The organism is Pradoshia sp. Z6_59 (assembly GCF_058267515.1).
This window is the reverse complement of sequence record NZ_JBZCPP010000005.1, coordinates 173,014-230,684: the sequence shown is the minus strand read 5'-3', so window position 1 is coordinate 230,684 and position 57,671 is coordinate 173,014. Positions and strand designations below refer to the sequence as shown.

Genomic DNA, 57,671 nt, shown 5'->3' with positions numbered 1-57,671 from the left:
ATATGCCCAATTAAAACAGCCAGATTAATTAACAGGAGTTGCTTGCATTAATGATCCTAGAAGAAAAAATCTCTTTTGAACGTACTTTAAATCGCCCCTCTAGACTAGCGAAAACAGTCTTACGTAATCATTCAACTATCCTATCCGATTTCCAGCTTAAACAAATACTCAATTTACTTTATGACGATTATAAATACTTAGGAATGACCGTTTCCATATACGATCATCCAGATCAAGTCATCGCAGACCGAACCCATTATGGAAAGGAATTTATTGATGATTGGTGTTATGAGGATTCTTTAAATGGCACATTGGGCGGATATCATAAGCTTGGTAAGATTGCTTTATTTCCCTTTAACCATAAGGTAAAAAACAAAAAATACGAGCGCGGGCTTATGCAGCTCTTTTTACTTCAGGATCTCTTTCATGAAATTCGCCATGCCTACCAGCGTGTCTATATGAAGAGGCAGTATAATACACCTTATGTCAACACAGGCAGCAATGGCTATCAATCACAATGGGTTGAACGGGATGCTAACATGTTTGCCCAAAGGATGATTGAGAAGCATCGCAACTCCATTAACACCATTTTGAATATCGACTTCCTATGGCAAAGCTGCTGGGGACGTTTTTACGTAACAATTGTACGCCAATAGAAATAAAAAGGAGACTCAGGAATGAGCCTCCTTTCTCTTACAATTTTTCAAGTAGTAACTCGCCTAATTTACGAATCATATCTCCACGGCTAATTACACCCACAACCTCACGATTTTCATTGACTACAGGTATCTTTTTGAAATGGTGTGTTGCCAGCAGCTTGAGTACATCCTCAAGCTCATCCTCTTCTCGAACAAAGACTACTTTTTTCTTCATAATTGCTTTAACCGGAGATTCACTTTTTGATTTTAAGGTTTCATCCAACTCTTCTATATAAGTGACATAAGAGGAAATGAAGGCTTTTGGGTTCATATATCTCAGGACATCCCCATCTGTTACGATCCCCAACAGTTTATTGTTTGGATCGACCAGAGGAAGTCCTCCGATTTTATGTTTCATTAAAACTTCCAGCAATGTTTTAATACTTGCCTCTTCATTTAAACTAATTACATCCTTGATCATGAAATCCTTTGCTTTCACCTTAAATCCCTCCTGGCTGTAATAAGAAAATATGTATCTACCGTTATCTTACCAATAATTTCAATTCGATTTCTAATAGAAATTTACCTTTTAGCAAAATAATTATCCCAAAACTGAAAAAAGCCGCGCATTGGCGGCTATCAAGAGGGGGTATAACTTTTATAAGTGTATTGGAGGCATTTTGTGTGCAGATTATGTTTGTGAGGGATTAATGTTCGTGGAGTTGATACGTTTGTTCACATAATTGATATTGAAGCTCCTTCATGTTAGACAATTCTTTTATGAGGATTTGCAGAGTCTGTTCGATTTTTCTCAAATCTGACTCACTTTTGGATACACGGCTATTTACACTGCCAACGATTCGGATTAAATCAGCGACTACTTCCCGCTCGTTCATAAAATAGGCACTGCGTTCGTTTCCAGACTGCCTTCATGAAGGTTATTCACCCGTTTACGATCTAAAAAGTTAACACTTTCCACTATAACTTCTGTTACATACGTACGCTTTCCTTCTGGATTTTCATAATTACGTGTATGAATTCTTCCAACGATACTGACTACAGAACCTTTTTGACAATAGGATGCTGTATTTTCAGCTGCCCGACTCCAAATTGTGCAGTTTACAAAGTCCGTCCCATACTCGCCATCTGCATTCTTAAAATTCCTTGTAACAGCCAAAGTAATGTTTGATACAGCTTTGCCTTCCGGTGTATAACGCAGATCAGGATCCTTCGTCAGCCTTCCAACAAGCGCAACCTGATTTAACATACTACCTTCACCTCTCTTTTTATAGCTTACAGAGGTATCATAAAAGAGTTATGGTTAAAAGTAAAAGAGGCGATTTGGGACTTTAGAGGGAGATTTTCACTCAAATTTCCTTTTTGAATATATAAATATGGTGTTTGTAATCAATATTTATAATCTGTGAATTATTTAACAAACTCTTCGACAAACAATATAAATATTTTTTCTTTTTTTTACCATGCTATAATGAACATATAATAATTTAAAATTGGAGGTAAGTTGATGAAAACCTTTAAGTTAGTTTCCTTGCAGTTACTTCCAGACAATCAGCATCCAACCGAATTACATATCCTAGACGGATTAATTATTAATAAAGAAAATGAGGCTAACACTTGGCTTATTGAGGCAGTCGTTGATTATGAACATTTCAATCTTTTCAAGGAAATCACTGCTGATACTGACAAGCTTACCGTTAGCTGTATCATCACAAAGAAGGATAATATCCCTGCCTACTTCGATGCAACTATCGCTGATGTCCGCAAGATGGATCAATTCGCCAGCATCCTGTTTCGGGCAAAGATTCGCAATCGCAGAAGAGAAGCCGTTGAATTCCTATTGGATACACTAGTAGATGAAGGATATAATGGTGAGGATTTAAAAAACGCCTTTAAAGAAGGCCTGGGTAATAAATAACAGCTGGCGAGATTACCTCGCCAGCTTAAACTTGTTACTTATTTTTATCTTTACCATTGTTATTGTTGTTATCAAGGATATCGTCTGCGCCTCGATCTGCATCGTTCCTGATTCTATCCCCATCTTCTCTTACATCTGTATCTAACTCAGAATCTTGACCATTATCATTAGTATCATTCATACCATTATTATCATCGTTACCGTTGATACCATTGCCATTATTGTTATTGTTGCCATTCATACCGTTATTATCTTTTGTGCTTTCGTTCGTATCTATCCCATTATTATCGTTCGTTCCGTTATTTTGCTCTTGGTTGTTGTTACGTTCTGGAGGCGGGTTATTGTCATCGTTATTATTACACCCCACCATTAATACAGATGCCAACGCAACCCCCATAATCGCTTTATAAAACTTCTGCATTCGGCATGCTCCTTTCATACATTTATGACCTGATCAGGTCTGTTTTTAGATTACCCAGAAGAGGACAGATTATGATGGGCAAAAAAAAGCAGGCCCAAACATTTGGGCCTTCAAATAGGGAGAAGTGATATGGTTATCCACGTGCCAGTGCATATACACTAGCTTATATTCCTTTAATAACACAAACAGGTAAATTCTAAACGTATTTGCGAAAATTGCCTTCACTGTAAAATAAACTTCTCTTATTTCAGCTTATGCTTACCCTAATTTTTATTGATTGGATGGTTCATACTAATACAGCCAGAGTTCCTGAAAGCATTTTGCATAAAGGCCTCAAGGTAAAAGGCATACATCATAAGCGAGGAAAACTTTATGGATATAAAAAAAGTCGAACAGATGAAAGATCAATCTATGAAGAGACTCCATTTAAAGGACCTGAAAGACCAGGTAATTGTTATTACTGGTGCTTCCAGCGGGATTGGGCTTGTTACGGCACGGATGGCAGCTGAAAAAGGAGCTAAGGTTGTCGTGGCGGCCCGGAATAAAGATGCCCTCCAGGAATTAGTCTACGAATTGAAAAGCAAGGGGCATGAAGCAGTCTGGGTTGCTGCAGATGTTGGAGTTGAAGAGGATGTCCTTAACATTGCTGAAACAGCCATCTTGAATTATGGCGGCTTTGATACATGGGTAAACAATGCTGGTGTTTCGATTTATGGAACAACAACCGAAGTCAGCATAAAAGATATGCGACGTATGTTTGATACTGTTTTTTGGGGTGTCGTTTACGGATCCAGAATCGCGGTCGAGCATTATAAAACACGTGGTGGCCCTGGTGCCATTATTAATATCGGCAGTTTCTTTGGTGATAGGGGAACCGTTATCCAGTCCACCTACTCCTCTGCCAAATTTGCTTTGCATGGCTGGACGGAAAACCTGCGAATGGAGCTCGAGAAAGAAAACGCTCCAATTTCTGTGACGCTCATTCACCCCGGAAGAATCGATACACCATACAATGAGCACGCTCGCAGTTATCTGGAAAAGCAGCCGACCCATATAGGAATGATTTATGCACCTGAAACAGTAGCCGAGGCCATCCTTTTTGCCGCAGAGCATCCAAAACGCGATATGTATGTTGGATCTCAGGCTAAACTCCTGGCTATGCTTGGCCGGTTTGCCCCAAGGCTTACCGATAAATTTATGGAAAAGACTATGTACCATACACAGCATGATGACCGTCCATCCAACCCACCGGAGGATAGCGCCCTGTACAAAGCTGGATACGGATTGCATGAACGCGGCACCAATAAAGGCTGGATTCGAGAAACAAGCTATTATGTGAAAGCATCCAAACACCCAGTCCTAACTTCCGTACTGGTAGCCGGGATTGGCGCTTGCCTATTAGCGACCTTCATGCAAAATAAGTAAGCAATGTTAAAAAAAGCAGAAGGCTATTTGTGAACTTTCCCTTTTTTGGGCAGTCCACTTTGGCGCTTCTGCTCTTTATTTTTGAAATATGAGTATTAAGGATTTAGGATTTCTGATTGCCTAAAGCAAACGTTATTTCAGCTTCACAAGCCAGCTCACCATTCACAGTCGCCCTGCCAATTCCTTTACCAATAAGGCCGCGTACTCTTGTCAATTCTACTTCCAAACGCAGCTGGTCACCAGGACGCACCTGTCTCTTAAAGCGGCATTTATCAATACCGGCAAAAAATGCAAGCCTCCCCTTATTCTCCTCTTTAATCAGAACAGCCACCGCTCCCACCTGAGCCAGAGCCTCCACAATCAGCACCCCCGGCATAACCGGATAATCCGGAAAATGGCCATTAAAAAACTCCTCATTGGCCGTCACATTCTTAACCCCAACAGCCCGCTTCCCCTCATCAACCTCCAAAATCTGATCAACCAACAAAAACGGATACCGATGCGGAATAATCTCCTTAATCTGCTGAATATCTAACATATAATTTCCCCCTTTATTTATAAAGCTGAAGGGCCTTGGTTAGGAGCGAGGAGCATAAGAGGAGGTGCGCAGGGAGAGCGTTTTTTCTCTCCCGTAGCAGCTACCTTATGTCCTGAGCTCCTAGGCCCTGAAGCTGGATTACATCAAAAAGCTAAAAACCTATATTATTGTACGAAGACTAAATACGTCACATCCTGTAGGCCCGTGAAAACTATAAGGAGAGGTATAAGTGGTAAGACCACTTTTCTTCAAACTTCTCCTACCCAATAAAAAACAGGAAGGGATATATCTTGCCTTCCTGCCCGTATTATTTGTCTTTATTCTCCGTGTTCTTATTGACCAGATCAACGATATGAGTCCATGTAGATTTCTTAAACACATCCATAGCTTTTCCATCACCCATAACGGAATAGCCAACCATGGCTCCACCAACAAGGGCCATCATCGTCAACACAAGGACAATTATAATACGAGCCCAAAGTGGCACTAACCGGATTTTAATCTTCTGATTCTCATCCAGTTTTTTCTTATCTATTCGACTGTTTGGTTCAGACTCAGTCTGCTCACTTTTATTATTAACCAACACTTGCATTCTTTTACTCCTTTAACGAATACCGTTGACCAATCCCATCATTTGATCGGCCATACTAACCGTCCGTGATTGAAATTGATATAACCTCTGAGTTTGCATCATTTCTGTCATCTCAGTACTAATATCGACATTAGATTGCTCCAAGTTTCCTTGAACCATAGAAATTTCATTTCTAAAAGCACCGGTTAGTTGGGTATATATGTCGTTTTCTGTTACATCCAATTGTGCCATATTTTTCGGAAGAGTGAAAGTATTATTATTTATCATTTCCATAAATTGAGGCTTCTTGACGGAGATAATCCCCAGGTTAAATGATTGCATCCCATTTTCAGTAGTGACATTTAACTGGCCTTTATCTGTAAATGTTATATCACTAGGGTTACCATTTATCCTAATTTCCTGATTATTCTCATCCAATACTGCACTGCCATTTGATGTTACCAATTGCACTTGATCAGAACCATCAGAAGCTGGACTAAGATAAAATGCTCCATCCCTTGTATAACCGAGCTCACTGCTAGTGCCTTCTGCCGTGCGAATGGCAAAAAATAAATTCTCATTAGTAAGAGCGACATCCAAATTACGTTCCGTTTTCTGCAGAGTACCCTGTGCCAAATTAAGCTGAGACTGACTCATTTTTGCACCAACACCCACTCGAATACCATTTGGTGTCAATCGACCTTTTTCTTTTTCTGTTCGCTCCTGATTATTGAATTCCTGAGCCAGCATGTCTGAGAAATAGGTTTCTTTTCTTTTAAAACCGGTCGTCGAAGTATTTGAGATATTATTCGAAACTGTTTCCAGCTTCTTTTGCAGCTGTCCCATTGTATTTGATGAGGTTATCATCATTCGATTCATCCTTATTTACCCTCCTCTTCAATCCGTACATCAACGTTACAGCTTACCTATTTCATTGACTGTTTTTTGCATGCTTTGATCATAGGCTTGTACAATCTTCTGATTGGCTTCAAAAGTACGATAAGCAGCCATCATGTCCGTCATGGTTTTAGAAGAATCCACATTGGACTGTTCAATTGAACCTTGCTGAACAGCAAATTGAACATTATTTAATGTATAGGCAGAAGGCAGCTCTCCCTCATTGATACGATATAATCCATCGCCTTCCTTGATGAGCTGTGCAGTTGGAGTAGCGCTAAAGCTTATTCCAATTCGTCCTCTATTTAATGTTCCTTCAGATATTTCACCCTCAGAACTAATCGCAAAATTTTCGGAGTTTAAAAGGATACGTTCCCTATTCTCATCCAGAACATAATAACCGTTTGCAGTTGTTAAATAGCCTGAGCCATCTAATGTAAAATTCCCGTTTCGTGTATATCTCAAGCCATCAGGAGTCTCAACTGTAAACAGGCCCGTACCCGGTTGATTCGTTTCAGGATCAATAGGCATATCTTGATCTACAATAGCCATGTCCGTAGTATTGTCGGTTGTTTTAACATCACCCTGTGAAAAAGATGGAATCGTCTCTTGGACATAAACTCCCGTGTTCAATGCACCCACATATTTTGAATGATTGATGGATACTGATTCCTCAACAGGAAGATTCACTTTTTCGTAACTGCTAAGCAGCATTTCTGGAAATGAACGTACACTCGCTTGATCCTCTTTATATCCTACCGTGTTGGCATTCGCTAAATTATTTGCAAGCAGCTCCGTTTTACATTGCTGAGCCAGCATACCGGATGCTGCTGTATAGAATCCTTTAAACATTTTTCCACCCCCAAATAGGCCTAATAAACACCCATATTACCATTATATAGGGAATAATTTTATAAGATACGGACTTTTTTCCTAAAAATCGATTTCTCTCGACAATGTGGGAGTATATGTGGACTTTGTAGGAGTTAACTGGAGACTTTTTTCTTCGACTTTTCTCTTTGTGTGGGAGAAGAGATGCTGTAGAGGTGGGGCAAAGGTGGGGTATAGGCGCCTCATAGCCGGAGCATAGGTAGACCATAGCTGCTTTTCTACACCTTTCACACACCTTTACCCCGGTATAGGCGCTTCATAGCCGGGGCATAGGTGGCGCATAGCTGCTTTACTACACCTTTCACACACCTTTACCCCGGTATAGGTACTCCATAGCCGGAGCATAGGTGGACCATAGCTGCTTTTCTACACCTTTCACATACCTTTACCCCGGTATAGGTGCTCCATGGCCGGGGCATAGGTGGACCATAGCTGCTTTTCTACACCTTTCACCTGCCTTTGACCCGACTTTACCCGGGTATAGCTGCCTCATAGCCAGGGCATAGGTGGACCATAGCTGCTTTACTGCACCTTTGACCCGCCTTTACCCGGGTATAGGTTCCTCATAGCCGGGGCATAGCCAGCGCATAGGTATAGCATAGGTTCTCCAAATCCCAGTAATAGTTGTCGCATAGATGAATCATTCCCACGCACCCCATTGCTCCCCAATAGAAGACACCCTCTTTACCCACACAAAAAACCAGTTCATCGACTGAACTGGTTTTTATATTTTCTTCTGGTGATTATACTAATTTACGGCGTGTGATACGATCGATATTATCAAGCATCATACCTGTTCCGATCGCTACGCAATCCATTGGATTTTCTGCGATTAATACAGGTACCTTTAGTTCTTCAGCCAATAACATGTCCATGCCGTGAAGCAGGGCTCCGCCACCTGTTAGAATTACTCCGCGATCAATAATATCAGCGGAAAGTTCTGGAGGTGTTTGCTCTAACACAGATTTTGCTGCATGAACAATGACATGAATGGACTCACGTAATGCTTCTTCGATTTCTTCTGAACCTACTGTGATGGTTTTTGGTAGTCCCGTCACCATATCGCGTCCGCGAATATCAATTGTTTCATTACGGGAACCTTTAAAAACGGTTGCAACTTTCACTTTTATGTCTTCAGCTGTACGCTCTCCGATTAAAAGCTTGTATGTACGTTTGATGTAATTCAAAATTTCGGCATCAAATTTGTCACCAGCCATTTTTATCGATGCAGATGTAACGATATCCCCCATGGATAATACGGCAATGTCAGTTGTGCCTCCGCCGATATCGATGACCATGTTACCGCTTGGTTGGAAGATGTCCATACCAGCGCCAATTGCTGCTACCTTTGGCTCTTCCTCAAGGTAAATCTTTTTACCGCCGCTTTTCTCTGCAGCTTCACGAATCGCTTTTTGTTCTACGCTTGTAATATTAGTTGGACAACAAATTAAGATACGTGGCTTTGATAAGAATCCTTTTACGTCCAATTTGTTAATGAAGTATTTTAACATGGATTCCGTTACATCAAAGTCAGCAATAACACCATCTTTAAGCGGTCGAATGGCCACAATATGTCCTGGAGTACGGCCAACCATACGGCGTGCTTCTTCTCCAACAGCTAATACGCGATTTGTATTCTTATCCAAGGCTACGACAGATGGCTCATTCAACACAATTCCTTTACCTTTTACATAAATGAGTACATTTGCAGTACCTAAATCGATTCCAATATCTCTCGAAAACATAACCTCATTATCCTCCTCAAGGAACTCTACAATTCCTTCTACTGTACTAATTAAAAATTTTATCATATTTTGTAGAACAAAAGGAACTATGTTACCAAAAAATCTGCCATATTCAGGAACAGAGTAGGGAATATGACTCAAATTAAAAAGGCCGTTGATTTCCTCCGGCCCCTTCCTCCTGTTATTCAATTACTGAACCGGCTCTTCCTCTGTTTTTTTATACTTCTGCTTTGTTGCTTCTCCGCCTCTTAAATGCCTGATTGATTTATGATAATCAAGTATTTCCTTAACCTCATTAGCCAATTCCGGATTTATGTCTGGCAGTCGTTCAGTCAGATCTTTATGGACAGTACTTTTGGATACACCAAACTCCTTCGCTATTACGCGAACTGTTTTTCTCGTTTCCACGATATACTTTCCAATCTTGATAGTTCTTTCTTTGATGTAATCGTGCAATTTCCTCGCCCTCCCTATTTTTTTGAGAAGTACGAGATGTTGATTCGCTGTAATGCAGCCTTTAGTATGTATTTTTATGAATGAGTAATTCATTTTCTTGGATCCCTGATAGATTTAACGAGTCTTCACCTCTTGCATTCTCTATGTGTCAGGTTTGTAAAAGTTTATTAGCTTGGTTCCACTTTTATGCACAAAACATGCAATAAGGACAAGACTTCTTTGGTTTTCTTGCCATTTAAGCTTATTCGACAAGCTTCTTCTGGGCACTATTTCCCGAGAAATAACAGGCAATACGTCGAAAAAAATGCCTCCAGACAATAGAGCCTGAAGGCATTTCCTTTATTCGTTACCTGGTTCTTGATTAGGATCGGACTCTTGATTATCATTTGAGTCTTCAGATGTTTCATTACCTGCATCATCTTGATTTTTAGTTGTTTCTTCTTTTTCTTGATCAGCTGAATCTTTAGCCTTTGTATCGGCTTCCGTTTTCTCAGCTTTCAATGAACTGATTGGTTTATCAAGATGCTCTAATGGATTGACAGCAACATTATCTTTTCTAACTTCGAAATGAACATGGGTGCCAGCTTCTTCATTAATAGCACTTGTTCCGCCTTTGGCAAAGGTTTCACCTTGTTTAATGGTGTCTCCCTCTTTTACTTTAATATCCTTGATGGAGGAATAATGAGTTTCTACCCCTTTATCGTGCTCAATAACTACTAAGTTACCTAGCAATGCATCTTCCTGAACACTTTTCACTTTTCCGCTCATAGAAGCCGTAACTTCAAAGCCTTTTCCATCTTTCATGGCATAGTCGATTCCTGTGTTAGGCTGATACGTATTATTATAGACAACAAGGGATGCTTCCTGTTGCTTTGTATCCCCATCCACATCATAAAATTCCTTTTTAATGACAGCAGACTCTGCCTCGGTCATTGGAATTGTGAAGGTTTCCAGTGAATTGTTCACTTCAATAGATGGCTCATTATTTTCAGACGTAATGTTTTGTTTGTTCTTGGATGGATCTTGCGTAAATTCATCATCGCTTGCTTGATAAACTAAAATACCTGTCAAAAGGACCGCTGCACTAAAAATATAAACTGCCGGCAAAAACCAACGCTTTTTCATTATACTTTTTACTTTTGACTGAGAAGATCGTTTCTTTTCTTCCTCTCTCATTTTCATCACCTCTGTCATCATTCTGAACACTTTTCAGAAAATATATACATGGACGGTGAAAAAATTTATATCTTTTGTAAAACAGGCTGAAAATATGCATGAAATACATTATTTATAGCATTTAAATTATTCGATGTTGTTTGAATAGGCTCCAGTGGCTAATTCAATTCCTCAAGTTTTGTGTGGAGCGGGCTTATGTATGTTTTTGATAGCTGGAATAGTGTGCTTTAGCTTTGCAATCGCTCAAAGGCCCTTTTTATCACACAACTAATTTATATTATCGCTCAATCTCAGTTCATTTCGCTCATATATTTTTCTTTCGCGCAAATAATTCGATTTTCGCTCATAAATCTCGATTTTCGCTCATTTAATTATTTTTTAGCGCATAATTTCGATTTTCGCTCATTAATTCTTATTTTCGCTCAATTATATAAGATGTTCCTGATTTTTGACCATCGTTCTCATCTTTTATAATGGAACCACCATTTATTCTTCAATTCCTCCCAAAGAAACCAAAAAAGGCGAGGAAACAAATCGTTTCCTCACCAATTACAATGTGAACCTGCTTGACTCACTTCTTCGCTGTATAAGTAGGTAGGTAGGCTGTTGCCTGTGATATTTTTACATCCTTATAATAGTAAGAGATGATGTCCTTATAGGATTTGCCTGACTGTGCCATTCCGTTCGCTCCATACTGGCTCATTCCTACTCCATGACCGTAGCCCTTTGTCGTGATTACAACCTGGTCGCCCTTTTTGTACCAGGAGAAATCACTTGATTTAAGGCCAAGCTGCTCTCTTACCTTTTTACCAGTGAGACGTTTACCGCCGATCTCGATTTCGCCAATTCGATTTCCTTCTGTTCGGCTAATGATCTTGCCAACATCCTCTTTACTCGCAACCTTCACATTTAGGAGACGTTCAAACTCTGATAACGATAACGTTGTTTCGCTTAAATATTTTGGGGATTTCTCATCCCAGGGACTGGCCACACTGCGCAGGTATGGAAGTGCGTTCGGCCAGTAATCTTCTGAGTTCTCGGTGTACCCATTGCTGGTGGAGAAGAAAGAGGGAGTAATTAGTTCTTCCTTATAGGTTAAAAGCTGCCCTTTCGTTGCGGAAACGGCCTCTTTAATCTTTTGCATATTCGTTTGATATTTATTTCCCCAGGCAGCTTTTAACTCTTTATCATTTAAATAAACCTGATCATTCACAGTATCGGTTATATCGGCGCCCTTTGGTATTTCCTTCTTCGTTGTAGCTGTTAGTGCCTTTACGATAAACGTTCTGGCTGTCAGAGCTTGAGCCTTTAATGCCTCTAGCTCGAAATTAGCAGGCATTTCAGCTGCAACCACACCAGCTACGTATTCCTCCAAATCTACAGCTTCCACGGTCTTATGAATGTTTCTGTACACTTGAATGGTAGTTTGTATCTCCGCCTTTTTCTCCGGCTGCTGTTTTTGTTTTGGTTCCCTTAACACGTGCTGCTCAGCCTCCGCTTCATCTTCATCATTAAAAGGTGCGACCAGGAGTGTGGGAATCATAATAGTAACGGCTGCAACAAGACTAATGGCAAAAATAATCGGTTTCCAATGCTTCATATAGTAGTCTCCCCTCTATTCAGTTAACTGTCCAACACTTCATATGTATGAATTCTCTTATATGAATATGTCTATAAATCGTTAAGAGGGGCAAACTATTTATCATGAATGATTCTTCTTTTTCTTTTCATAGTTTCTGTAAAGACTAAATAAAATATATAGAATGATTCCAAACAATAAAACATCAAATAAGATCTTAGCTACCTTAAAGATCAAAATCGCTAAGCAAACGATTAAAATAATTTTTATTATGGTCGATACGCTTATGTCTTTCAAACTAAAAATCTCCTTTCCTTTATTTTATCAATTATAGTCTAACAAAATTTCAGATTATTTAGTGAGTTTTCCCCAAAAGTGATGGAATTGTGTATAAAGTTGTGGATAACTAGTGAATGATCATTGTTTTTATTAAAATCTGTTAAAAAACCTGAGAAATAAAGGTTTAAAATCTTGAAGACCTGTTTTTACACCCACTTATGTGGATAACCCTGTTGATAAACCTATTACAATTGTGTATAACTTGTTGTTAATTTGTTTATATACCTGTGGGTAACTCAATAATAGTTGAGGTTTATACAATGGGTAACCACTAAATAGCCGTCGTTTTTTGTGAAAACGAAAAAGCCAGACATTTCTGCCTGGCTTTAAACTCTCTAGAATTTATGCGTTTTCCGCAATAACTGTAGATTCTTCCTGCTCAGAGGATTCATTAATACGCTCGATATCAGCACCAAGAGCAGCAAGTTTACCATGGAAATTAACGTATCCACGATCCAAGTGCTTAAGCTCTGTTACTCGAGTGACACCGTCAGCAACAAGGCCGGATAAAATCAAGGCTGCTGCTGCGCGCAGATCTGTAGCTGCTACTTCAGCTCCCTGAAGATTTGCTTCTCCAGAAATAATAACAGAACGGCCATCAATTTTAATATCAGCGTTCATACGACGGAATTCTTCTACATGCATGAAGCGGTTTTCGAAGACCGTTTCAGTAATCATGCTCGTTCCATTGGCACGTAACAACAATGCCATCATTTGAGATTGCATATCAGTCGGGAATCCTGGATGCGGCATTGTTTTGATATCTACTGCTTTCATGCTGTCTGACCCGATTACACGCAGGCCATCTTTTTCTTCCTTGATTGTAATACCCATCTCTTCCATTTTAGCCACAAGAGAGGATAAGTGCTCCATTACTGCACCTTGTACCAATACATTTCCGCCTGTAATTGCAGCAGCAACCATGAAAGTTCCAGCTTCAATACGGTCAGGAATAATGTAATGTTCAGTACCATACAGCTTCTCTACACCCTCAATACGGATTGTAGCTGTTCCTGCACCCTTAACCTTCGCACCCATTTTATTCAAATAGTTAGCCAGGTCAACAATTTCAGGTTCTTTTGCACAGTTATCTAATACAGTGACACCATCTGCCAATGCAGCAGCCATCATGATGTTTTCAGTAGCTCCCACACTTGGGAAATCCAAATAGATTTTTGCACCTTTAAGACGACCATCAACCTCAGCTTCGATAAAACCGTTGCCGACTCTTACTTTAGCGCCCATTGCTTCAAATCCCTTTAGATGCTGATCAATTGGACGTGAACCAATTGCACAGCCGCCAGGTAAAGCGACGCGAGCTTTTCCGTTCCTAGCCAATAAAGATCCCATTACAAGGACTGAAGCACGCATTTTACGAACGTATTCGAACGGCGCTTCTTCTGCTAATGGCTTTGAGGCATCCACTGTTACAGTATTATTGCTAAAAGTAACTTCTGTATTTAAATTTCGGATTACTTCATTAATTGTATATACATCGGATAGCTCCGGAACGTCTTTAAGAACGCTTTTTCCTTCACTTGCTAATAATGTTGCAGCTAATACAGGTAAAACGGCGTTTTTTGCACCCTCTACACGAACTGTACCTTCTAACCTGTTTCCGCCGCGGACAATGATTTTTTCCAAAGTTATTCCCCTCCGCGTTCAATATCTCTATATTAGTATTCAAATGCTATTATCGGTGTGCCAATGGTAAACTGTGTCCCACTGTTCTTTTGATCCTCTCTCATATCTCGAAAGGCCAGTTGGAGGTTCATTCCATTGGTCATCATATTCTTAAATTGATTGCTTTTTGCAGCAACAGAAATAAAATTGCTCTCTATTGCACTTTCCATTGACTTAGCTTCATATTCATTCATCCAGTTTTTTAGTAGAACCTTATCCATATTAGCACCGGTTATCCCTTTGATACAAGAGAAATAGTGAGGGGGGTCCTTAAACATGACCTTTGTCCCATTTTTTAGCCAGTTTTGGATAAAATCAACTTGTCCACGTGTCCACTCAGTCCCTTCTATACTGGTAATTAGGACTGTTTTTTGTGAATCACTGGACATGATTTTAATCTTTGAGGTAATATTCAACTTTTCATTCAGATATGTACCAACCAATGTTTTTCCGTTGCTGCTGGAATCTTCGCTCCAAACATAATTGGTATATTCAGTCTGTATGTCAGCCGCCACTTCAGAAAATTGATTATCAACACTTGCTCGGGCCAAAACAATCCAATCCGTTATTTCTGCTGCTGGATCGACACGCTTTATTCCCTCTGCAATCATTAGCAAGTCGTTTTTAGCCAATGCTTCTGTCGTTTTATTCCCCACATATAAAATCATCAAACCAACAATTATTGAAAGAATCACTTTTTTCATGTACGCCACTCTCCCCTATTGCTTTAGTTTTACCTTAGGGAATCATATGCATACTGAAATCCGTTCGTCACTTTCTGACAGCTACGGTTAATTAAAGAGATTCGTTAATTGCTGAGCATAACTCCAGTAATCAAGAAAAAAACCGCTGACTGCTGAACCGATAGTGATGGTCAACAATATATACAGCACTCTCGCCTGAAATACTCTTCCTGCTCTCAGCAGCTTATCAAAGTGCAGCGCTTGTAATGCCCACCATGTAACAGCTATAAAAAATAAATGACTTACAATACTGAGTAAAGCTTGCATTCCGAATGAATTCATGGTCTTTTTTCCTTTCAAAACTAAAGATATACGAATTCAGTGTACCATATTTAGAAGGGCCGTTCCTCTTTTTCTATAAATTATCGACATTTTCTAACAAAAATACTCTAAATCATATGAAAATAGACGGATTCTATCAAATAATGTAATAAACAGACATAATTAGGCACGCATATTATTATTTTACAACATAACACCTGTTAATAGCTATATTCACTTCTTCACAATTTAATGGTAATTATTAAGTTTTCTTTACAAAGAAAACAAATAAAGAGCCAGGAGGTATCTTGCCTCCTGGCTCTGTAAATCTATTTTAACATTTGATATATATCCGTGAAATTCTGATGGAAGAAATCTAGCAGATAATGAGGGAATAATCCGAACAGGATCGACCCCCCTGCACAAATTCCGATTACATAATGGATAACTGATATATTCAGCTTCCCCTTTGTTTCTTCCTTCGGTCTCATAAATAGATGGACGATGATGCTGAAGTAATAGATATAGGAAATTACGGTAGTTACCAGCATGATTGCCGCCAGTATATAATGGCCTTGTTCCTTTGCAAAAAGGTTCATGAAAATATTCAGCTTTGCGATGAATCCTGCCGTACCAGGAATTCCTGCCATGGAGAGAATGAAAATACACATGGAGACCGCCAAAAATGGTGATCTTTTATATAGGCCGGCCATCATATATTGATCCTCGTCCCCAATCTTCCTATCTTCCGCCAAGTATTGGATGATGGCAAAGGCTCCGGTCATCATTAGGGTATACGCAGCAAAATAGTACCAGACCGATTCAATCGTATATTCTCCAAAGGCCGTAACCGCAGCAAGCAAATATCCTGCATGGGCAATGCTTGAATAAGCAAGCATCCGTTTCAGATTCTTTTGCTTTAATGCAATCAGATTTCCGGCAATCATCGTTATACTTGCCAGGACAGCCAGATAGTTTTGATTAGCTGTAAAAATCGATAGAAATCCGATATCATCCATTGTCGCTGTTAAAAACACGGTAACGACGATACGAAGTAAAAGCGCAAAGCCTGCTGCTTTTGAGACGATACTCAAGAAGGCAGTTACCGGCGTCGGCGATCCTTCATATACATCAGGTGCCCACATATGGAATGGTACAGTTGCCTGCTTGAAGGACATCCCGATTACGAAAATAAAGAAGGATAGTCCAGCAATATATTGAAGCTGCGAGTTTTCTTGGGTGGCAAATATAGTTCCAATTTCGAATATATTTGTCGTCCCGCTCACACCATACATATAACTCAGTGCAAACAGGATGATGGCTGTTGAGATTCCCCCATTGACCACATACTTCATTGAGGCTTCGGCTGATTTTCGATTATTTTTCTGCATTCCAGCCAGAATATAGGATGAAATGGACAAAAGCTCTAGCCCCACAAACAATGTAATTAAATCTCCGCTTGATGTCATGATCATGGCACCTAATAAAGCGGTTAAAAGTAAATAATAAAATTCTGCCTGATACGGCTGCATTCCAGCTCTCGGTTTATGTACCACAGCCAGCACCATGACAAAGGCTGACCCAATTAAAAGAATTAGCTTAAACGCTTTGGCAAAGGCGTCCAATCGGAACGTATCATACAAAATCGACCCTGCCTCCAATGGAATTAAGCCAAGTAAAGAAATGATGGCTAGCGCGATACTACCAAAAGCAAACCAGCCTAGAACCTTTCTTCCAAATTGTTTAGGCATGCATAAATCCAATACAGAGAGGATAATCGCAGCACCAAGGATTATAAATTCAGGTATCATTAAATTCCAGTTCATCGACAGTAATGTTTCCATATCCATATCTTAGTCACCCCCTATCCCTGTCATCATGTCAGCAATTTCAGCCTGAAGCGGTCCTTCCAGGATGACAGGGCAGACGCCGATCAAAATAATAAAACCGAGTAATACAGATGCCAGTACCGCTTCGTTCGGTCTTAAATCGGCTATGGATAACTCGTTCTTTGGCGCTCCAAATGTCATATTCAGAACGGCACGCAGCACGTAAACAGCCGTCAATACAATTCCTAAAGTGCCAACGGCAGCAAGGATTGGTTCAGTCTTAAACAATCCCATAAACGCCATGAATTCACTGATAAAACCGGACATCCCCGGCAATCCGAGTGAAGCCATCCCTCCTGCCAGTAAAATTCCGGAGAAAATCGGAATAGATTTAGCCAATCCACCCAGCTCTTTTATATTTGTAGTGCCGACTCTTTCATAAAGAAAGCCAACCAGTAGAAAAAGCAAGGCGGCGATCAAGCCATGAGATACAACCTGAAATAAAGCTCCCTGAATCCCTGCTGTATTTAATGCCCCCAGTCCCATAAGGACAATTCCCATATGAGAGATTGAGGAATAGGCCAGCACGAGCTTGAAATCCGTTTGTTGCAAAGCGAGCCAAGCACCATATAAGAAATTAATGACGCCAAGCAAAGCAATCCAAAATGCCAGCTCTTTAAACTCACCTGGAAACAATCCCATTCCAAATCTGATTAACCCATACGCACCAATCTTCAATAATACTCCGGCATGCAGTATAACAATTGCCGGCGGTGCCTGTACATGGACTTTCAGCATCCAGGAATGGAACGGAAAAATCGGCAGCTTGATTCCAAATGCAATGACAATCCCTGCAAAGAGGACATATTTCAATTCTGTACTGATTGGGGCAAGCAGCGTCTGCCCGCCAACTGATAAGATTTGCCCCAATATCTCAATATTAGCTGTGCCGGTTCTCGCAAAAAGCACCATGATGACAAACAAGAGGATGGCAGATCCCAAGCCGTTATAAATCAAGAAGCTAAATGCAGCTTTTTCTTTGTCAAAGTAACCCCATTTCCCAATCAAGAAGAACATGGCCACCAAGGTAACCTCAAAGAAGAGGAAGAATAAAATCAGGTTCTGAGATAGGAAGACACCCAGCATACCAACCTCTAATAAGAGAAGGAGAATAAAATAACCCTTCCACTCTTTTTTTATTTGAAGAACAGAGGCTAATGCTGCCAATGTTGTTAAAATTGCTGTGAGAATGACCATCACTAGGGAAATTCCATTCAGGCTCAGTTCAAAGGGTACGGCATATAATTGGCTTTGCCTAACTCCCCCGCCTCCTAATTGAAACCACTTATGAAAAACCGAAAACACCGTAAATTTTGTGCCAGATATATATTCACTATATAGGTAGATTGTAAGAATCACAGGCGAAATGGTCCCCAGAATACCTAATCGTTTCAGTGCCTTTTCATTGTTTTTCGAAACAAACAGCAATCCGGCTATCCCTAACAAAGGGGAGAAAACCAGCAAACTAAGAATATATGGATTCATCTGACGTACCCTCCTGTCCACGCAAAGATCACAAGTACGGCAGCCAGGCCAATCAGAGCAATTGTCCCGTATATCTGCATTTGACCATTATGAGCATCAGCACCTTTAGTTGCGCCTAAATTGATCACGTAAGAAACAGATGACATAATTCCCTGCAGGATATATTTTCCAACCCAGGAGATCATCATTCCGATACCCTTCACCATTCGCACAATCGTATACTCGTAAATTTCATCGATATAAAATTTATTTGCAAGTATTTGATAAAATGGCCCCGGAATATCCTCCTCCACACTGACACGATTTCTTTTACCATAGATCAGCCAGGCGGTTCCGCTTCCAACTAAAAAGGCAAGTGTTGCCGCAATAGGTATCCAAACTGGCCCCTCTATATGTGCATGGTCCAGATATCGGTTCCCATCAGCCAGCCAATCTCCAAGAAACGTTCCAAACCAAGGGGTGTTTACATAGCCTGCAAAGATGGAAAGTACTGCAAGTATCATCATCGGAGCTGTCATGGAACCAGGTGATTCCTGCACACCCTTTGTTTCATTCCGTGATGGTCCCCAGAATACGATAAAGAACAGGCGGAACATATAAAAAGCCGTTAATATGGATGTTAGTAAGGCAACCACAAATAGGACGATATGGCCGCTCTCCCAAACAGATACAAGAATCTCATCCTTACTAAAGAATCCTGATAGAAGTGGAAGTCCGGTTAAGGCCAATGTCCCGATTAAAAACAGTGGACCAGTTCGCCGTAATTTTTTCCACAAACCACCCATCTCGTCAATATTTTGAGTGTGAACAGCATGTATCACACTGCCGGCTGCCAGGAACAATAGTGCCTTAAAAAATGCATGTGTCGTTAAATGGAAGACACCGGCCACATAGCCTGCTGTCCCAAGCGCCAGCATCATATAGCCAAGCTGGCTGACCGTCGAGTAAGCCAAGATTCGTTTAATATCCTTTTGGACTGTGGCAATTGCAGCAGCAAAGATGGCTGTAAATGCGCCAACAATCGCTACAGTCAGCATGGCTGTTTCACTCGCTGCAAACAGTGGAAACATCGTTGCAACTAAATAGACGCCGGCCGCCACCATGGTAGCGGCATGGATTAATGCCGATACGGGAGTCGGACCTTCCATCGCGTCAGGAAGCCATGTATGTAATGGAAACTGGCCAGATTTCCCGATAGCGCCAATAAAAATCAACAGCGCTGTGGCCGTGACCCAGCCTGAAGTCAGGACTCCATTTTCTACAGCTGAGAAAATTGCCTCATACTCAAAGCTGCCTGTTTTCCAGAATAAGAGGATAATGCCGATTAAAAGTCCGATATCTCCAATTCTGGTCATAATAAATGCTTTTTTCGCTGCGCGTTTAGCAGCATCCTTATAAAAGTAAAATCCAATCAACAGGAATGATCCTAACCCGACTAATTCCCAAAAGATATAGAGCTGCAGGAGATTCGGTGAAACCACCAAACCGAGCATGGCAAATGTAAACAGCCCCAGGTAAGCAAAGAAAACGGGCACTCTTCCATCGCCATGCATATACCCAATTGAATAAATATGTACAAGCAAGCTAACAAGTGAAACAATCACCAGCATCAACGCATTTAATTGGTTTACCTCTACTCCCATTGTCACTCTTGTCTCACCAATTCTTAGCCAATCCACTACAGCATGATAGTCAGGTGATTGAAGGCGGCCAATAAGAACCAGCAGGGAGAAAAGGAAGGTAAGTAACGTGAAGCCAATCCCTACGTATGCACTCGAAGCCTTCAGCCTCTTTCCAGCCACAAGCAGAAGAACAAATGACAGGAGCGGGAAAAGAGGAATGACCCATACAAGCTTCATCATATAAACATTTCCCCTTATGATTGAAGAGCAGCAGTTCCCTCTTCAATTCGTGTTATCCATTGACGTTAATTTTTCAATGTATCCATTTCATCTATATTGACAGTCTTGCGATTCCGATAAAGTGAAAATAAAATCGCCAGTCCTACTGCAGCCTCGGCAGCTGCCACTGCAATCGCAAACAAAGCAAATACCTGACCGGTTATGGCAGGGGCCGGTCCAAGCTTACTGAAAGCAACTAGATTGATATTCACCGCATTAAGCATTAATTCAATCGATACGAGGACAATAATGATATTTCGCTTTGTCAGAGCACCATAAAGCCCAATACAAAATAACGTCAACGCCAGTGTTAAATAAGCAGGAAGCGGAACTGAAGTCATTTCTCCTCCCCCTCCTTCTGATCATCTTTTTTCGCCAATACTACGGCACCTACCAAGGCAACCAGCAGCAATACGGATACAAGCTCAAATGGAATTACAAATTTCGTATAAATAGCAATCCCGATTTTCTCTGTATTATTTAAATGTAAGGTGCTCGATTGACTGACCAGATCGGTCTCGCCGCCTGCTGTATTGACAGTTTCTGCAAAGTTTAAATTGTAGATGCCTGCATAGACTGCACCTGCAAAGCCCAGAATTCCTATTAGGACAAAGGCTTTCCTCCAAATGCCTGCCTTCGTTACACTTGGGTCGCGGTGATTGGTCAGCATAATTCCAAAAAGCATAATGATTGTGATTGCTCCAGAATAAATCATGATTTGGACTACCGCCACAAACTCTGCTGACAGTAACACATAGATTCCGGCAATGCTGATAAAGGTAAACACAAGTGACACCATCATATGCATGACCTTGGTTAGATGGATCATCAGCACAGCGCCGCAGATTGCTATTAATCCCAGCACAATGAATGCTGCCATTTCTCCACTCATTATTGATTTTCCTTTCGAATGTTTTCGTCATTTTCATCAAGCCACTCTAAATTCTTAAATAATTCATCCCGGCTATACTCAGCCAGTTCAAAATTATTTGTCATCACAATGGCTTCGGTCGGACAAACCTCTGTGCATAAATCACATAAAATACAAATCTCAAAATTAATATCATAGGTGTCGATAATTTTGCCTTTTTTAGTAGAGTCAGGGTGTTTTTTACCTGTCAGATGAATACAATCTGTTGGACAAATATTCATACATTGATTACATACAATGCATTTTTCGGGATAAAATTTTTGAATGCCGCGGAAACGATCTGGTACCATAATCGACTCATTTGGATAATCGTAGGTCACTTTTTCACGAGATAAATTCTTCAGCGTGTACTTCAGTCCCTTAGCTAAACCGAACATTTTTCTCCCTCCCTCTATTACTCTCTCTATCTTAGGCTATTATTTTTATGAGTAATGCTGTTACAAAGATATTTAGCAGGGCAACCGGCAATAACACCTTCCAGCCAAACTCCATTAAATGATCTGCTCGTAAACGTGGGAACGTCACACGAATCCAAACTAGGAAAAACGTGACCGCAAACCATTTCAAGCTGAACCAAACGGCACCTGGAATCCAATCAAGGAACGGGAGAGGCTGCCACCCTCCAAAAAACAGGATTACCGTCAGTGTCGCCATCGCAAACATGTACACATATTCTGATAGCATAAAAAATGCCCATCTAAACCCCGAATATTCAACATGAAATCCTGCTACCAGCTCCGATTCAGCCTCGGATAAATCAAAAGGAACGCGATTTAATTCCGCTACTGCCGCTATCAGAAAGACTACAAACGCAATTGGCTGGCGGATAATATTCCAAACACCGGCCTGGGATTCTACAATATCATTTAAATTTAAGCTGCCTGTTAAGAGAACAATCCCTATCACAGACATGACGAGCGGTACCTCATAGGAAATCATTTGCGCACCCGCACGCATCCCGCCCATTAAGGAATATTTATTATTGGAAGCCCACCCGGCTGCCAATATCCCGACTGTGCTGACCCCAGATACTGCAATATAATAAAGCAATCCCACACCCAAATCCGCAAATTGCAGAGCTTCTGTGAATGGTAATGTAGCTACAACAACCATCGCGGGTGCAAACGCAATAAAGGGGGCCAATTTAAACAACGGTTTATCGGCCTGATCCGGAATCGTATCTTCCTTAAGCAGCAATTTGAGGACATCTGCTACTGTCTGGAGTAAGCCCCATTCCCCCCCAAGCTGATTGGGCCCATGGCGCAGCTGCATATACCCCATAACCTTTCGCTCTGCTAAAATAGCAAATGTCACAAATCCCAGTATGACGAACATGAGTACAATTGCTGAACCAGCAAAAACTGCAAATGAACTCCAGCTCGGAGTTGATGTAAGTAAATTTTGAATCATTACCCATCAACCTCCCCAAGGACAATATCAATTGCACCCAATATTGCAACCAGATTGGAGATATTTTCTCCCTTTAATAGCTTCGGCAAAATTTGCAGATTGTAAAAAGACGGGCGCCTGAATTTAAGACGGTACGGTTCCTTTTTTCCCTCGCTCGCTATGTAACAACCGATTTCTCCTCTTGGTGATTCAATTCGGACGTACGCATCCCCTTTTGGCGGCTTTATGATTTTTGGAACCTTAGCCATAACAGGCCCATCAGACGGAAATTGTTCGATACATTGCTCAAGAATTTTTAAGGATTCTTCAATTTCATCCAGACGAATTTCATATCTGGATAACACATCCCCTGTTTCACGTGTAACTATTTTAAAATCAAAACGGTCATAAATCGAATAAGGGGCCGTTTTTCGTAAATCCTGTTTCACACCTGTACACCTTAAGTTTGGACCGCTCAATGAATAAGCAATCGCATCTTCCGCCGAGTAAATTCCTATGCCCTTTACCCTTGTCAAAAAGATCTCATTTCCGCTTACCAGTTGTCGGTAGCCCTGAAGCTGTTCGCGCATATATGGAATAAATTCAGCAACCTTTTGAATCCATCCATCCGGTGCATCCCACTTCACACCACCAACACGCATATAATTAAATGTCAGTCGGGCACCAGATAGCTCATTCAGGAAATTAAGAATCATTTCTCTTTCCCTGAATGCGTAGATAAATGGACTGGTCGCTCCCAAATCCAGCACGAATGTCCCCCATGCCACAAGATGGCTCGATATCCGCCCCAGTTCCATGGCCATGACCCTTAAATACTCAGCCCGATCCGGCACTTCAATCTTCATCATTGTTTCGACTGCATGGCAGAGCACGTAGTTATTGGTCATGGCAGATAAATAATCAAGCCGGTCGGTGTAGGGGATAATTTGAGTGTATTGCAGGTTCTCCGCCAGCTTTTCCGTTCCTCTATGTAAATAGCCAATAACCGGTTTCGCTTCAGTAATGATTTCTCCATCAATTTTGACGACAATCCGCAAAACTCCATGTGTACTTGGATGCTGCGGCCCTACATTCAAAAGCATTTCTTCCGTTCGAATCATGCCCTCCTACACCTCCACATCATCATACTGCTCATAATCCTTACGCAGTGGATGACCAACCCAGTCTTCCCCGAGTAGTATTCGCTCTAAGCTCGGATGGCCTGTAAACGTTATGCCCAGCAAATCATATATTTCCGACTCTGCCCAATTTGCACCTATCCATAACGGCACGACAGATTCCAGCTCTGGCTGTTCGCGATCCACCTTGACCTTAATGACAATTTCACGCTGATATGGAAATGAATACAAATATAAATATACCTCGAAATGGGTGACAAAGTCTGTTCCGTGAATCTCAGATAAGTAGTTAAACTTCAATTGCTCATTTTTCCGTAAAAATTCGAGAGTTCGATAGTATGCTTCCTTTTTTAAAACAATCGTTAGTACATCTTTAGAAAGCCTATTAATATAGGCATCTTCCAAAATATCAGGACCAATATTGGTTTCTAGTATCGTTCGATAGGTATCAAGCAGGGATTGATTTGGAGATGGAGCTTCTTCTGATGCAGGTACGGGTGTTTTTTCGGCAAGCTTTGCTTTCGCCTTGGCTGCTGCCGCAGCTTTTGCCTTTGCTACTGCAATTGCTTTGGCTTTTTCTTTTTCTGTTTCCTCTGGTGGAGTGGTAGATTCAGAGGTTGCTTCTCCCTCTGTTCGTTTTTTCTTCGCTAATGCGGCCGCCTTTGCCTTGGCTGCAGCGGCTGCTTTTGCTTTTGCAAGGGCGATCGCTTTTTCTTTGGTGGATTCAGATTGCGCTTCTCCCTCTGTCCGTTTTTGCTTCGCTAGTGCGGCCGCCTTTGCCTTGGCCGCTGCTGCTGCTTTTGCTTTCGCGAGGGCGATCGCTTTTTCCTTTTCTGTTTCCTCTGGTGGTTTGGTAGATTTAGAGTTTGCTTCTCCCTCTGTTCGTTTTTTCTTCGCTAATGCGGCTGCCTTTGCCTTGGCTGCGGCTACTGCTTTTGCTTTCGCGAGGGCGATCACTTTTTCTTTTTCTGTTTCCTCTGGCGATGTGGTTGATTCGGAGTTTGCTTCTCCATCTGTTCGTTTTTTCTTCGCTAATGCGGCCGCCTTTGCCTTGGCTGCGGCTGCTGCTTTTGCTTTCGCGAGGGCGATCGCTTTTTCCTTTTCTGTTTCCTCTGGTGGTTTGGTAGATTCAGAGTTTGCTTCTCCCTCTGTTCGTTTTTGTTTCGCTATTGCAGCAGCCTTTGCCTTGGCTGCGGCTGCTGCTTTTGCTTTGGCGAGAGCGATCGCTTTTTCTTTTTCTGTTTCCTCTGGCGGTGTGGAGGATTCAGTGTTTGCTTCCCCCTCTGTTCGTTTTATCTTCGCTATTGCAGCTGCCTTTGCTTTGGCTGCCGCTGCTGCTTTTGCTTTGGCGAGAGCGATATCATCTTTATCTTGATGGGAATCTGCTTTAGGTGATTGCTCGGAGGATTGCTTTTCAGCAAGCTTTTGTTTGGCTGCTTCCTTCGCCTTGGCTGCTGCCTCTTTCTTTTGCTGGGATAAGTCTTTTTCGCTCAACTACAACACCTTCTTCCCAGTTTTCGCCTCATATTTAATCTTTTCCTTCAATTTATTAATCCCATATATGAGGGCTGCAGGATTGGGAGGACATCCTGGTATATAGACATCAACCGGCACTATTTGGTCGACTCCCTTCACTACACTGTAGGAACGCACATATGGACCTCCTGCGGTAGCACAGGAACCCATCGCGATGACCCATTTTGGTTCAGGCATTTGGTCATACAGTCTTCTTAAAATAGGAGCCATTTTCTTTGTAACAGTCCCTGAAACAATCATGACGTCTGATTGACGTGGAGATGTACGAAAAAAGGAACCAAATCGATCCACATCATAATGTGAGGAACCAACAGCCATCATTTCAATGGCACAGCATGCCAGTCCAAATGTAAGTGGCCATAAGGAGTTTCCTCTCGCCCATCCTTTTACCTGTTCCAAAGTGGCCAAAAATATCGTACGTTGCAGTTCATCCTTCTCCCTTGGAGAGAGCTCTTCTAATTTTAATTCCATTTCAGCACCTTCTTTTTCCAGGCATAGAGTAATCCAAGTACAAGCATCAACACAAAAATCAGCATTTCTATTAATGCAAATACGCCTAATTTTTCATAGGCTACCGCCCATGGATAAAGAAATACGGTCTCTACATCAAATAAAACAAACAGCAAGGCAAAGATATAATAACGTACATTAAATTGAACCCTTGAATCATGAAAGGGCTCCAAGCCACTTTCGTAAGTTGTACCTTTTGCGTCGGTAGGTTTGTGAGGTCTTAATAACTTCCCCAAAGACAATGCTACAATTGGAAGCAATATTCCAAGGCATAAAAAAACCAGAACGATTATATAATTGTTCTGATACCAATGTAGTGATGCCAATCTCATCCCCCCATTTTCCCCACTAAAATTTTCTAAATATTCAATATGTAACCGTATACATTATAACACTCTGATATATACGTGTCGATATGATATGGAGATTTTGGTCATACCACTTTTATCTTAATTTTTATTCGATAGTTGGGGGATAGGAGTCGCATAGGTAGTTGATAGCAGAGCTTTCTACGACCTTTCACACACCTATGACCGGCCTTTACCCCGGTATAGACGGGGCATAGGTGCCTGATAGCTACCCCATAGCTCCTTTCCCCCACCTTTCACACACCTATGACCGGCCTTTACCCCGGTATAGGCGGGGCATAGGTGCCTGATAGCTGCCTCATAGCTTCTTTCCCCCACCTTTCGCCTACCTATTACCCATCTTTCACCGATCTACCACCGACCTATGACCGACCTCCCACCAGCCAAGAAAAAAGCCACCCTCATATCTCTAGTCCCATTCCTTCATCCTCATATCCTATATATATTTCCCATTTGCCCAGTTATGTACAAAAAAACTCCAGGGGCCCCTCTCCCCTGGAGTTTATTCAACAGTTTAACGTTGTCTTTGTTCAGCAATATCTAGACGGTTTAAAGCACGCTTAAGTGCCAATTCGGCACGATGTGCATCAATTTCAACTTGTCTGTCTTGAAGTCGTCTTTCAGCACGTGCTTTAGCCTGTTTGGCGCGAGCAGTATCAATATCTTCAGCACGTTCAGCTGACTGTGCGAGTATGGTTACTTCTTCACCGTTGACTTCCATGAATCCACCGGATACAGCAACCCATTCTGTATTGTTACCCGTTTTTAAACGAACGGAACCGATATCAAGTGGAGCTACCATTGGAATATGTCCGGCAAGAATACCAAGTTCCCCCGTTTTTGCTTTCGTACTGACCATTTCTACTTCTTCATCCAACACAGGACCGCCAGGAGTAACTACAGAAACTTTAATCGTTCTCATATATGTGCCCTCCTATAAGATCCTTCGGTTAAGCCTCAACGCCCATTTGCTTAGCTTTTTCTACAACATCTTCAATGCGTCCAACTAGGCGGAATGCATCTTCAGGAAGGTTGTCGTATTTACCATCAAGGATTTCTTTGAAGCCTCTAACAGTTTCTTTAACTGGTACATAAGAACCTTTTTGACCAGTAAACTGTTCAGCTACGTGGAAGTTTTGAGATAAGAAGTTTTGAATACGTCGTGCACGGGCAACAACTAATTTATCTTCTTCTCCCAATTCATCCATACCTAGAATGGCGATAATATCTTGCAACTCTCTGTAACGTTGTAATGTAGATTGAACGCTACGGGCAACTTCATAGTGTTCTTCTCCTACGATTTCAGGAGATAGCGCACGGGAAGTAGATGCCAACGGATCCACCGCTGGGTAAATACCCATTTCAGAAAGTTTACGCTCAAGGTTTGTTGTTGCATCTAAGTGGGCAAATGTTGTAGCCGGAGCCGGATCCGTGTAGTCATCGGCTGGTACGTAAATTGCTTGAATAGATGTAACAGATCCCACGTTAGTGGATGTAATACGTTCTTGTAATTGACCCATTTCTGTAGCCAATGTTGGTTGGTAACCAACGGCAGATGGCATACGTCCAAGCAGGGCAGAAACCTCTGAACCGGCTTGTGTGAAACGGAAGATGTTATCGATGAAGAAAAGTACGTCCTGACCTTGTGCATCACGGAAATACTCAGCCATTGTCAAACCTGTCAAGGCAACACGCATACGTGCACCAGGCGGTTCATTCATTTGTCCGAAGACCATGGCTGTTTTCTTGATAACACCGGAGTCAGTCATTTCGTGGTAAAGGTCATTTCCTTCACGAGTACGTTCTCCAACACCTGCGAATACGGAGATACCACCGTGTTCTTGGGCGATATTGTTGATTAATTCTTGGATTAATACAGTTTTACCTACACCGGCACCACCGAACAATCCGATTTTTCCACCTTTGATGTAAGGTGCAAGTAAGTCTACTACTTTGATACCTGTTTCAAGGATCTCAACTTCAGTAGATAACTCTTCAAATTTTGGAGCTTCTCTGTGGATTGGATCTTTTTGATAGTTGCCTTCTAAAGGAGCATCTAAATCAATTTTTTCACCTAACACGTTGAATACACGACCAAGTGTTATGTCTCCAACCGGTACAGAAATTGGTGCTCCTGTATCGATTACTTCTGCATTACGGACTAATCCGTCTGTAGAAGCCATTGCAATCGTACGAACCGTATCATCGCCTAAGTGAAGAGCAACTTCCAAAGTAAGGTATTCTGCCTCATCAGCAGGCGCTCCTTTGGAAATGTTGATCTTCAGAGCGTTATAGATCTCAGGTAGTTTGCCGTTTTCAAATCTAACGTCGACAACCGGACCCATGACTTGAGTAACGCGTCCTATGTTCATTCCATTCCCTCCTATTTACTCTATGCCGTGTGAATGTTCGAATCTATATTTCCATTTTATCTATTCGAGTGCAGCGGCTCCGCCGACAATCTCGGTAATTTCTTGTGTAATTGCAGCCTGGCGTGCACGGTTGTAAGTCAATGTTAGAGAGCCGATAAGCTCAGAAGCATTATCTGTTGCACTCTTCATCGCTGTCATCCGTGATGCGTGTTCGCTTGCCTTACCATCCAACAATGCGCCATATATTAAACTCTCAGCGTATTGTGGAAGTAACACTTCAAGAATCTCTTCCTGGTTTGGTTCGAATTCGTAAAGTGTAGCTACTGCATCGCTTTCTACACTTCCAAGAGGTAAAAGTTTAGTTTCCGTTACTTCTTGGGAAATAGCACTAATAAAGTGGTTGTAGTACATATAGATTTCGTCAACAGTTTCGTCTGCGAATAACTTTACCGTACTGGCGGTTATTTCTTTAATGTCATCGAAGCTTGGCTGATCAGACAATCCGACCATTTCCTGGATAACGTTCATTCCACGGATACGGAAGAATTCACTTCCCACGCGCCCAAGAACGATAATACCGTATTCATCCGGGGATTTATGGCGTTCATTGATTGTCTGATAAACTTTTCTTAAGACACTACTATTATATGGTCCAGCTAATCCGCGATCGGAAGTGATAACCAGATATCCGGTTCTTTTCACAGGACGAGTGACCAGCATCGGATGAGATGCATCCGTGCTTCCATTCGCAATGCTCGCTACGACCTCTTGGATTTTCTCCATGTACGGTACAAAAGCTTTCGCGTTTGCTTCGGCACGATTCAATTTGGAGGCGGAAACCATTTGCATGGCTTTTGTGATTTGGCTCGTCTTTTTCGTTGATTTTATACGCGCATCTATATCACGTAATGATGCCATTTCTTCTCACCATCCTTTATTAAATGCCTATCCTGTTATTCCGATACAACAAATTGTTTTTTAAATTCAGCGATTGCTGCTTTCAAATCATCTTCTTTTGGCAGATCGCCAGTTGTGCGGATATGTTCAAATAATTCATTGTGGTTACGTGCAGTCCATTCAATGATTTCAGCTTCAAAACGTCTGATATCAGCCAATGGAATATCATCTAAGAATCCACGAGTCAAGCAGTATAGAATTAATACTTGTTGTTCTACACGCAATGGCTTGTGAAGATCTTGTTTTAATACTTCAACTGTACGTTGACCACGATTCAACTTCGCTTGAGTTGCTTTATCCAAGTCAGATCCGAATTGGGAGAATGCTTCAAGCTCACGGAATGATGCCAAGTCCAAACGTAGAGTACCGGCAACTTTTTTCATTGCTTTGATTTGCGCTGATCCACCTACACGGGATACGGATAGACCCGCATTAATCGCAGGACGTACGCCGGAGAAGAATAAATCAGATTGCAAGAAGATTTGTCCATCAGTGATGGAAATTACGTTTGTTGGGATATAAGCGGAGATATCTCCAGCTTGTGTTTCAACGAACGGTAATGCTGTGATTGAACCGGCACCAAGTGTGTCGTTCAATTTAGCAGCACGCTCCAATAGACGGGAGTGCAAGTAGAATACATCCCCTGGGAATGCTTCACGGCCTGGAGGACGACGAAGCAACAAGGAAAGCTCACGATATGCTGCTGCTTGCTTAGATAAATCATCATATACAACAAGGACATGCTTGCCTTGGCGCATGAAATATTCACCCATTGTTACCCCACTGTATGGAGCCAAGTATAGCAATGGAGCTGGTTGAGATGCAGATGCTGAAACAACGATTGTGTAATCCAATGCACCATGCTTACGGAAAGTTTCAACTGTTCCACGAACTGTTGATTCTTTTTGTCCGATTGCCACATAGATACAAATCATGTTTTCATCTTTTTGGTTCAAAATGGTGTCAATCGCAACAGATGTTTTACCTGTTTGACGGTCACCGATGATTAATTCACGTTGTCCGCGTCCGATAGGAACAAGGGCATCGATCGCTTTAAGACCAGTTTGTAAAGGCTCGTGTACAGACTTACGATCCATTACACCCGGTGCATTGTTTTCGATTGGTAATGTTCCAGTTGTAGCGATTGGACCCATACCATCAAGTGGTTGTCCAAGAGGGTTAACGACACGTCCGATAATAGCCTCACCTACTGGTACTTCCATGATGCGGCCTGTACGGCGTACTTCGTCTCCTTCTTTAATGTCGCGGAAAGGACCGAGGATAATAACACCAACGTTATTTTCTTCCAAGTTTTGCGCCATACCAACTACACCGTTTGAGAACTCAAGCAGCTCTCCGGACATGACGTTGTCCAATCCATGAACACGCGCGATACCGTCACCAACAACGATTACGGTGCCGACTTCACTCATTTCTATATCAGATTGATAGCCTTCAATTTGTTTCTTAATCAGCGCGCTGATTTCTTCAGCTCTGATGCTCATGAATTTCACCCCTAACTTCTAATATTAACCCAGCAAACGACGTTCCAAGCGTTCGAGCTTACCAGAGACCGTACCATCAAAAATACGGTTACCGATTCGCAGCTTGATTCCACCCAGAAGACTGCTGTCTACGATATTTTCAATGCGCAGTGCCTGTTTTCCAATTTTTTGGGCAAAAACCTTTGAAATGCCTTCTTGTTCCTGCTTCGTTAAAGGACGGACAGAGTAAACTTTAGCATCGACTACACCTGTGTATTCGTTTACTAATAGGATAAACTCATCTGCCAAAGTCGCCACAATATCTTCGCGATGACGGTCTACAAGAATCATTAACAGGTTTTGAATAGATGGAGACATAGTAGCAAAAGCCGTTCTTATGGCGTCTTTTTTGCTCTCCATAGATACCTTTGGATGCTCAAGGAATAAAGTAAGCTCCTTGTTTGATAGAAATACTTCCTTCAAAGTCCGCATTTCGCCTTCCAAACGGTCTATTTGATTATCTTCCTTGGCAATTTGGAAAAGAGCATCTGCATAGCGTTTTGCTACAACTGTATTACTCATCGCTCTTCTCCTGCCTCTTGAATGTAATCGTTAATCAATTTTTGTTGATCAGCTTCACTAAGTTCTTTTTCAATCACTTTAGACGCAATTAGAACAGACAAGGATGCAACTTGCTCACGAAGTTGAACCATAGCTTGTTCTTTTTGCTGTTCAATTTCACGTTTCGCTGATTCTTTCACACGTTCAGCTTCTTGACGGGCAACAACGATGATTTCTTCACGTTGTTTTTCACCATGTTTCTTAGCCTCTTCAATAAGAGATAAAGATTCCTGGCGCGCTTCTTTCAGCATAGTACGTTGTTCTTCTAACAAAGCGGCTGCTTCTGCACGATTCTTTTCGGCTACTTCAATTTCACTCGCAACGTGTTGTTCACGTTCTTTCATAATGCCCATAAGAGGACCGAATGCGAATTTTTTCAGTAAAAGCATCAAGATGATGAAAGCGACTAATTGGAAGATGATATCTCCTGTATTAAGTCCGCTATGTGCTGCAGCTCCAAGTACCAAATTATTAAATAACACCCCTATTTCACTCCCTTCAGAAGTCTTTACGGCTTACCTTTTTAGTGCATATACGTTTAAACCGTGAACTCACGGTCAGATTTTAGTAAACATAAAGGAATGGCGAAGATAATCACTCGATTCTCCGCCATCAGTATTGTCAATTACATTACCATGAACGCGATAACAACCGCGATGATAGGAATCGCCTCAACTAAAGCTACCCCGATGAACATTGTAGTTTGAAGCATACCACGTGCTTCTGGTTGACGTGCAATTCCCTCTACTGTACGAGATACGATCAAACCATTACCAATACCTGCTCCAAGAGCTGCTAAACCGATTGCGATTGCTGCTGCTATAACTCCCAAATCCATTATGAAGTTCCTCCTTTAATTTGTATAACTATTGTTAAATTTTTTATATTATTAATGGTCTTCGCTGACTTTATGGGCCATGTAAACCATTGTTAACATCGTAAAGATAAATGCCTGGATTGCTCCGATAAATATACTGAAACCTTGCCATACAATGGTTGGACCAATAGCAAGGGCACTGCTCCAGAAATCTGTTGCAAGAGATCCCGCCAGTAGGCTGAGTAAGATTTCACCCGCATAAATATTACCGAATAGACGCAAGCCCAGTGTGAGGGTATTTGCGAACTCCTCAATAATCTTAAGCGGAAATAAGAACGGCATCGGTGATACAAAGTTTTTGCTGTACCCTTTAAAACCTCGCATTTTGATACCATAGAAGTTTGTAAGAACTACGATCATTACTGCAAGGGTTAAAGCGACTACTGGATCGGCTGTTGGCGACTTCCACCATAGATCTCCATTATATGTAACTGAGAATGGAAGACCAAGCATATTTGAGACAAATATGTACATGATAAGCGTCGTTCCAAGAACTAAAAAGCGCCCGCCAGTGTTCCAGTCCATATTGCTGTTAATTATGTTTCTGACGAAGTCAATGACCCACTCCATAAAGTTCTGCATACCAGTTGGCTTAACTGCCAATTTTCTTGTCGACAGTACGGCGATTAAAAATACAATCACACTTGCGACCGTAATCATCAGAACGTTACCAAGATTAAAAGTAAGGCCCATTAATTCGACTGTAGGTGCTCCATGATTCAATCTAAATTCACCTCTTTTCCCCCCGCCTTATGTTATGGATTGTTAAATCTATCATAATGACAAGGTAACCCGTCATTAATCCCAATACGACAAAAAAAACATTAAATTGATCAGGATATCGCATAGCAATGGCGACAGCTAAAACTGCAGCTGCCATTCTTGAGATTGTCCCAAGTGATTTCATGCTGCTTCCCTCAAGCACTTTCTCACCTAATTGAGCAGTTTTTCTTGATAAAAGCCAAATATTATAAATACCGATTATACTGCCAAGTGTCATTCCCAAGGCTTCTGTTTTATAAGGGGTTACTCCCCATAGGATAACATAAATGGATAATAAGGTGAACGTGTACCTCAGATAGCGTCTGAAAACAATGTGGACTTCTAGCATTTGAATAGGTTTCTCCATTAGTAGTTATTTGAACGGATAGCATATACACCTTTCACCAATCCGATCAGGAGACAATATGGGGTTCCAACTGTAAGCGATTATAGACACCTACCAACAAAGATCCGATAAGTATTGGGCCAATCAATTTTAATAAACCAGCAGACAGTAAATCGTTGCACGAAAAACACTGCGATTATTATTTTGTATCGTACCAACTCAGATATGTATATTAGAGGTATATAATCAACACAATTGACAATATAAATGGAAAATTGTCTGTCAATTTGAAAACCCTACCATTTATACCCTATGTAAGAATACAATAGGCAAAAATGATTGTCAATTCAGATAGGTGAGAAATCCGTTACCTATACTAGAATAAATTATCAATTATGTTAAAAATAAGTGTATAAATTTCATTCTAACTGAAATTTCAAGTAATTTGTATTCTTAAGCACTACTTTTTGATGGCCTTTTTCAACTTCTGTCACAATTTCGTAATAATTTGAGAGGATATTTTCCGGTAAGTCGACTTTTTGTTTAAGTACCCCTCTTTTAACACCTTTCACTTCTACTAGATCTTTTATGTAAAGAAGTGAATCTGCATTATACAAGGTAAATCTTACAGAATCAGCCCCAAACGGTAAATAAACACTTATTTCCATCTTGCGATCTCCTTTCTCTTGAACAACCTCTACCCCTTCGGCAATTGGGTAATCCGGTTTCGTCATTGCAAAAATGTAAGGGATCCTGCGCACCTTGTTTCTTCCAGCTTCATTGAGGTATAGATATCCATCTTCCAGTTCACTTTTCTCTTTCCAATTATCCAATTCCAGCTGAACTTCCAGTTTCTTCTTTTGGCCTCCTTCAAGTACAAAAGCTAACGGCAGTTTCCACGTCATAAATCTTTCCTTACGTGGAATAGAAAAATAATATCGCTTTTTTCTACTACTTCTATTTTCCACTACTATATTCGCATTATACATTCGTCCATTGCTTGCCATGCCAAAAGTTACAGATGAAGGAGCTAAAAATGTATCCTCTTGCAGTGCATCCTTCACGTTTACCCGGCCAGCTCCCTGTTCAAAAGTATGATACGTTTCATCCTTATCATTTTTCAATGATATAGCACTGGTCATTAAAGCCGATTTGATTTTTTCTGGGCTCCAATCAGGATGAACCTCTTTAATCAATGCACACACACCCGCCACATAAGGAGCAGCCATACTCGTTCCTTGTAAAGAAAGATACGTTCCGCCTGGTATCGTACTTTCAATTCTCACCCCCGGTGCAACAACATCCGGCTTGATCGCTATGCTATGAATAACCGGACCTCTTGAACTAAAGGAGGCTAATTTTTCTTTTTCTTCTATATCAATTGTCCTACATGAAAGTTGTCCATTTTCCAGAGCCCGTTTCATTTTTCGCCCATCTTTTTGCGAAACGGTGATTACGGGAATTTTTGAATTCATTTCGAGAGAAGCACTTAATTCACCAGGTTCGTTATTAAAAATGATTACACCCAGAGCTTCGGCATTCACTGCATTTTTTACTTTATCTTTAAATGATATTACTCCCCGCTCCACTAACACAATTTTATTTTTTGCGCTGATGTTTTCGTAATTCTCCTTTTTACCAAGGCCTGCATAAGTCATGATCATAGAATGTGAAAAATCCCATTCGGGGGAGCCTACTGTTAATTGGAAATCAATGTCCGCCCATGGTTTCGTAAAATTCAACCTCTTCGATTTACCTGCATCTGAACTCGCCCCTACACTAATCGCTCCCCCTGATGTCCCGGGCGAACCTACCGTCCAAATACCCGGCCCATCATTTCCATTTGCTACAACGGCCACGATTCCCTTTTTAACTACCTTATCGAGCGCTTTACTTGTAGGAAGATCCGGACCATTCATCGTATCTCCTAAGGACAGATTGATAATATCCATCTTGTCCTTTACCGCTCTTTCGATTGACGCAATGACTTGATCAGTTGTTCCGTATCCTCCCGGCCCCAGTGCTCTGTATGCATAAATGCTTGCTTCAGGAGCTATCCCTTTCATTTTTCCATTAGCCGCAATTATTCCAGTCACATGCGTCCCATGAATGGTTGCTTTTTTGGAGTTCCCCATGGTTTCCATTGGGTCCTTATCTTGATCCACTAAATCATAGCCGCCTTTATAGTTTGCTTTAAGATCGGGATGCCTATAATCGATTCCCGTATCTATCACTCCGACCTTTACACCTTTGCCCGTAGCCTGAATTGGCTGGTTAAATTGATGATGAGGCTGACCCTTTGGAAGGGAATTCTTTTTAATAGTAGTTTTTATTGGACCCGATAGGAAAATATCTGAAACCGATTCTTCCTTTTTTAATCTTGGTATTAATATAGAAGGTACGGCCGCCGAAAAGCCGTTGCACACTAAATTGAAATAATAGCGCGGTTTGATTGCTGGATACTTTTCTATCAGCTCCCCCGCAACTTGATGAGCTGATTTATCTTTTCTTGTTTCAATCATCACCACCTCTGTATCCTCAGCAGAACTATGTGGAGCATATCCTATTAATTGAATAAGTATGAAAGCTCCAATTAAAATTTGCTTCAATGATTATCACATCCTTGTGTTTAGAATGGATTAACAGCAGTCTCTTATGCATATGAAAATAAATAGTAGATTTTCTGCGACCTCCAGTTTCGGTTAATGGCTTGATTTTCTGGAGTAAAAAAATGAATATCCAGATTCTTCCTGTTTGTCTGTTAAATAGGTCTGGGTATGAGTGTCAGGTATATGAGTAATTTTAGTTAGGATGTGTAGAGTTATGTTTGGTCTGGCCGATCTTATGTCATTAGTGATTTCTGCCTTTATCATCTTGCCTGTCGTTGTTTTTCTTCGGGAGACAGGCTACCTGTTAGTCAGCTGGTTATTTGGCGTAATCAATCCAAGACTTACGATTGGTTCCGGCCCCCGTATCAAAAAAATTGGAATGATCGATATTCGCAAATACTACCACTTATATAGCTGGTTTTCGTATGATGAATTAAAGCGTAAGAGTAAGTTTGCTTACATCTGCATCTATCTGGGTCCGATTTTAATGAACCTATCCATCGCCCTCCTCATTAACTTTTTAATTGCCAACCATTTTATTGAGGAGTTTAAGACATTTTGGGATCGCTTTGCTTTCTATGCGATTTATTATGTTCTGTTTGACGTTATACCAATGCATACAATTAACGGAAAGCCTAATAATGGTATGATCATTTATGAAATGATCCGTTACGGAAAAAGGGTTGATTATAATAATGAATCCTTCATTCCGGCCACATCAGAAGTCGAGGAACAATATCAGGAAGAAATAAAGAGAATTGAGGAATTAAAGAAAGAACGCGATGAAATGTTAAAACCTTAGACTTGAAATCAGTTCTGTTATCATGGCATATTTTTATACCTAAATAGCAGATTCCATGAATTGAAGCTGGAATCTTAAAGTGGTGTAGATGAGGTATCGCCTAGAGTTTAAATCCGAGTTAATTTTCCGCAAAAAAAGAGGTGTTCATCAGTCAGAAACGGCTGATGAACACCTCTATAAATTATCTTTATTTTGTTCCGAACAATCTGTCGCCTGCGTCACCTAGACCTGGAACGATATATCCGTGATCATTTAATTTTTCATCAAGTGCAGCGATGAAAATATCGACATCCGGATGCGCTTCTTCTACTGCCTTAACGCCTTCAGGTGCAGCAACTAGACAAACGAATTTAATATTTTTTGCCCCACGCTTTTTGATTGCGCTGATGGCATCGACAGCAGATCCACCTGTCGCAAGCATTGGATCAACTACGATAAATTCTCTTTCCTCTACGTCAGCAGGAAGTTTTACATAATACTCAACTGGTTTCAATGTTTCCGGATCTCTGTATAAACCTACATGTCCAACTTTTGCTGCTGGAATAATTTTAATCATGCCGTCAACCATACCAAGACCAGCACGTAAAATAGGGATAATGGCTACTTTTTTACCCGCAATGGTTTTAGATGTTGATTTGCTGACTGGCGTTTCAATTTCCACTTCTTCTAACGGGAGATCTCGGGTGATTTCAAAAGCCATTAAAGTAGATACTTCATCTACCAATTCTCTGAACTCTTTTGTACCCGTATTTTTATCACGGATAAATGTTAACTTATGCTGTATTAACGGATGGTCAAACACATAAACTTTTCCCATATGGATCTCTCCTCACTTTTATGTTCCTATTTTTGCACTCGTTTTATTGTACAGAAAATTCTCCATTAGTTCAATTAAGTTTCGGCATGCCAAAATCTACCGTACCTGAGGGTTATTTATTCCAGTTTCATCAGCTAGAACCTCAGGACATAAGCATGACCTCTGCAGGAGGAAAGTACACCTCCTTCCGAGATCCTGTCTTATGCTCCTCGCGGGCCTACAGGATGTAGGTCATGAAGACGTTACGTTGTCCAGGACGTGGCGATTTTAGTCTTCGTTCCTTAAAGCAGTTTCAGCTTTTTATTCAATCTAGCTTCGGCTCCTAGCTCCTCGAGGTCATAAGTGTAGCCACTACGGGAGGAAAGAGCGCCTCCCTACGTGCCTCCTCTTATGCTTGTCGGAGCTGGGCAGTCGCCTCAGCTTTTTAGTCTTCATTAGTTTTTTATTAAAACTTGATTCTATACCTTCTTCTCTATTATCCACTTTTTAAAGTGTTAAAATCGTTAAAGAAGCGTAAATGGATGTGAAATTTACGTGAATTGAGCAGGAATGGGAATTAATCGAGCCAATGCAGCTATTATTCCAGCCGATTTTAATATTAATTCAGCTGATCCACGGATTTTACCAGCCAAATCCCTCTTATTCCAGCCATTCCTAATTTCTAAGCTCATTGATTCCCATTCAGCATCATTTTTCCCTAACCATATCAACGACACGCTATACTGCCAAACATCATAAAAAGAGGTGTCGATAAGTCCTAACTGACTCACCAACACCCCTTCTATTCACCTTAATACTCAGGATATAATTCGTATTTTCCAGATAGCTTAGTCACTCGCTCTGCAGCTTCTTTTAGTTTCTCTTCGTCCTCATGGTTCTTGAGGGCAAGACTAATGATTGCTGCGATTTCATCCATATCCTCCAATTTGAATCCACGGCTTGTAACAGCCGCTGTTCCAATACGCACACCGCTTGTTACAAATGGACTTTCCGGATCAAATGGAATGGTATTTTTATTCACCGTTATACCGATATCATCTAATACCTTTTCTGCTACTTTACCAGTTAGGTTGATGGAGCGAACATCAATCAATAATAAGTGATTGTCTGTTCCGCCTGATACAAGCGTAAGTCCTTCCTTCTGCAGACTTTCACCAAGGCGTTTTGCATTCTCTATAATTTCCTTTGCATAATCTGTAAAGGAATCCTGAAGTGCCTCACCAAATGCCACCGCTTTTGCAGCAATTACATGCATGAGAGGTCCTCCCTGAATACCAGGGAAAATGGACTTGTCTATTTTCTTAGCAAACTCTTCTTTGCAAAGGATCATTCCTCCGCGTGGTCCGCGCAATGTCTTGTGAGTTGTCGTCGTGACGAATTCCGCATAAGGAACTGGACTTGGGTGCAAACCGGCTGCAACAAGCCCTGCAATATGAGCCATGTCCACCATTAAATAGGCGCCTACTTCATCTGCAATTTCACGGAATTTCTTGAAATCAATTGAACGAGGATACGCACTGGCACCGGCAACAATCAATTTAGGCTTACATTGAATTGCTTTCTCTCTAACATCCTCGTAATTTATAAGATGGGTTTTTTCATCAACACCGTATTCAACAAAATTGTATTGGATTCCGCTGAAGTTTACAGGGCTTCCGTGAGTTAAGTGGCCTCCGTGGGATAGGTTCATTCCAAGTACCGTATCTCCTGGATTCAAAATCGTAAAGTAAACAGCCATATTTGCTTGAGCGCCTGAATGTGGCTGTACGTTTGCATGCTCCGCTCCAAATATCTTTTTGGCACGTTCCCTAGCCAAATCCTCAACTACGTCCACATATTCACAGCCGCCGTAATAGCGTCTGCCTGGATATCCTTCCGCATACTTATTAGTCAGCACGGATCCTTGAGCTTCCATTACTGCTTCGCTGACAAAGTTTTCTGAAGCAATCAGCTCAATCTTACCGCGTTGTCTGCCCAATTCTTGTTGAATTGCATCAAATACCTGCGAGTCTTGCTTTTGCAAATGCCTCATCTTATAGCTTCCTCCCTTTTCGTCAAAACGGACAAATCTCCAATTTAATCCCTTCAATTCTAGCACGAAAAAGGACAATAGTCATTTATTCCATTGACGTATAATTCTTACATTTCTCTTATAGTCTCTCTATCATATTGAGCCCTCGGCCCACCTATCAGTTTCGGCCGGGTCATAGCAAATGTCACATGCGCCTTCCCAATCTCTTTAACTGTTGAACGCAACGGGACTGCAACATGCTTCAGATGCATTCCAATCATGGTATCACCAATATCAATACCTGCATCTGCACGAATATGTTCAACCACAGCCGCATCCTCGAAATTAGCAAATGCACAAGTGGCCAATGCTCCACCCGCATTCCTGGCGGGCACAACTGATACTTCGTCCAGATTATATTGAATAGCTGTCTTTCGTTCAATAATCAGAGCCCTATTAATATGTTCACAGCCCTGAAAAGCCAAGTAGACTCCCTTTTGCTTAGAAAAATCATATATGGCCTCAAAGATTGCTTGTGCCACTTCCATCGTTCCGCTTGTACCAATTCGCTTTCCGATTACTTCACTTGTACTGCAGCCAATTACCAACAAACGGCCATTCAGCGGAAAATGAGCTTCCAAATCTTCGAGAATGGCAGTCACCTGAGTTTTTATTTCTTTTAAATTAATCTCACTCATTCTTCTACTGCCCTTCTAAGATTTATTTTTCTGCTTCAGCTATTTTTCCAATCCGTGTTTCATGGCGACCGCCTTCAAATTCCGTTGTCAGCCAAACACGAGCAATTTCTCTGGCTAAACCAGGACCAATTACACGCTCTCCCATTGTTAGTACGTTACTGTTATTGTGAGCTCTTGTAGCTTGGGCACTAAACATATCATGTACCAATGCTGCACGAATTCCTTTTACTTTATTCGCCGCAATACTCATTCCAATTCCAGTACCGCAGATCAAAATCCCTCTGTCAAATTCTCCTTTTGCCACTCTTTCAGCTACAGGAAGTGCATAATCAGGATAATCTACAGATGTTTCACAATCACAACCCAGATCCTCATATTGAATCTCAAGCTCTTCCATAAGGTTCATAATTTCTTTTCTTATATTTATTCCACCGTGATCTGATGCAATGATAACTTTCATGATAAAATGACTCCCTTCAATTTGAACTGCACAGTTTCTATCCTAAATCTAGTCTTTTAATTTTTCCACAAGCTTTTTAATCCATTTAGATAATTCATGGAAAGTTTGCTCATATACTTGTTCATTACCCCCGAATGGATCTGAAATATCTCTGTTCCCAGGGTCGTCACTTACGAATTCCTTTAATGTAAACGTCTTTTCAATCGCCTGAGGGTAATGCGTGGCAATTAACTGCTTATGGCTTTCTGTCATCGTTAATACATAGGTTGCCCACTCAATGTCTTCTCTCTTTAATGGAGATGAGGCATGGTCCTGCGCAATTTTGTGTTTATCAAGTACTGTAACGGTATACTCAGATGCCGTTTGTCCCCCATAGGCATAAACCCCTGCTGATTTCACTTCTATATCAGACAGATTGTAATTTCGCAAAATAGCTTCAGCCATAGGACTTCGACATGTATTTCCTGTACAAACGAATAAAATGTTCTTCAACGTATTTTCCCTCCTGTCCCCATTATAGAATATTTACGGACAATAAAAAAATGTACCAGATCAATCTGATACACATCTTTATCCATGTAGGTGCAGGATGATCTTTAACCCAACTGCAAACATGATGCTTCCTCCAAAAACAAGACTATATTTGCCGAGATATGTATGTACTCTCCTCCCTAACAGCAACCCTGACACCGTCAGAAAAAAGGCAGCAAAGCCAAAGCAAAAAATGGTCATCCAAGCTCGCGATCCTAGCATTCCGAGGCTCAGTCCAACAGAGAAACTATCCAAACTGACACTTATCGCAAATAGAATCAAACCTGTTCCAACCGGAGCCACTACTGTTTCACTTTTTCCCTGTATTCCGGAGAGGAGCATTTGCAAACCAAGAAATAGTAATAAACCAGCACCGGCGTAAGAGGCAAACAATCCAAACTGAGCGGATAATAACTTTCCTGAAAAGATACCTAGGAGCGGCATTAACATATGAAAAACACCAACCGTCAACCCAATAACGAGTACTTGCTTAAGCCTTAGCCTGTACGATCCCATCCCCAATCCAATTGAGAAAGCATCCATTCCGAGTGCCAAAGCCATAAAAAGCAGGCCAAAAAATTCAACCATCGTTTGTTCCATCCAAGTAACCTCCCGGGACCAGCCTACATAAACATATGCCTGTCCCGGATCAATTAGAACTTGTCTTGCTTGATGACTCTTCCTCCTGCTGCTTTCTTCAAGCGATTCATGATTGCAATCCCAATCCCTTCTTCCGGATACACTTCTCCGAAAATAAGATCTGGCTGCTCTTTATCAAATTGGCGCAGCACTCCATACATTTTTTCAGCTACAGAGTCCAGCTCTTCACGGCTTCCACCAGTAATAATCACATCAGCCTCATACAAATGGACATGCTCATCAACCGTGTATACGCCCACTCTCTTACCTAAGTCCCGCTCTTCATTTATTAACGTTTGGATAAACTGAGGAGTGCCCTCAACCAAGGTCAATGGAGCTTTTGGTGCGTAATGCGTATATTTCATACCAGGGGCTTTCGGGGCATCACTATCCTTCACCAAGCCAGGGTCCACAGACACTTCACCGATTACTGCCTCCAGCTGTTCACGCGTAATGCCACCAGGTCTGAGAATTTGCGGAATGCTGCCAGTCACATCAAGTACAGTCGATTCCAATCCAACCCCAGTTGAACCTCCATCCACGATTCCAGCAATTTTACCATCTAAATCCTCGCGAACATGCTCAGCTGTTGTTGGACTTGGTTTACCAGACAGATTTGCACTTGGTGCTGCCGTTGGACAGCCCGCCTTTTTCAGTAAATCCAAAGCCACCGGATGATCCGGCATTCGAATCGCTACTGAGGAAAGACCCGCTGTTACCACATCTGGGAATACTCCCTCTTTCTTTTGAAAAATTAACGTCAACGGACCAGGCCAAAATTGATCCATTAGTTTATCTGCGACTGCAGGAATATCACCCACCAAACCATGAACCTGATCCTTTTCTCCAATATGTACGATTAAAGGATTATCACTTGGTCTTCCCTTTGCCTCATAAATAGCCGCTACAGACCCTCCAAGCAAGGCATTTGCTCCAAGTCCATATACCGTTTCAGTCGGAAATGCAATCAGCTCTCCGGCCTTTAGTTTTTGCGCTGCATCAACCAATTGTGGATAACCTTCTTTTTTATCCACAACTTTATCCACTGTCCACATTTTTGTTTCCACTATTATCACCTGCCACCAATCTACAACATTCTTTATAAATTACTTATTAAATAAGGATTCTTCGACATTTTTCACAAAATCACCTTGCAAGTATAAAAGAATTCATACAATAAAACAAGCTTTATCCACAGTCTGTGAATAAAGCCAATAAAATCGTGGATAATTCCATCATTATAGGGCTCTTTCCATGATATATGTTTCGTCTATTGTCCACACCTTTTCCACAACTGGGGAATTTCTTAAGTCTTTAGGAATCTCCTGGTTATTCACTCTTTCAAATTGAAGAGCCTCGAAAAATCCTAACGCTTGCAGTTTATTCGATATCAGAAAGATCTTCTTCAACCCTTTTTCCTTTGCCAAAGCCAATATCGTTTCAAACAGGGCAGGCACTTGCGCCTGAGCCTCCTCTTTAAACAGAAAAGACCTAAGCACCCCATACTCTCCACATGGCTCCAGACCGATCATTCCTTTAATAGAGCCTTCTTCTTTTAATAAAATAAATTTTCCGGAACTAATGTCATTATAATGCAACTCTACTCCTTGAGGTGCTGCAAACCGCTTGATTGCTTCAACATCGGTACTTTTTGATATAGATATATAATACACCTTCTATTCTCCCTTCACTATCAAATCACAACTACTATATGGATATGAATTAATAGGGAAAATAGAACCGGATCAGACATTGATTATCCGGTTGGCTACAATTTTGGCAAATTCGGCTGCATTCTAGTCCAGTTCAACTTAATTTGGATCAACTTCGGCTGTTTCCCCGCTCTATTCTCAACCACTTCGACTCTATTCCGCACTCCGCAACACTTCCTATTTATACTTTTAACTTGGTTTTCACTGGAATACTCTCCAGTCTCAAAATAAATCCTTCACGATCTCTTTTAAAAAGAATTTCACCTTAACCGGCTCTTCATCCTGCTCTTCATATACAGGAGGAGTAATATCTTCTCCAGCTTCTTCAGACTGATTCTCGTAATCCTTTTGTGTTTCCTGATTTTCTGCCTTTTCAATCGATTTATCCGTTTGGCTGGCCGTCTTAATCGGTTGTATCTTTTGTTCATCCGTTTGTGTTTGTTCTGCAGTTTCCTCGTTTGTACTATTATTAACTGGCTCAACGTCTTCAGCTGACTCTTCAGATACTGAATCATTTGCTACTGCCGTTCCGCTGTTGAAATCCAGAAAGCATAGCGGCGGGAAAAGGACGCACCACCAGTTCTCACCTTGACCCTCACCCAATGTGATTTTAATAGCTTCATACTTGCCTGCCGGATATAAATATTGTCCATATAGCTTAGTTGGAAAAACAGTTTCACCAAAATCAACCTGTATCTTTTGTATATTACCTTCTCTAACCATAACATCTTCAGCTATAGCTTCTATATCAGACAAACGGGAACCAATCACTTTTCTGGCTTCCTCAATCGAAGTTAATTCTGCTACCCATTTGTTAATTTCTTTATTGACCTCATCCCTGATGGATCGTTTCAATTCCTGGTCAGCTTCTTTATTACTGTTTGCTAAGATCCGTAAGCGAATCGCTTCATTCGGGATGACTTGAACCTCTGTTTCTGTTGCAGAAGTACTGTTTTTCGGTGTAATCATTCCAGTCATTGTGGCTGCGCAAAGTAATACAATATATATTAAAGGCAAGTATTTTTTTGCCATCATCGTTAGCACCGTCCCTTCACTTACAAACAGTGTGGACAGTTTTTTTCTATCTTAAACTATAATTATCTGAATTTTGTTGATAAACCTTTTCGGAAATTATGTAGGCAGGGAGTTGAACAATTATAAAAAAGGACACAGTTTTCTTTTCTAAACTGTGTCCTTTTTTATCTAGCTTCTGGGCCTAACCGCTCGAGTCATAAGCAAATACTCTACAGAAGGGAAGAACGCCTCCTTTCGAGTATTCGTCTTATGCTTGTCGCGGGCCTACAGGATGTAGGTCATGAAGACGTTGCCACAGGACGTGGCGTTCTTAGTCTTCGTTCATTAATACAGGCCCTTCAGCTTTTTATTTAATCTAGCTTCAACGGCTAGAAGCTCAGGACATAAGCATGACCTCTGCGGGAGGGAAGAGCACCTCCCTCCGAGCCCCTGTCTTATGCTCCTCGCTTCTGATCGAGCCGTTTCAGCTTTTTATTTCGCCAAAGACCATTCGATCTTTTCCGTTGATGTCGAAAATAACTTCTACATGGGCTTCTGGGTATACAGCTCGCATTAGTTCTGCTACTTGCTCTCCCTGACCGGCGCCTACTTCAAATCCAACCAAAGCCTTGTCTGTAAGTACACTTGGCAGATCTGATGTGATTTGGCGGTAACAGTCCAACCCATCATTTCCAGCAAACAAGGCGAGATGAGGTTCATGGTTTCTTACCACATCTGAAAGGATAGCATGATCTGATTCAGGAATATAAGGAGGATTAGAAAGAAGAACATTCACCCTTTTCCCAGCATCTATTAATGGTTTGAGCAAATCCCCCTGCAGGAACGCCACGTCTGCCTGAAGGCGTTCAGCATTTTTAGCTGCCTGTTTCAATGCTTTCTCTGACAAATCTACAGCCGTCACTTTCATACCAGGGCATTCCAATGCCATTGTAATCGCAATAATCCCGCTGCCTGTGCCAATATCAGCCATCTCCAGCTTCTCTTCAGGACTGAAAAGTTTTTTTAGTTTAGCTAAGGCATGAAATATCAGCTCTTCCGTTTCAGGACGCGGAATCAATACATCTCCATTCACCAGAAATGTCCTGCCATAAAACTCCTCGCTGCCAATAATATGCTGCACAGGTACTGCTTCGATTCCATGCTTTTTTACATCCCTTATAAAGATCGCTTCTTCCTCTTCCGTTAACTCATCATGCATATTCGCAAGCATTTGGGCACGGGATTGACCGAGCTGACTCATCAATAGCCATTCTCCGGCATTTTCATCACGGCCATTCTCCCTTAAAAAAGAAGAAGCCCATCGAAGAGCTTCATACACTTTCATCATTCTTAATCCTCCGCATTTTGAAGACGGCTAGCCTGGTCCTCAACAATCAATGCATCAATCACTTCATCCAGCTTGCCTTCCATGATTTGATCCAGCTTTTGAATGGTTAATCCAATGCGGTGATCTGTTACACGGTTTTGCGGATAATTATACGTACGGATACGTTCTGAGCGATCCCCTGTTCCGACTGCAGATTTACGGGCACTGTCATACTCAGCCTGTGCTTCCTGCTGGAATTTATCATAAATACGAGCACGCAATACTTTCATTGCTTTCTCTTTGTTTTTAATCTGGGATTTTTCATCCTGGCAGGATACAACAATCCCTGTAGGAACGTGAGTAAGACGTACGGCTGACATGGTAGTGTTAACACTTTGTCCGCCCGGTCCGCTAGATGCAAACGTATCTACACGGATATCTTTGTCATGAACTTCAACCTCAACCTCTTCTGCCTCCGGTAAGCACGCCACAGTCGCTGTTGAAGTGTGAATACGACCGCCTGATTCTGTTTCAGGGACACGTTGTACACGATGGGCACCGTTTTCGAATTTCATCTTGGAGTATGCGCCATTTCCATTAATCATAAAGATGATTTCTTTATAACCGCCAAGCCCCGTTGGATTTGAATCCATTACATCAATCTTCCATCCTTGCGCCTCAGCATAACGGCTGTACATTCTATAAAGACTTCCTGCGAATAGAGCAGCTTCATCACCGCCGGCTGCTCCGCGAATTTCCATAATAACGTTTTTATCATCATTAGGATCTTTCGGAATCAGCAAGACTTTAAGCTTCTCTTCCAGCTCTTTCATTTGTCCGGAAAGTTCATCTACTTCTTCCTTCACCATTTCGCGCATATCAGCATCCAGCTTCTCTTCAAGCATTGCTTTCGCATCAACAAATTGGGAACGTACATCTTTATATTCTCGATACGCAAAGACAGTCTCCTGAATATCAGATTGTTCCTTGGAATATTCGCGAAGCTTCTTAGTGTCATTTACGATTTCCGGGTCACTCAAAAGCTCATTTAATTTGTCATATCGGTCTTCTACCGCTTGTAAACGATCGATCAATTTCTTCACCTCATTAACAGGTTTTTAAAAGAGGTTTTTACCTCAGTATTTGATTTGTTTATTGTACCACAATCAGACGGAAACGAAAAAAAGAGACGGCAAAGATGAACATACATCCTTTTCTGCCATACCCTTTTATTTCTGACATACAAAAACACCCCCAAATTCCACTTATTCCTCCGGAGGTGTTCATTCCTTTTAAAGCCTGTTTGTTTTTATGTGTTCGATACCACCGTTAATCGGTGTATGTACCGTTTCTTGTTTGCCTGGTACTTCATGATGATGACGGCATCTTGGCTCATAGGATTCCGATGCACCCACTAAAATAACAGGGTCCTCATAGCCTGCAGGCTTCTTGTCAATCAAACGCTGCGTCCGGCTTGCAGGGGATCCGCATACGGAACAAACCGCCTGTAGTTTTGTTACCTGTTCTGCCAGGCACATTAACTCCGGCATCGGCCCGAATGGCTCTCCTCTAAAATCCTGATCTAGGCCAGCCAGGATTACTCGATAGCCGCTGTCTGCCAAATGCTGAGCAACCTGTACAATTTCTTCGTCAAAAAACTGCACTTCATCAATGGCAATTAAATCTGTATCTAAATCTATATGATCGAAGATATGGGATGAATGCGTAATGCCTTTGGCAATAACAGAAGTTCCATTGTGGGAAACCACCGCTTCCTCACTGTATCGATTATCAATAGCCGGTTTGAAAACAGCAATAGATTGCTTAGCAAAGACCGCTCTCCTTACCCTGCGAATCAGTTCTTCAGATTTTCCGGAAAACATGCTGCCACAAATTAATTCTATCCAGCCAAATTGTTTCGTTTCGTACATGTGTTGGGGTCTCCCTTCCTGTCTTTACTAGGTTCATTAGGATTTTACTTGTAACATTCCTGCATTTACTATACCAATAGATAATTATACATCATAAACTGCTCAAGAAAAGATTTTTTATCATTTGTTAATAGAGACCTTTGTTGTTAAAAAATTGATATAATTCCTCTAAAAACATACAAACACAGACCAACATGTTTTTCTCAGTACATTAGCCTGTGTCTATCTTAAAGCAAAAAAACAGGCAAGCGGCTTACCCGCTGCCTGTTTCCGAAAATCAAAATTATTGTTCTTGTTGGGATTTGAAACCATACTTCTTGTTGAAACGTTCAACACGTCCATCAGCAGAAGCAAACTTTTGACGTCCAGTGTAGAATGGGTGGCATTCGTTACAAACCTCTACGCGCACCTCTTCTTTAACAGAGCCAGTTACAAATTCATTACCACAAGCACATTTAACAGTTGCTGTTTTGTAATTAGGGTGAATTCCTGTTTTCATCTTTTCCACTCCTTCCGCCCTGAGTCTTTCGAAACAGAGTTATCAAGCGTGCTTTTTCAAGTAGAAGCACACTCAAGATATTATAACAGACGTGCTATTTTAAATCAACAGCTACTGCTACTATTACAAGATTCTTTTCGATCCACCTGTTGACTTTTTCATCTCGTCATCGAGGTATTGAAAGAATTCCTGATTGGTTTTAGTTTGCTTAAGTTTTCGTAACAAGCGCTCAGCAAAATCAGGCATATCTGACATTGTTTTGCGAATAGCCCATAATTTTTCCAAATGGTCTTTTGGAATAATAAGCTCCTCTTTCCTTGTCCCAGATCGGCGAATATCAATAGCAGGGAATATTCTTCTTTCTGCAAGTGAGCGATCCAGGTGAAGCTCCATATTACCTGTTCCTTTAAATTCTTCGTAAATAACGTCATCCATTCTTGAACCTGTATCCACCAGGGCTGTTGCTAAAATGGTTAAGCTGCCGCCCTCTTCAATATTACGGGCAGCTCCAAAGAAACGCTTCGGACGGTGAAATGCCGCCGGGTCAATCCCACCTGATAATGTTCTGCCGCTTGGAGGGATTACTAGATTATAAGCACGTGCCAATCTTGTTATACTATCCATTAAAATAATAACATCCCGTTTATGCTCAACCAGACGCATAGCACGCTCCAATACAAGCTCTGCTACTTTGATATGGTTTTCAGGAACCTCATCAAATGTTGAGCTGACTACATCTGCCTGTACAGACCGCTCGATATCCGTTACTTCCTCAGGACGCTCGTCAATTAACAGGACGATTAATTCTGCATCCGGGTGATTCGTTGTAATGGCATTGGCGATTTCTTTAAGAAGCATCGTTTTACCCGCCTTTGGAGGTGCAACAATCAATCCACGTTGCCCAAAACCAACAGGTGCTACGATATCCATTACACGCGTAGATACATTGCGAGGAGTTGTTTCAAGTACAACCTGACGATCAGGATATAGTGGGGTTAATGCAGGGAAATGCACTCTCTCCTTAGCTGATTCAGGATTATCCCCATTCACTGCTTCAACATGCAATAATCCATAATATCGTTCATTTTCTTTTGGTGGACGTACCTTACCGGATACTTTATCACCGTTTCTTAGATCAAATCGACGAATCTGAGATGCCGAAATATAGATATCCTCTGAACTTGGTGAGTAATTGATCGGCCTTAGGAATCCAAATCCTTCAGATGGAATGATTTCCAGAACACCTTCCATGAATAGGTACCCATCTCGCTCCGCCTGAGCTTTTAAGATGGCAAAGATCAATTCTTTCTTTGTCAGCTTACTATAATAGGACACTTTATACTTTTTAGCTTGTTCATAAAGCTCTTTTAGCTTTAAATTCTCTAAATCGGAAATTGTTAATTCCATTATGACACCACACTTCAGTAAATTAATTAGATTGATTTTAGTGATTTGTTTATTACTACATGGATAGGGTTATCAAGAAGAAAATATTTAGGAAGGTAAAAGGATGAGTTGCGGTTTAGATCCACGTAAACCATTTGTTGCTTTCATTAGCATTTATATTCTATTCTATTTTTTTCTCAAAAACAAATCCATTTTACTCGCTTTTGATTCAGACTTCAACTATTAACATCACATAGAGATTTTAAAAACTATTGTAACATTCTCAATATATCACAATTTCATAATTTTTATAATAAAATCCTCCAGATTTTCACCTGGAGGAACTACTATATTTATCTAAATTACAGTTTCATAAGCAAATTAAATTGGGTTTCTTGTATAGATTGTTACATTAAGAATTCTTAAGCTGCTCAATCTCTCTCGGCGATAATTGTTCTCTCCATATGGTCGCTCCCAGTCCTGAAAGCTTGTCCACTATAAAGCTGTATCCCCGATCGATATGCTCGACTCCGGTTATCTCGGTAACTCCCTCTGCTAATAGACCAGCAATAATTAAAGCAGCTCCGGCGCGCAAATCACTTGCCTTCACTTTTGCTCCATTAAGCTGAACAGGTCCATTAATAATTGCAGAACGGCCTTCTACCTTAATATCGGCGTTCATCCTGCTTAATTCATCTATATGTTTAAATCGAGATCCATATATGGTATCCGTAACAACAGAAGATCCAGTAGCCTTCGTCAATAGTGCTGTTAAGGGCTGCTGTAAATCCGTAGGAAAACCAGGATATACAAGGGTTTTAATATCTACTGCTTTTAATTTTTCAGCCTTTGGTATATAAATCTGGTCGTCCCGCTCTTCAATATCAATTCCCATTTCTCTCAGCTTTGCGATCAGGGGTTCAAGATGCTGCGGTATTACATTATCAATCAATATACCTTCTCCAACAGCTGCGGCAACAATCATATAGGTTCCTGCCTCGATACGGTCAGGAATAATGGTATGTCTGCAACCATGAAGTTTTTCGACACCCTCGATACGAATGACATCCGTACCTGCACCTTTGATACGGGCTCCCATATTCGTTAACAATGTTGCAACATCGATAATTTCCGGCTCTTTCGCAGCGTTTTCGATAATGGTCTTGCCTTTAGCTAATACAGCTGCGAGCATGATATTAATCGTTGCTCCTACGCTGACAACATCCAGGTAGATTCGGGCTCCACGTAATTCTTCAGCACGCAAATAGATTGCCCCCTGCTCATTTGTTACCTGAGCACCGAGAGCTTCAAATCCTTTGATATGCTGATCAATTGGGCGAGGTCCCAAATAGCATCCCCCCGGCAAGCCAATAACTGCTTTCTTAAATTTACCGAGCATCGCTCCCATTAAATAATAGGAGGCACGTAATTGTTTGACCCTTCCGTTTGGAAGAGGCATTGATATCATCTTACTCGGATCAACAGTCATTTCAGTTGAGTCAAGTGTTACCTGACCGCCGATTTCTTCAAGTAATCCTTTAAGCATTTCTACGTCAGAGATATTTGGAAGCCCCTCAATTGTTACAGATGAGTCAGCAAGAATAGTTGCTGGAATTAAAGCAACTGCACTATTTTTTGCACCACTTATGCGAACTTCCCCTTTTAGCGGATACCCACCCGCTATTTTAAGCTTTTCCATAATAACTCCCTTCTGCGCCCTTGATGTAATTTTATCCGTCCGGCGAGAATAAGGTAAATATTACCACAAAAATCACCTGAATTAAAGCTAGTCTGTCAAATTATTTCACAAGCTTGGATCATTCATACATATTTTACCAAGATTATTTTTCAGTTCTTGTTTCCCAATCCTTAAGGAATGCTTCAATTCCTTTGTCGGTTAACGGATGCTTACAAATTTGAAGAATTACGTTATAAGGAACTGTTGCAATATGTGCGCCGCGAAGTGCTGCTTGTGTCACATGCTGTGGATGACGGATACTTGCTGCAATAATCTCTGAATCGATATCATGGATTGCAAAGATTTCTGCGATTTCAGCTATTAAATCAAGTCCATTTTGTCCAATATCATCTAATCTTCCGATAAATGGAGAAACATAAGTTGCACCTGCTCTGGCAGCTAGTAAAGCCTGGTTAGCATTGAAAATTAACGTTACGTTTGTTTTGATTCCTGCTTCAGTCAATGCATGAACTGCTTTTAATCCGTCTGGAGTCATTGGTACTTTTACTGTGATGTTCGGAGCAATCTCAGCTAATTCTTTACCCTCGCGAATCATACCTTCCGCATCCAGCGCAATAACCTCAGCACTTACAGAACCAGGTACCAACGCTGTTATTTCACGAAGACGATCATGGAAAGATACATCTTTTTCCTTCGCAACTAATGATGGATTTGTTGTTACACCTGCTAAAATCCCAAGTGCATGAGCCTCTTTAATTTCATTTATGTTTGCTGTATCTATAAAAAACTTCATTTAAATTCCTCCTAGAATGAATTTTATGTCTTTTTATATTGTGTCATTGTTCTCCATTTTGAGCAAATAATTTCACCTTTAAGAACGTATGATTTTGCCAAAAATATGTATAGTAAAAAAGAGGATCCCATGATGATTGGCATCCTCCCGTAAAAATATCTTTTATGCTTTGTTATTAGAACCGAATTCACGAATTTTACCGATAACCGTTTCTTTAATTGCTTCACGAGCTGGTCCAAGGTATTTACGTGGATCGTATACTTCTTTGTCTGCAGCTAATACTTCACGTACTGCTTTAGTAGAAGTAATTTGGTTTTCAGTATTTACATTAATTTTAGCTGTTCCAAGAGAAATCGCTTTTTGGATATCGTGTAAAGGAATACCGGATCCACCGTGAAGTACTAAAGGCATACCAGTTTCTTTCCCGATTTCTTCCATCTCTTTGAAACCTAAGTTTGGTTCACCTTTGTAAGGTCCGTGAACGGAGCCTAACGCTGGAGCAAGACAGTCGATATTTGTGCGTTTTACAAGATCTTTACACTCTTCAACGTCAGCATAGATAACGCCATCAGCTACTACGTCATCTTCTTGTCCGCCAACTGTTCCAAGTTCTGCTTCAACAGAGACACCATTTGCATGAGCATATTCAACTACTTTAGAAGTAATTTCAATATTCTCTTCGTATGGGTGATGAGAAGCATCAATCATAACGGAAGTGAATCCTGCATCAACAGCTTCTTTACATTTTTCAAAGCTGGAACCGTGGTCCAAGTGAATAGCAACTGGAACTGTTGTCTTGTATTCTTCCATTAAGGCTTTTGTCATAGCTACACACACTTTAAAACCGCCCATGTAACGAGCTGCCCCTTCAGAAACCCCTAGGATTACTGGAGATTTTTCTTCCTCAGCAGCTTGAAGAATAGCTTGGGTATACTCTAGGTTATTGATATTAAATTGTCCAACTGCATATCCTTCTTCTTTTGCTTTGTTCAGCATTTCAGTCATTGATACTAAAGGCATTTTTCTTCCTCCTTGTTAATAATAAGCTACGAGCCAAACGGCTTCCCTTATCATTTTCCCTAATGGATCGATATGTATTCCCCCTTCTGCAAAAAGCTTTCAGAGGGAACTCACCTCTAGCATATCAACTTGTCTTCAAACTATCAACAAGTGTGCAAAATGTACATTTAACTGTCAATATTAGCAACCGGCAAATGATCCTTTACCGCTTTCCTTATATCATCAATATCAAATGGTTTTGCAAAATGCGTCAAGGCTCCAAGGTCCATCGCTTCCTGAATCATATCTAATTCTCCATACGCTGTCATAATTAATACACGAATGCCCCGATCTTCTTCTTTCATTCTTTTTAAAATCTCAATTCCGTCCATACCGGGAATTTTCATATCCAGCAACACTAAATCTGGTGATTCACTTTTCTGAAGCGCCAATGCCTGCTCTCCATTTGCCGCCAGGAATGTTTGATATCCTTCCTGCTGCAGTACTTCATTCAGCAATATACGGATACCAAATTGATCATCAACAATTAAAATTTTTTCATTCATTTTACACAGCTCCTTCTTTCCGTTAGCCTGTATAAATAAGACACTTAAATCTATAAGTTCTACCAATAGGTAAATAATCCCTTTATTCAAACGAAATTGTCTTTCGACAATTTACGTTCAAGCATTTATACTTTGACAGGAACTTATCATTTTAATGTTGTAAAACAGTAGAAATGTAAGCATCTATTACTATTAAAATCAGGAGTTGACCCAAATGCTGAAAATATATTTAACTCAATTAACTGGTATTTATAAAAAAATTGAACAAGATGAACAGGAAAATATGGAGGACGCAGCGAGATTATTAGCTCAGGCTTTAGTCGGCCATGGTATTGTTTATCTTCACGGTTTTAAAGAAATGGATGGGATTATCAGCCAGGCAATCGATGGACCTGAACCAATCAAAGGCGTGAAACGATTGTATAACGGCCAATATATGGCTCAAATTGAGCAACGAGACCGCGCCATCATCTTTGCACGAACTGCAACCGAACCGGAAGCAGTTGCTTTGGCTGAATCCTTAAACGGACAGCGTATCCCTTTCGTTGCCGTTTCCCTGGCTCCTGCTGCAGATGATATCAATACCCCGAATCTTGCCAATCTGGCAGATATCCATATTGATTTAAAAGCAACACGAGGCCTTATTCCAAATGAAGATGGAACAAGAAGTGGGATTCCCACCCTTGCAGCCGCCCTCTTCGTTTATCAGGGAATCACTCTGTCAATCGATGAAATCATTAAGGAATATGAAGAAGAATAATTATCCTGCTTGGCCAAAAAATAACTTTACATTACGTAAGCGCATACCAGCAAGTTTCTTGTCTGTTTTTGTTGGATAAAAGTTTTCTGATAATGATTTTGTTTACGATATAAAGTTGTAAGTTTGGATAGATTGAGGTTATATAGAATTTTATAATTTCAACTTATTGAATAGCCTTTTCAGCCTTTTGCTGAAAAGGTTTTTTTCTGTGCTGATAAGTGCTGGATATAGTGTTTTCCGATGCGCTCATATCCGACTTTACTGTTATGACTATTAAATTTAAGTTGGATACTCTATTTCTAGTAGGATTCAGGAATTATTTTGATGATATTTTTAATGGCATTGCGATATTTGAGCGGATCTCAGAATTATTGAGCGTTTTTTCAATTTAATGAGCGAATCCCAAGATAATTGAGCGTTTCCAATTTACTGCCCTTATTAGACAAATTGTGCGACTAATCGCCCAAATGAGCACTAAATATCTCTTTTAAGTGAAACATACACTCAAAAATAAAAAGGTGTACAGAACTATCAGTAACAACTGACTTCTGTACACCTTTTTATTTATTATTTTTCGCCTAGTGATGCATGAATGAATTCACGGAACAATGGCTGCGGACGCTGTGGTCTTGATTTAAATTCTGGATGGAATTGAGAAGCAATGAACCAAGGATGATCCTTTAATTCAATAATTTCTACCAGACGTCCATCCGGGCTTGTACCTGAGAAGATAAAGCCTTGTTTCTCCATATCTTCGCGATAATGGTTGTTGAACTCATAACGATGGCGGTGGCGCTCATATACCACCTCATCTTGATAAGCTTCATATGTTTTCGTTCCAGGAACAATTTTACATGGATATAGTCCAAGTCGAAGAGTCCCGCCAAGGTCCTCGATATCAATTTGTTCAGGAAGCAAGTCAATGATTGGGTTTGTCGTTTCTGGATTAAGTTCAGAAGAATGAGCGTCTTTTAATCCAAGGACGTTACGTGCAAATTCAACAGATGCAAGCTGCATACCAAGACAAATTCCAAAGAACGGCTTTTTGTTTGTACGGGCATATTCCGTTGCCAGGATTTTTCCTTCAACACCACGGTCTCCAAATCCACCCGGCACTAAAATACCATCCACATCATCAAGCATTTCATTTACATTTTCTCTATTTACATGCTCTGCATTGATCCATTTAATCTTCACATCTGCATCAAATGCATAACCGGCATGTTTTAATGCCTCTACTACAGAAATATAAGCATCTTGAAGCTCTACATATTTTCCAACAAGACCGATTTTCACTTCTTTGGTCAGGTTCGTTACTTTATGTAGCAACTCCTTCCATTCTGTCATATCTGCATCATTTGTTTGTAGTTTTAAATGGTTACAAACAATTTCATCCATTCCTTGTGCCTGAAGATCCAATGGAATGGAATATAAAGTTTCTGCATCACGGCACTCAATGACAGAGTTTTTATCAATGTCACAGAACAGAGCAAGTTTGTCTTTCATATCCTGAGAGATTGGTAATTCTGTACGTACGACGATAATATTTGGCTGAATACCTAAGCTGCGCAATTCTTTAACACTGTGCTGTGTAGGCTTCGTTTTCATTTCACCGGCAGCTTTCAGGTAAGGAATCAATGTACAGTGAATGTATAGAACGTTATCGCTTCCAATATCACTCTTAATTTGACGAATCGCTTCCAGGAATGGCAAGGATTCAATATCCCCTACAGTTCCGCCGATTTCAGTAATAACGACATCTGCGTTTGTATCATGGCCAGCTTTCATAATCCGCTCTTTAATTTCATTCGTAATATGTGGGATTACTTGCACTGTTCCGCCTAAATAGTCTCCGCGACGCTCTTTTTTCAATACATGAGAGTAAACTTTACCTGTAGTTACATTGGAAAGCTTTGATAAATTGATATCAATAAAACGCTCATAATGGCCTAAGTCTAAATCTGTTTCTGCACCATCATCTGTTACGAAAACTTCACCATGTTGATAAGGACTCATCGTTCCTGGGTCCACATTGATGTATGGATCAAATTTTTGGATTGTCACTTTCAAGCCTCTGTTTTTTAATAAGCGGCCAAGTGAAGCAGCTGTAATCCCTTTTCCTAAAGAAGATACAACTCCGCCTGTAACAAAAATATACTTTGTCATCTATAAAAACCTCCTAAAAGATCGTCTTGATTTCATTTGGTAAGCACAAATCTATTAATAGTGATTAGTTTTTGTTTTTTCATCGGGCCTATCCCCTAAAAAAATAAAAAAGCTCCCTTGCAAGCAAGGGAGCTTAAAAATCGCTTAATAGTGTTTCCTTTATTTTAAAGGAGCCCAATGAATATTCTACAAAGGTTGACACTTTAAGTCAAGGTTAAAGAATTAGCGATTGTCGTCCTCATCTTCTTCGTCAATCACAAGTTCTTCTTCCTCTTCTTCTTCATCGTCAAGATCGTAATCATCTTCAACGATAACTTCGTCCTCGATTAGATCCTCGTCATCATCATCCTCATCATCATCGAGGTCATCGATATCATCGAAATCAT

Annotated in this window: 63 protein-coding genes (1 of these 63 running past the window's edge); 5 read left to right on the top strand and 58 right to left on the bottom strand. The window is 40.9% G+C overall.

The window, feature by feature from the left end; genetic code table 11:
• Positions 1-50 precede the first annotated feature (50 nt).
• Positions 51-656, top strand: coding sequence for a DUF3920 family protein (locus tag AC4D4B_RS07830; RefSeq protein WP_490999592.1), 606 nt, complete (start codon positions 51-53; stop codon positions 654-656).
• Between the two features lie 37 nt (positions 657-693).
• Here the strand turns inward: AC4D4B_RS07830 and AC4D4B_RS07825 are convergent, their stop codons facing one another.
• From AC4D4B_RS07825 to ssb, 3 genes are all read right to left on the bottom strand, one after another.
• Entirely contained in the window at positions 694-1,137 is a 444-nt protein-coding gene (locus tag AC4D4B_RS07825) for a CBS domain-containing protein (RefSeq protein ID WP_066105733.1), read from the bottom strand.
• 208 nt (positions 1,138-1,345) lie between these two features.
• A complete protein-coding gene (locus tag AC4D4B_RS07820; RefSeq protein ID WP_066105730.1) occupies positions 1,346-1,534 on the bottom strand; it encodes a hypothetical protein in 189 nt (62 codons plus the stop codon).
• Positions 1,531-1,905, bottom strand: coding sequence for a single-stranded DNA-binding protein (gene ssb / locus AC4D4B_RS07815; protein WP_490995021.1), 375 nt, complete (start codon positions 1,903-1,905; stop codon positions 1,531-1,533). Before ssb ends, AC4D4B_RS07820 begins: the two co-directional genes overlap by 4 nt.
• A gap of 258 nt (positions 1,906-2,163) precedes the next feature.
• On the opposite strand from ssb, the gene AC4D4B_RS07810 reads away from it, so the two are divergent.
• Positions 2,164-2,574 carry a YwpF family protein gene (locus tag AC4D4B_RS07810; RefSeq protein WP_139892094.1) on the top strand — a complete coding sequence of 137 codons (411 nt, stop codon included), beginning with the start codon at positions 2,164-2,166 and terminating at the stop codon, positions 2,572-2,574.
• Between the two features lie 34 nt (positions 2,575-2,608).
• Here the strand turns inward: AC4D4B_RS07810 and AC4D4B_RS07805 are convergent, their stop codons facing one another.
• Positions 2,609-2,995, bottom strand: a complete 387-nt coding sequence (locus tag AC4D4B_RS07805) for a hypothetical protein (protein ID WP_140461881.1) — start codon at positions 2,993-2,995, stop codon at positions 2,609-2,611.
• A 372-nt stretch (positions 2,996-3,367) separates the two neighbouring features.
• Between AC4D4B_RS07805 and AC4D4B_RS07800 the strand changes: the two genes are divergently transcribed.
• A complete protein-coding gene (locus tag AC4D4B_RS07800) occupies positions 3,368-4,420 on the top strand; it encodes an SDR family oxidoreductase (protein ID WP_490999591.1) in 1,053 nt (350 codons plus the stop codon).
• A gap of 103 nt (positions 4,421-4,523) precedes the next feature.
• Here the strand turns inward: AC4D4B_RS07800 and fabZ are convergent, their stop codons facing one another.
• The 33 genes from fabZ to AC4D4B_RS07635 form a co-directional block, all read right to left on the bottom strand.
• On the bottom strand, positions 4,524-4,958 hold the full coding sequence (gene fabZ / locus AC4D4B_RS07795; protein WP_490999590.1) for a 3-hydroxyacyl-ACP dehydratase FabZ: 435 nt from the start codon (positions 4,956-4,958) through the stop codon (positions 4,524-4,526).
• A 307-nt stretch (positions 4,959-5,265) separates the two neighbouring features.
• Positions 5,266-5,550 carry a DNA-directed RNA polymerase subunit beta gene (locus tag AC4D4B_RS07790; protein WP_490995024.1) on the bottom strand — a complete coding sequence of 95 codons (285 nt, stop codon included), beginning with the start codon at positions 5,548-5,550 and terminating at the stop codon, positions 5,266-5,268.
• A 12-nt stretch (positions 5,551-5,562) separates the two neighbouring features.
• Entirely contained in the window at positions 5,563-6,408 is an 846-nt protein-coding gene (locus tag AC4D4B_RS07785) for a flagellar hook-basal body protein (RefSeq protein WP_490999589.1), read from the bottom strand.
• 36 nt (positions 6,409-6,444) lie between these two features.
• Positions 6,445-7,278, bottom strand: coding sequence for a flagellar hook-basal body protein (locus AC4D4B_RS07780; protein WP_490999588.1), 834 nt, complete (start codon positions 7,276-7,278; stop codon positions 6,445-6,447).
• Between the two features lie 782 nt (positions 7,279-8,060).
• On the bottom strand, positions 8,061-9,062 hold the full coding sequence (locus AC4D4B_RS07775) for a rod shape-determining protein (protein WP_066103249.1): 1,002 nt from the start codon (positions 9,060-9,062) through the stop codon (positions 8,061-8,063).
• A 189-nt stretch (positions 9,063-9,251) separates the two neighbouring features.
• The gene (spoIIID, locus tag AC4D4B_RS07770; protein ID WP_139892089.1) at positions 9,252-9,518 is read right to left on the bottom strand and encodes a sporulation transcriptional regulator SpoIIID; all 267 of its coding nucleotides are present in this window, start codon (positions 9,516-9,518) and stop codon (positions 9,252-9,254) included.
• 339 nt (positions 9,519-9,857) lie between these two features.
• Complete coding sequence (gene spoIIQ, locus AC4D4B_RS07765; RefSeq protein ID WP_490999587.1) at positions 9,858-10,715, bottom strand: stage II sporulation protein SpoIIQ; 858 nt, start codon at positions 10,713-10,715, stop codon at positions 9,858-9,860.
• Positions 10,716-11,265: 550 nt separating this feature from the next.
• On the bottom strand, positions 11,266-12,294 hold the full coding sequence (gene spoIID / locus AC4D4B_RS07760; RefSeq protein ID WP_490999586.1) for a stage II sporulation protein D: 1,029 nt from the start codon (positions 12,292-12,294) through the stop codon (positions 11,266-11,268).
• 102 nt (positions 12,295-12,396) lie between these two features.
• The gene (locus AC4D4B_RS07755) at positions 12,397-12,570 is read right to left on the bottom strand and encodes a hypothetical protein (protein WP_490995029.1); all 174 of its coding nucleotides are present in this window, start codon (positions 12,568-12,570) and stop codon (positions 12,397-12,399) included.
• 384 nt (positions 12,571-12,954) lie between these two features.
• A complete protein-coding gene (gene murA / locus AC4D4B_RS07750; RefSeq protein ID WP_490995030.1) occupies positions 12,955-14,256 on the bottom strand; it encodes a UDP-N-acetylglucosamine 1-carboxyvinyltransferase in 1,302 nt (433 codons plus the stop codon).
• Positions 14,257-14,288: 32 nt separating this feature from the next.
• Entirely contained in the window at positions 14,289-14,999 is a 711-nt protein-coding gene (locus tag AC4D4B_RS07745) for a YwmB family TATA-box binding protein (protein WP_490999585.1), read from the bottom strand.
• 87 nt (positions 15,000-15,086) lie between these two features.
• On the bottom strand, positions 15,087-15,320 hold the full coding sequence (locus tag AC4D4B_RS07740) for a DUF1146 family protein (RefSeq protein WP_066103265.1): 234 nt from the start codon (positions 15,318-15,320) through the stop codon (positions 15,087-15,089).
• Between the two features lie 308 nt (positions 15,321-15,628).
• Positions 15,629-17,149 carry an NADH-quinone oxidoreductase subunit NuoN gene (gene nuoN, locus AC4D4B_RS07735; protein WP_490999584.1) on the bottom strand — a complete coding sequence of 507 codons (1,521 nt, stop codon included), beginning with the start codon at positions 17,147-17,149 and terminating at the stop codon, positions 15,629-15,631.
• Positions 17,150-17,152: 3 nt separating this feature from the next.
• Entirely contained in the window at positions 17,153-18,673 is a 1,521-nt protein-coding gene (locus AC4D4B_RS07730; protein WP_490999583.1) for an NADH-quinone oxidoreductase subunit M, read from the bottom strand.
• The gene (gene nuoL / locus AC4D4B_RS07725) at positions 18,670-20,535 is read right to left on the bottom strand and encodes an NADH-quinone oxidoreductase subunit L (protein WP_490999582.1); all 1,866 of its coding nucleotides are present in this window, start codon (positions 20,533-20,535) and stop codon (positions 18,670-18,672) included. Before nuoL ends, AC4D4B_RS07730 begins: the two co-directional genes overlap by 4 nt.
• Before the next feature lie 65 nt (positions 20,536-20,600).
• The gene (nuoK, locus tag AC4D4B_RS07720) at positions 20,601-20,915 is read right to left on the bottom strand and encodes an NADH-quinone oxidoreductase subunit NuoK (RefSeq protein WP_066103278.1); all 315 of its coding nucleotides are present in this window, start codon (positions 20,913-20,915) and stop codon (positions 20,601-20,603) included.
• Positions 20,912-21,454, bottom strand: a complete 543-nt coding sequence (locus AC4D4B_RS07715) for an NADH-quinone oxidoreductase subunit J (RefSeq protein WP_490999581.1) — start codon at positions 21,452-21,454, stop codon at positions 20,912-20,914. Before AC4D4B_RS07715 ends, nuoK begins: the two co-directional genes overlap by 4 nt.
• Before the next feature lie 11 nt (positions 21,455-21,465).
• On the bottom strand, positions 21,466-21,882 hold the full coding sequence (nuoI, locus tag AC4D4B_RS07710; RefSeq protein ID WP_490995036.1) for an NADH-quinone oxidoreductase subunit NuoI: 417 nt from the start codon (positions 21,880-21,882) through the stop codon (positions 21,466-21,468).
• A gap of 31 nt (positions 21,883-21,913) precedes the next feature.
• Complete coding sequence (nuoH, locus tag AC4D4B_RS07705) at positions 21,914-22,915, bottom strand: NADH-quinone oxidoreductase subunit NuoH (protein WP_490999580.1); 1,002 nt, start codon at positions 22,913-22,915, stop codon at positions 21,914-21,916.
• Positions 22,915-24,015 carry an NADH-quinone oxidoreductase subunit D gene (locus tag AC4D4B_RS07700; protein WP_490999579.1) on the bottom strand — a complete coding sequence of 367 codons (1,101 nt, stop codon included), beginning with the start codon at positions 24,013-24,015 and terminating at the stop codon, positions 22,915-22,917. Before AC4D4B_RS07700 ends, nuoH begins: the two co-directional genes overlap by 1 nt.
• Positions 24,016-24,021: 6 nt before the next feature.
• Positions 24,022-25,527 (bottom strand): NADH-quinone oxidoreductase subunit C, encoded by a 1,506-nt coding sequence (locus AC4D4B_RS07695; protein ID WP_490999578.1) that lies wholly within the window; start codon positions 25,525-25,527, stop codon positions 24,022-24,024.
• The gene (locus tag AC4D4B_RS07690) at positions 25,528-26,040 is read right to left on the bottom strand and encodes a NuoB/complex I 20 kDa subunit family protein (protein WP_066109280.1); all 513 of its coding nucleotides are present in this window, start codon (positions 26,038-26,040) and stop codon (positions 25,528-25,530) included.
• Positions 26,031-26,411, bottom strand: a complete 381-nt coding sequence (locus AC4D4B_RS07685; RefSeq protein WP_066109283.1) for an NADH-quinone oxidoreductase subunit A — start codon at positions 26,409-26,411, stop codon at positions 26,031-26,033. Before AC4D4B_RS07685 ends, AC4D4B_RS07690 begins: the two co-directional genes overlap by 10 nt.
• Positions 26,412-26,961: 550 nt before the next feature.
• The gene (locus AC4D4B_RS07680) at positions 26,962-27,369 is read right to left on the bottom strand and encodes a F0F1 ATP synthase subunit epsilon (RefSeq protein WP_066109289.1); all 408 of its coding nucleotides are present in this window, start codon (positions 27,367-27,369) and stop codon (positions 26,962-26,964) included.
• 28 nt (positions 27,370-27,397) lie between these two features.
• The gene (gene atpD / locus AC4D4B_RS07675; protein ID WP_066109291.1) at positions 27,398-28,819 is read right to left on the bottom strand and encodes a F0F1 ATP synthase subunit beta; all 1,422 of its coding nucleotides are present in this window, start codon (positions 28,817-28,819) and stop codon (positions 27,398-27,400) included.
• A gap of 60 nt (positions 28,820-28,879) precedes the next feature.
• Positions 28,880-29,737 (bottom strand): ATP synthase F1 subunit gamma, encoded by an 858-nt coding sequence (atpG, locus tag AC4D4B_RS07670; RefSeq protein WP_490995040.1) that lies wholly within the window; start codon positions 29,735-29,737, stop codon positions 28,880-28,882.
• 35 nt (positions 29,738-29,772) lie between these two features.
• Complete coding sequence (atpA, locus tag AC4D4B_RS07665) at positions 29,773-31,281, bottom strand: F0F1 ATP synthase subunit alpha (RefSeq protein ID WP_490995041.1); 1,509 nt, start codon at positions 31,279-31,281, stop codon at positions 29,773-29,775.
• Positions 31,282-31,305: 24 nt separating this feature from the next.
• Complete coding sequence (locus AC4D4B_RS07660; RefSeq protein ID WP_066109301.1) at positions 31,306-31,842, bottom strand: F0F1 ATP synthase subunit delta; 537 nt, start codon at positions 31,840-31,842, stop codon at positions 31,306-31,308.
• Positions 31,839-32,363, bottom strand: coding sequence for a F0F1 ATP synthase subunit B (gene atpF / locus AC4D4B_RS07655; protein ID WP_490995042.1), 525 nt, complete (start codon positions 32,361-32,363; stop codon positions 31,839-31,841). The genes AC4D4B_RS07660 and atpF overlap by 4 nt, the downstream gene beginning before the upstream one ends.
• 143 nt (positions 32,364-32,506) lie before the next feature.
• Positions 32,507-32,713, bottom strand: coding sequence for a F0F1 ATP synthase subunit C (atpE, locus tag AC4D4B_RS07650; RefSeq protein ID WP_066109752.1), 207 nt, complete (start codon positions 32,711-32,713; stop codon positions 32,507-32,509).
• A gap of 57 nt (positions 32,714-32,770) precedes the next feature.
• The gene (gene atpB / locus AC4D4B_RS07645) at positions 32,771-33,481 is read right to left on the bottom strand and encodes a F0F1 ATP synthase subunit A (protein ID WP_490995043.1); all 711 of its coding nucleotides are present in this window, start codon (positions 33,479-33,481) and stop codon (positions 32,771-32,773) included.
• Positions 33,482-33,488: 7 nt separating this feature from the next.
• Positions 33,489-33,887: an ATP synthase subunit I gene (locus AC4D4B_RS07640; protein WP_077248192.1), complete on the bottom strand. Its 399-nt coding sequence runs from the start codon at positions 33,885-33,887 to the stop codon at positions 33,489-33,491.
• A gap of 398 nt (positions 33,888-34,285) precedes the next feature.
• Positions 34,286-36,475, bottom strand: coding sequence for a S8 family serine peptidase (locus tag AC4D4B_RS07635; RefSeq protein ID WP_490999577.1), 2,190 nt, complete (start codon positions 36,473-36,475; stop codon positions 34,286-34,288).
• Between the two features lie 202 nt (positions 36,476-36,677).
• Here AC4D4B_RS07635 and AC4D4B_RS07630 point away from each other — a divergent pair, with 202 nt between their 5' ends.
• On the top strand, positions 36,678-37,277 hold the full coding sequence (locus tag AC4D4B_RS07630) for a hypothetical protein (protein WP_490999576.1): 600 nt from the start codon (positions 36,678-36,680) through the stop codon (positions 37,275-37,277).
• 187 nt (positions 37,278-37,464) lie between these two features.
• Here the strand turns inward: AC4D4B_RS07630 and upp are convergent, their stop codons facing one another.
• From upp to AC4D4B_RS07535, 19 genes are all read right to left on the bottom strand, one after another.
• On the bottom strand, positions 37,465-38,094 hold the full coding sequence (gene upp, locus AC4D4B_RS07625; protein WP_490995046.1) for a uracil phosphoribosyltransferase: 630 nt from the start codon (positions 38,092-38,094) through the stop codon (positions 37,465-37,467).
• Positions 38,095-38,624: 530 nt separating this feature from the next.
• Positions 38,625-38,864: a hypothetical protein gene (locus AC4D4B_RS07620; RefSeq protein ID WP_490999575.1), complete on the bottom strand. Its 240-nt coding sequence runs from the start codon at positions 38,862-38,864 to the stop codon at positions 38,625-38,627.
• Between the two features lie 20 nt (positions 38,865-38,884).
• Positions 38,885-40,126, bottom strand: a complete 1,242-nt coding sequence (glyA, locus tag AC4D4B_RS07615; protein WP_490999574.1) for a serine hydroxymethyltransferase — start codon at positions 40,124-40,126, stop codon at positions 38,885-38,887.
• Positions 40,127-40,233: 107 nt separating this feature from the next.
• On the bottom strand, positions 40,234-40,803 hold the full coding sequence (locus AC4D4B_RS07610) for a TIGR01440 family protein (protein ID WP_490999573.1): 570 nt from the start codon (positions 40,801-40,803) through the stop codon (positions 40,234-40,236).
• Positions 40,804-40,825: 22 nt separating this feature from the next.
• Positions 40,826-41,263 (bottom strand): ribose 5-phosphate isomerase B, encoded by a 438-nt coding sequence (rpiB, locus tag AC4D4B_RS07605; protein WP_490995050.1) that lies wholly within the window; start codon positions 41,261-41,263, stop codon positions 40,826-40,828.
• Positions 41,264-41,311: 48 nt separating this feature from the next.
• A complete protein-coding gene (locus tag AC4D4B_RS07600; RefSeq protein ID WP_490999572.1) occupies positions 41,312-41,755 on the bottom strand; it encodes a low molecular weight protein arginine phosphatase in 444 nt (147 codons plus the stop codon).
• Positions 41,756-41,833: 78 nt separating this feature from the next.
• Positions 41,834-42,394 carry a manganese efflux pump MntP gene (locus AC4D4B_RS07595; RefSeq protein ID WP_490995052.1) on the bottom strand — a complete coding sequence of 187 codons (561 nt, stop codon included), beginning with the start codon at positions 42,392-42,394 and terminating at the stop codon, positions 41,834-41,836.
• A gap of 53 nt (positions 42,395-42,447) precedes the next feature.
• Complete coding sequence (locus AC4D4B_RS07590; protein WP_490999571.1) at positions 42,448-43,500, bottom strand: L-threonylcarbamoyladenylate synthase; 1,053 nt, start codon at positions 43,498-43,500, stop codon at positions 42,448-42,450.
• A 171-nt stretch (positions 43,501-43,671) separates the two neighbouring features.
• The gene (locus AC4D4B_RS07585) at positions 43,672-44,106 is read right to left on the bottom strand and encodes a GNAT family N-acetyltransferase (RefSeq protein WP_490999570.1); all 435 of its coding nucleotides are present in this window, start codon (positions 44,104-44,106) and stop codon (positions 43,672-43,674) included.
• 261 nt (positions 44,107-44,367) lie between these two features.
• A complete protein-coding gene (gene spoIIR / locus AC4D4B_RS07580) occupies positions 44,368-45,177 on the bottom strand; it encodes a stage II sporulation protein R (RefSeq protein ID WP_490999569.1) in 810 nt (269 codons plus the stop codon).
• 466 nt (positions 45,178-45,643) lie between these two features.
• Entirely contained in the window at positions 45,644-46,507 is an 864-nt protein-coding gene (prmC, locus tag AC4D4B_RS07575; protein WP_490999568.1) for a peptide chain release factor N(5)-glutamine methyltransferase, read from the bottom strand.
• Positions 46,508-46,509: 2 nt separating this feature from the next.
• Entirely contained in the window at positions 46,510-47,580 is a 1,071-nt protein-coding gene (gene prfA, locus AC4D4B_RS07570) for a peptide chain release factor 1 (protein WP_490999567.1), read from the bottom strand.
• A gap of 198 nt (positions 47,581-47,778) precedes the next feature.
• Positions 47,779-48,417: a thymidine kinase gene (locus AC4D4B_RS07565; protein ID WP_490995058.1), complete on the bottom strand. Its 639-nt coding sequence runs from the start codon at positions 48,415-48,417 to the stop codon at positions 47,779-47,781.
• A gap of 283 nt (positions 48,418-48,700) precedes the next feature.
• A complete protein-coding gene (gene rpmE / locus AC4D4B_RS07560) occupies positions 48,701-48,916 on the bottom strand; it encodes a 50S ribosomal protein L31 (RefSeq protein WP_490995059.1) in 216 nt (71 codons plus the stop codon).
• A gap of 123 nt (positions 48,917-49,039) precedes the next feature.
• Positions 49,040-50,323, bottom strand: a complete 1,284-nt coding sequence (gene rho / locus AC4D4B_RS07555) for a transcription termination factor Rho (protein ID WP_066109343.1) — start codon at positions 50,321-50,323, stop codon at positions 49,040-49,042.
• 391 nt (positions 50,324-50,714) lie between these two features.
• Positions 50,715-52,001: a UDP-N-acetylglucosamine 1-carboxyvinyltransferase gene (murA, locus tag AC4D4B_RS07550; protein WP_490995061.1), complete on the bottom strand. Its 1,287-nt coding sequence runs from the start codon at positions 51,999-52,001 to the stop codon at positions 50,715-50,717.
• A 142-nt stretch (positions 52,002-52,143) separates the two neighbouring features.
• Complete coding sequence (gene fsa, locus AC4D4B_RS07545; protein ID WP_490995062.1) at positions 52,144-52,794, bottom strand: fructose-6-phosphate aldolase; 651 nt, start codon at positions 52,792-52,794, stop codon at positions 52,144-52,146.
• 162 nt (positions 52,795-52,956) lie between these two features.
• Entirely contained in the window at positions 52,957-53,814 is an 858-nt protein-coding gene (locus AC4D4B_RS07540) for a class II fructose-bisphosphate aldolase (protein ID WP_490995063.1), read from the bottom strand.
• 167 nt (positions 53,815-53,981) lie between these two features.
• Positions 53,982-54,359, bottom strand: a complete 378-nt coding sequence (locus AC4D4B_RS07535) for a response regulator (RefSeq protein ID WP_490995064.1) — start codon at positions 54,357-54,359, stop codon at positions 53,982-53,984.
• A gap of 214 nt (positions 54,360-54,573) precedes the next feature.
• On the opposite strand from AC4D4B_RS07535, the gene AC4D4B_RS07530 reads away from it, so the two are divergent.
• A complete protein-coding gene (locus AC4D4B_RS07530) occupies positions 54,574-55,119 on the top strand; it encodes a DUF2529 family protein (RefSeq protein WP_490995065.1) in 546 nt (181 codons plus the stop codon).
• A 567-nt stretch (positions 55,120-55,686) separates the two neighbouring features.
• Here the strand turns inward: AC4D4B_RS07530 and pyrG are convergent.
• A complete protein-coding gene (gene pyrG / locus AC4D4B_RS07525; RefSeq protein WP_490995066.1) occupies positions 55,687-57,285 on the bottom strand; it encodes a CTP synthase in 1,599 nt (532 codons plus the stop codon).
• Between the two features lie 222 nt (positions 57,286-57,507).
• Positions 57,508-57,671 carry the 3' end of a DNA-directed RNA polymerase subunit delta gene (gene rpoE, locus AC4D4B_RS07520; RefSeq protein ID WP_490999566.1) on the bottom strand. Its footprint extends 412 nt past the window's final position, so 164 of the gene's 576 nt are visible here — the last part of the coding sequence; its start codon lies off the right edge, out of view; its stop codon occupies positions 57,508-57,510.

Excerpts from the sequence above, each read along its gene's own strand:
- AC4D4B_RS07610 (WP_490999573.1), bottom strand. The coding sequence starts at position 40,803 with ATGAGTGAGATTAATTTAAAAGAAATAAAAACTCAGGTGACTGCCATT.
- AC4D4B_RS07830 (WP_490999592.1), top strand. The coding sequence starts at position 51 with ATGATCCTAGAAGAAAAAATCTCTTTTGAACGTACTTTAAATCGCCCC.
- AC4D4B_RS07800 (WP_490999591.1), top strand. The coding sequence starts at position 3,368 with ATGGATATAAAAAAAGTCGAACAGATGAAAGATCAATCTATGAAGAGA.
- AC4D4B_RS07700 (WP_490999579.1), bottom strand. The coding sequence starts at position 24,015 with ATGATTCGAACGGAAGAAATGCTTTTGAATGTAGGGCCGCAGCATCCA.
- rpmE (WP_490995059.1), bottom strand. The coding sequence starts at position 48,916 with ATGAAAACAGGAATTCACCCTAATTACAAAACAGCAACTGTTAAATGT.
- glyA (WP_490999574.1), bottom strand. The coding sequence starts at position 40,126 with ATGAGGCATTTGCAAAAGCAAGACTCGCAGGTATTTGATGCAATTCAA.
- atpA (WP_490995041.1), bottom strand. The coding sequence starts at position 31,281 with ATGAGCATCAGAGCTGAAGAAATCAGCGCGCTGATTAAGAAACAAATT.
- spoIIR (WP_490999569.1), bottom strand. The coding sequence starts at position 45,177 with ATGGCAAAAAAATACTTGCCTTTAATATATATTGTATTACTTTGCGCA.
- AC4D4B_RS07715 (WP_490999581.1), bottom strand. The coding sequence starts at position 21,454 with ATGGCAGCATTCATTGTGCTGGGATTAATAGCAATCTGCGGCGCTGTG.
- AC4D4B_RS07810 (WP_139892094.1), top strand. The coding sequence starts at position 2,164 with ATGAAAACCTTTAAGTTAGTTTCCTTGCAGTTACTTCCAGACAATCAG.
- spoIIQ (WP_490999587.1), bottom strand. The coding sequence starts at position 10,715 with ATGATGACAGAGGTGATGAAAATGAGAGAGGAAGAAAAGAAACGATCT.
- AC4D4B_RS07530 (WP_490995065.1), top strand. The coding sequence starts at position 54,574 with ATGCTGAAAATATATTTAACTCAATTAACTGGTATTTATAAAAAAATT.
- AC4D4B_RS07785 (WP_490999589.1), bottom strand. The coding sequence starts at position 6,408 with ATGAATCGAATGATGATAACCTCATCAAATACAATGGGACAGCTGCAA.
- AC4D4B_RS07690 (WP_066109280.1), bottom strand. The coding sequence starts at position 26,040 with ATGGAATTAAAATTAGAAGAGCTCTCTCCAAGGGAGAAGGATGAACTG.
- AC4D4B_RS07745 (WP_490999585.1), bottom strand. The coding sequence starts at position 14,999 with ATGAAAAAAGTGATTCTTTCAATAATTGTTGGTTTGATGATTTTATAT.
- AC4D4B_RS07535 (WP_490995064.1), bottom strand. The coding sequence starts at position 54,359 with ATGAATGAAAAAATTTTAATTGTTGATGATCAATTTGGTATCCGTATA.
- AC4D4B_RS07660 (WP_066109301.1), bottom strand. The coding sequence starts at position 31,842 with ATGAGTAATACAGTTGTAGCAAAACGCTATGCAGATGCTCTTTTCCAA.
- AC4D4B_RS07540 (WP_490995063.1), bottom strand. The coding sequence starts at position 53,814 with ATGCCTTTAGTATCAATGACTGAAATGCTGAACAAAGCAAAAGAAGAA.
- nuoK (WP_066103278.1), bottom strand. The coding sequence starts at position 20,915 with ATGACTTCAGTTCCGCTTCCTGCTTATTTAACACTGGCGTTGACGTTA.
- fabZ (WP_490999590.1), bottom strand. The coding sequence starts at position 4,958 with ATGTTAGATATTCAGCAGATTAAGGAGATTATTCCGCATCGGTATCCG.
- prmC (WP_490999568.1), bottom strand. The coding sequence starts at position 46,507 with ATGATGAAAGTGTATGAAGCTCTTCGATGGGCTTCTTCTTTTTTAAGG.
- AC4D4B_RS07820 (WP_066105730.1), bottom strand. The coding sequence starts at position 1,534 with ATGAACGAGCGGGAAGTAGTCGCTGATTTAATCCGAATCGTTGGCAGT.
- atpG (WP_490995040.1), bottom strand. The coding sequence starts at position 29,737 with ATGGCATCATTACGTGATATAGATGCGCGTATAAAATCAACGAAAAAG.
- AC4D4B_RS07805 (WP_140461881.1), bottom strand. The coding sequence starts at position 2,995 with ATGCAGAAGTTTTATAAAGCGATTATGGGGGTTGCGTTGGCATCTGTA.
- ssb (WP_490995021.1), bottom strand. The coding sequence starts at position 1,905 with ATGTTAAATCAGGTTGCGCTTGTTGGAAGGCTGACGAAGGATCCTGAT.
- AC4D4B_RS07790 (WP_490995024.1), bottom strand. The coding sequence starts at position 5,550 with ATGCAAGTGTTGGTTAATAATAAAAGTGAGCAGACTGAGTCTGAACCA.
- murA (WP_490995061.1), bottom strand. The coding sequence starts at position 52,001 with ATGGAAAAGCTTAAAATAGCGGGTGGGTATCCGCTAAAAGGGGAAGTT.
- AC4D4B_RS07640 (WP_077248192.1), bottom strand. The coding sequence starts at position 33,887 with ATGGAGAAACCTATTCAAATGCTAGAAGTCCACATTGTTTTCAGACGC.
- AC4D4B_RS07740 (WP_066103265.1), bottom strand. The coding sequence starts at position 15,320 with ATGAATTCATTCGGAATGCAAGCTTTACTCAGTATTGTAAGTCATTTA.
- pyrG (WP_490995066.1), bottom strand. The coding sequence starts at position 57,285 with ATGACAAAGTATATTTTTGTTACAGGCGGAGTTGTATCTTCTTTAGGA.
- AC4D4B_RS07685 (WP_066109283.1), bottom strand. The coding sequence starts at position 26,411 with ATGAGATTGGCATCACTACATTGGTATCAGAACAATTATATAATCGTT.
- spoIID (WP_490999586.1), bottom strand. The coding sequence starts at position 12,294 with ATGAAGCATTGGAAACCGATTATTTTTGCCATTAGTCTTGTTGCAGCC.
- rho (WP_066109343.1), bottom strand. The coding sequence starts at position 50,323 with ATGGAATTAACAATTTCCGATTTAGAGAATTTAAAGCTAAAAGAGCTT.
- AC4D4B_RS07595 (WP_490995052.1), bottom strand. The coding sequence starts at position 42,394 with ATGGAACAAACGATGGTTGAATTTTTTGGCCTGCTTTTTATGGCTTTG.
- nuoL (WP_490999582.1), bottom strand. The coding sequence starts at position 20,535 with ATGATGAAGCTTGTATGGGTCATTCCTCTTTTCCCGCTCCTGTCATTT.
- upp (WP_490995046.1), bottom strand. The coding sequence starts at position 38,094 with ATGGGAAAAGTTTATGTGTTTGACCATCCGTTAATACAGCATAAGTTA.
- AC4D4B_RS07730 (WP_490999583.1), bottom strand. The coding sequence starts at position 18,673 with ATGAATCCATATATTCTTAGTTTGCTGGTTTTCTCCCCTTTGTTAGGG.
- AC4D4B_RS07565 (WP_490995058.1), bottom strand. The coding sequence starts at position 48,417 with ATGTACGAAACGAAACAATTTGGCTGGATAGAATTAATTTGTGGCAGC.
- nuoN (WP_490999584.1), bottom strand. The coding sequence starts at position 17,149 with ATGGATATGGAAACATTACTGTCGATGAACTGGAATTTAATGATACCT.
- nuoH (WP_490999580.1), bottom strand. The coding sequence starts at position 22,915 with ATGATTCAAAATTTACTTACATCAACTCCGAGCTGGAGTTCATTTGCA.
- fsa (WP_490995062.1), bottom strand. The coding sequence starts at position 52,794 with ATGAAGTTTTTTATAGATACAGCAAACATAAATGAAATTAAAGAGGCT.
- AC4D4B_RS07680 (WP_066109289.1), bottom strand. The coding sequence starts at position 27,369 with ATGAGAACGATTAAAGTTTCTGTAGTTACTCCTGGCGGTCCTGTGTTG.
- AC4D4B_RS07630 (WP_490999576.1), top strand. The coding sequence starts at position 36,678 with ATGTGTAGAGTTATGTTTGGTCTGGCCGATCTTATGTCATTAGTGATT.
- AC4D4B_RS07780 (WP_490999588.1), bottom strand. The coding sequence starts at position 7,278 with ATGTTTAAAGGATTCTATACAGCAGCATCCGGTATGCTGGCTCAGCAA.
- atpD (WP_066109291.1), bottom strand. The coding sequence starts at position 28,819 with ATGAACATAGGACGCGTTACTCAAGTCATGGGTCCGGTTGTCGACGTT.
- nuoI (WP_490995036.1), bottom strand. The coding sequence starts at position 21,882 with ATGTTCGGTTTAGCTAAGGGACTGAAGTACACGCTGAAGAATTTATCT.
- rpiB (WP_490995050.1), bottom strand. The coding sequence starts at position 41,263 with ATGAAAGTTATCATTGCATCAGATCACGGTGGAATAAATATAAGAAAA.
- AC4D4B_RS07775 (WP_066103249.1), bottom strand. The coding sequence starts at position 9,062 with ATGTTTTCGAGAGATATTGGAATCGATTTAGGTACTGCAAATGTACTC.